The sequence below is a fragment of the Alteromonas sp. 1_MG-2023 genome (assembly GCF_030547075.1).
In the GTDB taxonomy this organism is placed as follows: domain Bacteria; phylum Pseudomonadota; class Gammaproteobacteria; order Enterobacterales; family Alteromonadaceae; genus Alteromonas.
Window position 1 is genome coordinate 288358 of the sequence record NZ_JAUOQH010000004.1, and the last position, 57671, is coordinate 346028.

Here is a 57671-nt window from a genome sequence, read left to right on the forward strand (position 1 = left end):
TGATGGAATGCCATGTGAAAGGCAAACCTGAGTTTTGTGCTTATTTAGATGTTGAAGGTGATAGTGGTCAAGTTGCTGTTGATGGCAAAGTGCCTGAGGTATGGAAAGGTTTCGATAACCGCTACGCGCTAGGTCTAAAAATGGAAGACAAGCCTAAGCGCTAAATATAAGGGCTAAATCCAAGAGCTAAGCCTAAACCTAGGCCTGTCAGGCGGATATTTTACGGCCTCTAGCATTACTCAAGAACCTGTATAAGAAAGGCCTAACCGTGTTAGGTCTTTTTCGTATTCGGGGGTTTACTGGTGTTTCATTCTTATTGATTTATTGAAGTGAGACATAGTTTGTTACTCATTCTATTCGTGATGAAGTTTTTAGCATGCTAGATTGATTCTTTAGGCTTACTGAATAGAGGAACAGGGATGAACCTGCAGCAAAATAGAACAGTATTAACTCGTATAAACTCCATATTATCTTTGGTTATCACAGCGTCTACACGCACTCGTTTAGTAGCCAAAAATTTAGCGCTACTCTGCTCATTCTTTGTTTTATCTTTTATTTCTGTAGTGAACGCAGACACATTACCTTCTGATGATGCGTTAGACGCCATGTTTAAAGCGCAAGATTATGACAGCATTGTGGATACGCTTGAGCCTTTACCTTCAAAAACAGTTAAGCAATATAACTTATTAATATCAGCACTGATGAATACCGATTTAGACGATGCTGAAGAGGTAGCTATCCAGTTTATTAACGATCATAAGGGCAATTACCGTGCCTACCACATGCACGCTAGTGTGATGGGGGCGCAAGCGACCAGTAGTATTTTTTCAGCCTTAGGTTATGCCAAAAAAGCAAAAGCGAGCTTAGAAAAGGCAGTGGAAATTGCACCTGATGAAATTGATGTTTACCAAGCCCTCATGCAGTTTTACATCATGGCACCGTCTATTGCGGGTGGTGATATAGATGAAGCCAAAAAGCTTGCCGATAAAATTACCCAGATGGATGCCCTTGAAGGTAAGTTTGCCACAGCGAAAGTTTATGCAGCCGACGATAAAAAAACCGAAGCAAAAGTCATATTAAACGCACTTAGTGAGCAGCCTGAATTCGAAACTCGCTCGCGCTACGAACTGGGTCAATTGCTTATCAACGAAGAAGAATATGACGATGCCATAGCAGCGCTAACACCGTTAATTAGTACCAATATTGAAAAAGCGGAAAAATCCGATGAGCAAGCGTGGGATACATATTCAAACAACAAGTTCACCCAGCTTTATGGCACCTATCGCGTAGGTTGGATTGCGGTAGAAACCAGCGAATATACCGATTCAGGTATTAATGCCCTTACGCTTTATTTAACAGAATTGAATACTACCGATATCAATACGCAGCAATTGCCAAGTAAGAACTGGGCCAATCTTCGTCTAGCGGAACTGTATTTAAATGCCGATGATGTTTCTATGGCATCTAGCACTATCGCGAAGATAACCGAGGATGACGATAAGCGTTTAACAAAAACGTTAAAAAGCTTGAAAAAACAAATAAAAAAGCGAACCTAATAGTTCGCTTTTTGAGAGTTACCAAGGGTTGTCTTGTTGTAACTAAACCGCTTTAACCGTGTAAATAAGCGAGGTTTGCGGGAACAATACTGGCATTTGCATACCGTATTTCATTAAGGCTTCGCCGCTAAATACTTGCCCATCTGTTTTTTGTAAAATAGACGGTGAGTATTCTTTCAATGTACCTGGCCATACACGTTCAAGGGTATAAGATTTATCGGCATCTAACCCTGCAAAATAGAAACGAGATGGCGTAGTACGCCCGGTTTCTTTCACGCTATTGTAGGCAAATATACCTTCGGCTTTGTCTTTCGACACATAACCAAACTTCACGTTAAGGCCATCGTCGTCCATACGGAATAAATCGCCGCCGTGGGTAATATGGCGGTATTGTTTGTATAGCGAAATAGCCGATTTCAGTGTGTCTTGCTCGTGCGAGTTAAGCTCTCGAGGGTCCATCTCAATACCCATATGGCCAAACATAGACACAGCCGCACGAATTTCAATGGGTAGGTTACGCCCTGTAATATGGCAATCACGAGGCCCTACGTGTGCTCCCATTACTTCAGAAGGGAAGAAGAAAGAGAAACCGCGCTGAATGTATAAGCGGTCTAGTGCATCGTTAGAGTCTGACGTCCAAAAGCGGTCGGTATGGGGTAAAATACCCAAGTCCACACGGCCACCACCAGAACAACAACTTTCAATTTCAATTCCTGGATGCGCCGCCTTAACCCTGTCGATTAGGCTATACAAAGCCGTCATTTGGCCATGCATAGCAGGCTTACCTTGAAGGTTTCCTGGGTGGTTTACATCGCGGTTCATGTCCCACTTAATGTAACTAATTTTAGGATAAGTGCTTAGTACGTCGGTGATGACTTTATAAAGGTACTCAACCACTTCAGGATTCGTTAAATCAAGTACGTATTGATTCCGAAACGGAACATGAGGGTTATTCTTGGTTTGCAGTGCCCATTCAGGATGTGCGCGATACAAGTCGCTATCTGGGTTGACCATTTCAGGTTCAAACCAAATACCAAACTCCATGCCCTTATCGGTAACATGATCAATTAAGCCATCTAACCCTTCTGGGTAAATCGCTTCATCAACGGTCCAATCGCCTAGGCCCGCTTTGTCGTTTCTACGGCCTTTAAACCAACCGTCATCTAGTACAAAGCGCTCTATCCCTAAGGGCGCTACTTTGTCAGCAAGTGCTTTAAGCGTAGCTTCATCGTGGTCGAAATAAATGCCTTCCCATGTGTTGTAGTGCACTGGGCGAGGTTTGTTGTTTGCACTGGTGACGTCAGCGCTGTGGGTTAACACATTGCTTCGGATGAAGTTATGGAACTGTTGTGAAAGCGCTGAAAAACCGGTGTCAGAAAAACCAGCGTAAAGCACTGGCGACGTATAGCTTTCGCCCGCATTTAGCGTTACTTCACCTGGAAACAATAGCTCGCCAAATTGAACATAGCTTCTGCCATCGGCCATCATTTCCGCGCGGAATTTATGGTTTGCTGACGCACCTAAATGAAAGCCGAAACATTCCCCGGCACGTTCATTTGTGCCATTCGCAAACGCGATTAAACCAGGAAAGGTATCGTGAGAGGTTTTGCCGCGGCGGTTTTCTCGAACATAGCTACCGAAGAACAAGTCATGATCGGCAGTTTGGAATTCATTCGACCATCTACCTTCAAAGCTTTTAATTTTGCTCATGGTAGTAGGTAGCGCAAGACTAGCTGCATTTAAATAATTGAGTTGTAGGGCGCTTTCACCTTGGTTTTCGATGCTTGAAGTAAAAGTTGCCACAGTAGTATCGGCATCCAGCACAACTCGTGTAATCAATTGCATTTGTCTGTCTGCATCTACTGCGGTAAAGGTAACGCAGGTGTCGGTTTGCTCAATGCCCGATAAGGTAAAGCCAGCAGACCATTGATCGCTATCGCCTGAAACTTCTAAGCCCGGCGAACCGGTAACACCTTCACCATGAGTAGGTACCAATGAAATAGGGGGCTCGATAACGGGAGCGCATTTCGCTTCTTGGCGAGTATTAAGCAGCGCTAACATGTCGGGTGTAGTGGAGTTACTTAAACGCTGGCCATAATAAATAAGCGTTGGCATACGCCCCTGACAATCAAAGATCAGAGTCGTTTTTTTGTTAGATAAGCGGACAAAAGCCGTGAGTGATGACATGTTAACCTCTCAGGTTTTAAGTATTATGGATACCAGATGACTGGAATTGATGCATGTATATCATAGAAACCAAGTGGCGATAAGACGTATACGATTAAAAGGTTAAACGTTTTACCTTGTTACTTGGTTAGAAATGAATAAACAGTTTTGCGTTCAACAATTAATTATAAATTAGCGGTTTTAAGTCCAATTTTTACTATCGGGTTTTCGGCACGGCGTGTTAGTTGTACGAGTCGGTTATATTGCCTCAGCGACAACATCATCGCGTTTATTGCCACCAGCAACCCTTGGGTATGCAGTTTGTGAATCGTGTTGGCATCTAGCTGAGCTAATTTCTCTTCATTAATAGTCATTAAGCCGTTACTTTCTCGAGTGTCGCCATTTTTAAAATGGAGGGTTATTGATAATGGCGAAAGCAGTTCGAGTTCTAAAAGTGCTTTTACATAAGCTGTTGCTTGAGCACTGCCGCTGGCCAAATTCGCTAACATGCTTCGATACTGTTTTAATGTAGCCGAAGGGCTGCCATCAGAAGCAAACAACGGTGATGGAGATGCAGAGTCATTTGCAGTAAATAAACTGCTGTCTTGGTCAAACAATACAGTAAGTTTGTCTTTTTCAATCGCATAATTAAAAGGGTAAGTTTGAATACTGAGCGGAACCGCATGCCCTTGCCACTGTTCATCATCGCTATAATGTTTATTCGCAGGGAGGTTGTCTGCCTCAAGAGTATCGCTACAAAATAGGTTACCAAATTCTGGCCAGCCAACCACCGCAGCCAATTTCTGAGGCGTATTTGTATCGTCAGTAGTAACCACCACAGGCATACAGCCACTTATCGTCGCTATCTCGTTAAAGCCTAAACTAACTAAGTTAAATTTAGCGGCATGACCAAAATTTTTGTCTACCCGAATAGCTAGCTTTTTATGGGCTTTGCTGTCTAACGTTATATATGTTGGCATTTGGTAACCTAGTGAAACGTGATTGTTGTTGGTTTGGCTTTTTTTATTGCGCTGTAAGTATGGTATCAATTAATCCGCGGTGCGAGGGAAGCCGTTCTGTTAACTGCATGATCAGCGACTTGTTCAATTGAAATTGTTTACTTGCAAGTTCGTGCTTCGTCAAAGAGCGTGCGTATTGACTAACTTGGGTGCTGTGCGCCATTCCATAAAGTATGTAGCGATAACTTTGCGCACTAAAAACTTCATCTATACCTGAAAAATCACTGTCCAAAACAGGTCGATATTGCCACTCTTCAAGTAACAACTGTAACCGTTCTGGAATACTATCTTGCGCCTTGTTTGCCAGCCAAAAAGCCTCGTTGCGGTTACTTAGCAAATAGTGCAATTTAAGAAACTCAATAGTACGCTGCCATTTATAAGTCAGCGATGCATTAAAGCGCTTAGCCACGTGAGGCATCACTTCTCTGCAAGCAGGAAGTTGCTCGGCTAGTTGAGAAGCACTTTGTTCAATTAGCATCAATGACGAAGCTTCAAGGGGCTCTAAAAATCCACTTGATAGCCCAATCGATACGCAGTTTTTTTCCCAAAACTTTTCTCGATAACCGGTCTTGTAACTTATTTTTCTGAAGCTTTCGGGAATTTCTGCATTCGTATCAATAGCTTTTATGTAACGACTTAACGTTGCAGTAGCCTCTTCACCTGATTGATATCTAGATGAATAAACATAGCCGGTGCCCCGACGCTCTTGTAAGCCAATATCCCAAATCCAACCAGCCTCTTGCGCGGTAGAAAGGGTATGACATGCAATAGGTTGGTGTGTGTCGGCGTAAGGAAGTTGATGTACAAGTGCCGAGTCTGAAAACAACACATTGGATGCATCCACCATCGACACTTTTAACGCTTTTTCGATGAGTAACGCTGAAAACCCAGAACAGTCGACAAACATATCGCCATAAACATGACCGCTGTTTGCCGTAGTCACATAGTTGATACCTTCAACGCTTGTGACAACGTCTGTTACGTCATCAACAATATGTTTTACACCCAAGTTATTTGTACAATGATTACGTAGAAGGGTAATGAACTTACCAGCATCTAAGTGAAATCCGTAGTTAGCACTAAAGCTCTGCTTCGCGTTGACACCTAATTTAGGCGCTAAACCTTGATCGCACAGGGTAGGCTGAAAACAAACAGCCTGTGCATATTGTTGAATAGCTTCATACTTATTGGTAAGCCAATAAGGCGTGATATCGATATTAGCAGACCCTTGGGGTGCGCTAAACGGATGGTAATAGCTAGAACGTTCTTGGTGCGTGTGCCAATCAACAAACTTACTCGCTTGTTTAAAGGTTGCCGAGGCATGCTTAATCACTTCACTTTCAGCAATACCTATTTTAGCTAAGGTACTTCGCATAGTAGGCCAAGTACCTTCGCCTACGCCAATAGGGTGCACAGTGTCTGATTCGATAACGGTAACGGTTAAGCGTTTACCGTTTTCGTTTTGTAGCGAGTGTGAAGCGGCTAGTAAGCCAGCAGTTAGCCAGCCTGCTGTACCGCCACCTACCACAACAAAACTATCTATTGGTGTCATATATTCCGGCTATTTAGTCAGCGTCAACTAGTCTGCCACGCCATTGCGCAGACTGCTTAAATACTAATTTGTTGAGTGCTAATGCTACTGCTATGCAGCTAATTAACGTTACTAACATCAAGTGAATGTAATGCAGTTCAAACGGTGCGTGAATGAAGCTGAAATATGAATATAAAAGCACACCGAATACCACGGCAGATATGCCTGCATAAGGGTTAACGTTATTGAATAATAGACCCACTATGAAAATAGACAAAATAGGCATGCTGAGCAAACCATACAACTCTTGTAGCAAGTTGATAATACTTTCAGCTTGGGCATAAATAGGTACCATCACTAGTGATACAACAGTAAGAATTGCCGTAACCATACCGCTAAGCTTTGCTACTTCTGGTTTCTTATTCACGTAGGCTTCATGGATGTCGCAGACATACAACGCAGTTGCTGAATTCAGGTTACTGTTATAGGTAGTGAGTACCGCAGCAGCTAAAGCAGCAGCAAATACACCAGATAACCAATCAGGTAACACATCGCCTACTAGCGTGCCGTAGGCCGCATCGTTAATATCGCCGTAAAGTTTATACGAGATAATGCCCGGGACGACGATAATGGTCGGTACTATGATGAAACGAATGATAGCAGCGGCGTAAACCCCTTTTTGCGCTTCTTTTATGTTTGGCGCAGCCATCGCACGTTGTGTAATGGTTTGGTTAGTACTCCAATAAAACGTTTGAATGAAAATCATACCTGTAAGCAGTGTCTGCCATGGAAGTGGAGAATCCGCATCACCTATCAGGGTTAAACGCTCCGCTGGAATTCCAGAGAAATCAAAGTCGATAGCAACCATTGCAAGTACCACTACTACGATAGCCATAACAAGTAACAGTACACCTGAATAGGTATCTGAAACAGCTACCGCGCGCAGCCCGCCAAATATAGCGTATAGCGCACCTATTACAGCAAATGCAGTCGCGACATACATAAGTGGTAGGTCTAAGTTGAACATATTAATCATGAATAAAGAGCCAGAATAGATAACCGCTGGCATGAATATAAGACTACTTCCTAAGAAGAACAGCAGCCCGATAAGCGCACGAATATGTTTATTGCTGTAACGCTTTTCTAAAAGCTCAGTAGTGGTTGTACACTGATAATGATAATAAACAGGAAGGAAAATTCGGGCTAGAATTATTAAACCTATAACAGCTGCAAATTCCCACCACGCGAGCAACGCCATCTGGTTGCCATTCATACCTACCAATTGGTCGGTACTTAAGTTTGTTAAGGTAATAGAGCCCGCGACAAAGATCCACGTAAGACCGCCGCCAGCTAGAAAGTATTCTTTAGTTTCACTTGCTGTACTGTGCCCATGTCCGCGGCACTTTATATAGGTAAGTAACCCGATAAGTGCGGTAATAACGAAGAAGACGATGATTTGGATTAAGCTGCCTGACACAAAAAACTCCTCAGCAGTAGAAACAACAAAAAGGGGGCGAGAGTGCCCCCTTTCATTCTAGGTATAATTAGAAGTTAGCACGTACGCCAACTGCATAGCGAGCACCATCATTCACTTGTTGTACAAAGTGTTCTGATAGGCGTCCACGACGGGTTAGCTCTTCTTCGGTAATATTAATACCTTCGAAGAATACGGTAACGGTTTCATTAACATCATAGCTTACGCTCATATCCACTTGGGTATATGTCTCTGTGAACAGAGGCTCAGTACCACCAAGCGAGCTTACTGCTTCTTGCATGAAAGTTTCACGGTTGTTCAGTGCTACACGGGCCTGGAACGCGTCTTTTTCATAGAAAAGTGTAATGTTCTGAGAGTTACCTAATCCTGGTAGGCTAAATTCCGCATCAGAATTTACGATAGTCGCGTTAGCCTGAATACCAAAGCCACTTTCTAGCGTGTGTAACCATGCTAGCTCGATACCTTCAACATTCAATGTTTCGCCATTACGAGGACGAAGGACACTAAATGTATACTCACCGCTATCTAAGAATAAAGATTCTTCTTCAGTAGATGAAGAGATGAAGTCTTCGACTTCTTTATTAAATGCAGCTGCGGAGAAGTAACTTGTATCATCATAATACCATTCTAAAGATACATCCCAACTGGTTGCACTATACGGCTTAAGCTCGGTGTTACCCGCTTGAGCTTGCAAGTTACCTGGTCGAGAAACGGTTACGTTGAACACAGGTACTAGATCGTCCATCATTGGGCGAGTTAGTGTTTCTGAGTAAGCGTAACGAAGGTATAAATCGTCAGCTAATTGCAGTTTCACGTTTACATTAGGCAGTAAAGACGAGTAGCTATTCTTCTCGTTTATAGCAGTACCAACATCTGTTGCGTAAACGATATTGTAATCTGAAGGATCGTTCGGAATAACTTGTAGATCTTGAACTTCTTGAATCGTTCCATCCACCGATGTATCAGTTTCGGTATAACGGAAACCGAAATTAATATCTAATGGTAAATCTGAGATTTCAGTTTGGAAATAGAACTGCGTATACACACTCAGTAATTCTTCACCAACAACATATGAGTCAGCACTTGGTTGTGGGTCAGAAATATTGGTTGCATCAAGCGCTGCGCGAACGTCTTCAAATGATGAGCCAGTTGCATCAGCAATCTGTTGTGCAGCTTCGTCAGAATTGGCGTAGTCAAAATAAGCTTCAGGATCGTACGTTAACCATTGGTTAGGTACACCGTCAAAGTAGTTTTTGGCAGTAAATACTGATAATAACTCGTCTGGCAAATCAAATTGGTAGCCACAGTAAATACTACAGGCAGATGCGTATAGGCGAGTATTGTCTTTTTCACGGTCTTGGTAGTAAACACCGAAGTCCATTTTATAAAAAGCGTTATCTGAATCGGGCACCCAAGTAAAGTCTGCACGGTATTCAGAGATTGTGTCTTCCGTATTATAACCGTTACGCTCATTGTAGTGCATACGGCCTAACGATGGAGTTTGCAATGCAGCATCGCCGCCATCTACGGTAAGCGTAGGTGTGTCACCAGAAAAATCGACACTGTAAGCATTGTTATAACCAACCACTGTGAAGTAGTTATCACCGCCGCTGTTATCTTTAGCTGTCGATGTTGATAAATCGATTACTGCGGTAAGGTTATCGTTAACCAACCACTCAAAATTAGCGCCAAACGCTTGAATCTCTACATCTCGGCCGTAGCGACGACGGATGAAATCAGTAGCACCACCAACGCCATCTACTAATGTGCTGTCTAAGCTAGTAAGTGAGCCATTGTCATTAAATGTCATGTTATCTAAGTTGCTGTCGGTGAACCAATGGCCAACACTGGTTGCATCAGAATCTACTTCGAACTTAGAGTACAAACCGTCAAGGGTAAGTACCATGTCATCATTTGGAGCATATTGAACGACTAAGTTACCCGATGTTCTTTCACGGTCTACTAAATCAACGATTTGGTCGAAGTTTTGTGGAACATAAACACCATTGTATTGAGAGCTATCTGCATAGTCTGGGTTATCTAGTTCTGAACGATCGGTAACGCTAACATCTGGACGCCAGTAACGAGTTTCCAACATATTAGTTTGTAGTTTGCGTTGTTGGAAAGAAGCGGCTGCAAGTACGCCAAGTTTGCCATCTAAAAAGGTGTTAGTGATAAGCCCTGAAACTTGTGGTGTCGTTTCTTCAGAAATATCTTCATACATACCTTTAACACTGGCAACGGCTTTGAAGCCATCAAAAGCGAGCGGGCGAGCCGTTGTTACTTCTACAGTAGAACCTATACCACCTTCTTGCATAGAAGCTAGTGGGCTTTTATAAACCTTAGCGCCACTGATAAGTTCAGCAGGAAGTGTATCGAAGCTAAATGCTCTGCCTTGATTCTCGGTAGCAATTTGACGACCATTTACAAGAACGGTGTTGAAGTCGGGGCCAAAACCACGAACGGTAATAAATTGACCTTCCCCACCACTTCTATCGATTGCAACACCGGTAATACGCTGAAGCGACTCTGCAACGTTTTGATCTGGAAACTTACCAATATCTTCGGCAGTAATACCGTCGTAAACAACATCAGATGCTTTTTTATCTAACATCGATGCTTTTAGAGAGCTGGTAAAACCTTTAACTTCAATAATTTCAACTTGATCATCTGAAGGTGTCGCTTCTTCTTGAGCGAATACCAACGGGGCGTGTAAGGCAGAAGCAATAGCAACACCTAGCAGTGAGCGTTTTGCTATTGGACCTAATAATGATGTGTTAATTTTATGTGTCACTGTGTTTTCTCCGTAAGTAGGCTATTTTCTACTTAGTTTGCGTACAAATAGCGTAATAAGTATGTTCGGATCAATGTTATTAACATTCTTTTTACACGTTTAGTAACCTAAATTTCTAATTATTGTTATTAAGATGCTGAAATTAAAGGCTTTTAAAAATTAAGGAATAAGGTAAACGTTTTCCTTAATTTTTGATAGTAACACAAATTTGGATTGTAATGACAATGTTATAAAAATATTTTTTTATATTAATAGCGCGATTTATTACCGCGCTATATAAGGAGGGAGTAAATTAGCTGCAGCGAATGCGGGCAACGGCGTTTTTCCAGCCATCATAGGCCTTGTCACGCTCTTCTTTGGAAAGCCGAGGTGTGAAAATACTGTCGCTTTTCCAGCACTCGGTAAGGGAATCAACCGATGTAAATACACCGGCCTGAAGACCTGCAAGGAATGCGGCGCCAAGTGCGGTGGTTTCGGTAATTTCAGGGCGTTCAACTTCTGCACCTAATACGTCAGACAAGAAGCCCATCACCCAGTCATTTCGGGACATTCCGCCATCTACGCGAATAGTCGTTGGTCTTGCACCATCGCTTTCCATGGCTTTTTGTAAATCTTTGGTTTGGTAGCATACTGATTGTAAACCAGCGGCAACTATTTCACTTATTCCCGTATCGCGAGTTAACCCTAAAATTGCTCCACGAGCATCAGGATCCCAATAAGGCGCGCCTAACCCGGTAAATGCAGGCACAAGGAAAACACCGTTATCTTGACGGGCTCTTTGGGCCAAGGCTTCAGTTTCTGAAGCATCATCAATAAGCTTTAAGCCATCCCGTAGCCATTGCACAGTAGCGCCGGCCATAAAGATACTGCCCTCTAAGGCGTAAGTGGTTTTACCATTTAGCCTGTAACCGACGGTAGTTAACAAACGATTCTTAGATTGAAGCGGCTCATCGCCCGTATTCAAAATCATAAAACAGCCAGTACCATAGGTACTTTTCGCCATGCCTTTTTCAAAGCAAGCCTGGCCAACAAGCGCAGCTTGCTGATCGCCCGCCACACCTTGAATAGGAATGTTGCAGCCTAAAATATCTTTATCAACAACACCAAATTCATCAGCACAATCCATAACTTCTGGCAGCATTGATTTAGGGATATTAAAGGTGTCGAGTAATCTCTCATCCCAGCATTGCTCGTTAATGTCGAACAGCATAGTACGGGATGCGTTGGTAGCATCGGTTTTATGAGATTCGCCGTTGGTCAAACGCCAAATCAAAAATGTATCGACGGTACCGAAAAGGAGTTCGCCGGCTTCGGCCTGGTCGCGTGCGCCATCTACATTATCTAAGATCCAAGCCAATTTAGAGGCCGAAAAATAAGGGTCTAGCAACAAACCTGTGGATTCGGTGATATGCGCAACTAGGCTTTCATCGTCATCAAGCTCGCGGCATTGCTGAGCGGTACGCCTGTCTTGCCACACTATAGCGGGGTACACAGGTTTGCCCGTGTTTTTGTTCCACACCAGGGTGGTTTCACGTTGGTTGGTGATCCCTACCGTGGCGATATCTTCAGGTGATACCGAGCATTTATCAAACACCTGCTTCATGGTAGTGGTTACGCTTTCCCAAATTTCTTCAGGATCGTGCTCTACCCATCCATCTTGAGGATATTTTTGAGAAAACTCTTGTTGAGCAACGGCTACAATGGCGCCATCTGGTGCAAAGATAATGCTACGCGAACTCGTAGTTCCTTGGTCTATGGCAAGAATATATTGGCCCATGACACGTCTCCTGAACATAATTTGCTAAGAGTTTGCACCATTTACACCAGTTTAACAATGCTATATTTTCGAAAACGAACATTTCAGTGTTCGAATTGCCATAGGCAGGGTAAGATGAACCACGTATAATAAAGAAGCCACAGCAGGAGTGACCCAATGAACCAAACGCAAAGACACGAAAAAATTGTTAGTTTTATCAAGCAAAATGGCTTCATGTCTATTGATGATTTGGTGACTCGCTGCGACGTTACTCCGCAAACTATCCGCCGGGATCTCAATCAACTAGCTGAAGCTGGCGTAGTTAGCCGATACCATGGTGGGGCAGGGCTTAACAGAAGTTGGGAAAATACCCCCTATCAAGAACGTAAAACGCAAAACAGCGAAGTTAAAGAACGCATTGCTGAAGCGGTGGCTAGCATGATCCCCGATGGCGCTTCGTTGTTTATTAATATCGGTACCACTACCGAAATGATAGCCAGCAAACTGCTTAATCATAAAAATTTGCACGTAGTGACGAATAACATCCATGTCGCTACTATTCTTTCAGCAAAAGAAGACTTTTCAGTGATTATCGCTGCCGGCGAGGTGCGTTATCGCGACGGCGGTATTATTGGTGAAGCAACTTGCGACTTCATCAGTCAATTTAGAATGGATTACGGCATTATAGGCATTAGTGGAATTAGCGCCGACGGCGCTTTGCTTGATTTTGACTTTCGAGAAGTAAAAGTTTCTCAAGCCATATTAGAACACACCCAGCACGTTATTCTTGCTGCCGATTACAGTAAGTTCGAGCGAAGAGCCATGGTAGAACAAGGCCATATCTCTCAAGTGGATTGCTTAGTCTGCGATCAATCACCACCTCCGGCTATTCGTAAAATTATCGATGAAAATAATATCAGTTTCGTTAAGGCCTAATTAACGAATACTCGCATCTGCAATCTTCTAATACCTATATCAAATCAATACCCATACCAAATTCTTTATCAGTGTCAGTAACAGTAACAGTATCTTTATCTGTAATGGCGCCAGCGCCAGTTGATTCACTACACGCAATGCATTTATTCGTATGCGCTCAGTCATGCAGTGCAAAGCCCCCTGTCTTGTTAGCCACCAATTAGCTGCTATGTTTAAGTAAGCTAATGGCTATGTTTAATCATTGTTAGTAATTTTCGATAAAAAGCTATCGGCTTTGAAAGGCAATGTATGGAGTACGGCGAAAAATACACTGAAATGTTCGTTAATGTTCGTTTTGTGTTGACATGTTTTCTTTTTGGTTGTCAAATAGCCAGCATGCAAGTGAAGCCGAAAGGGACGAGAATATGAATCAAGATACAAATAATACACAAACCGTTGATGTGTTAGTGGTTGGCGGCGGTGTAAACGGTGCCGGTGTAGCACTGGATGCGGCTGGTCGAGGCCTTTCGGTAGTGCTTTGCGAAAAGGGCGATCTTGCTGGCGCAACGTCTTCTTCAAGCAGTAAGCTTATTCACGGCGGTTTACGTTATTTAGAGCACTATGAATTTCGTTTAGTGAAAGAGGCGCTAGCCGAGCGAGAAGTGTTACTTCAAAAAGCCCCTCATATTATGTGGCCGCTACGTTTTCGTTTGCCCCATCAAAAACATCTTCGTCCCGCGTGGATGATTCGTATTGGCTTATTCCTTTACGATTCTTTAGCAAAACGAAACATGCTGCCGCGTTCAAAGAAAATGTCTACTTCGCCAACGGGCCCGCTTGTTAATGATATATCAACGTGTTTCGAATACTCAGATGGCTGGGTAGATGATGCTCGCTTAGTGGTACTTAACGCGCTTGCTGCCCAAGAAAAGGGCGCCACTATACATACTCGTACAGAGTGTATCAGTGCCGAAAAGCAAGATGATTTGTGGAAAGTGACATTAAAAGACATTGAAGGGAAAACGTTTACAGTGCTTGCGAAAGCGGTTGTAAATGCCGCAGGCCCTTGGGCGGTTTCTTTCCTCGATAGATTAGCTGATACGAAAAACCCAAATGCAATGCGTATGGTTAAAGGCAGCCACTTTATTGTTCCTAAGCTTTACGATACCGATGAAGCTTATATTCTTCAGAATAAAGATGATCGAATTGTTTTCGTTATCCCTTATGAAGATGACTTTTCTTTAGTGGGTACTACTGACGAAAATTACGTGGGGGAACCAACGAAAGCGGCTATTTCCGAAGCAGAAACCGATTACCTTGTTGATGTGGTAAATACGTATTTTAAAAGCAAGATTACGCCCGATGATATTGTGCATAGCTACAGTGGCGTGCGCCCTTTGTTAGAAGAAGCGAATGCATCGGCTCAAGAACTAACTCGTGATTATAAAGTCGAGTTAAGCGGTACGGCATCAACGCCTATTTTACTTAATATATTCGGCGGTAAAATTACCACTTATCGTAAGCTTGCCGAACATGCGGTAGACAAGTTAGTGACGTTATTTCCAAAAGCTGGAAAAGCATGGACGAAAGAAGTACCACTACCTGGTGGCGCTTTCGCTGATAAAGCCACGCTGCTTAGCGAACTTAAACAGGATTATCCTTGGTTGCCAGCAGAAGTTTGTGTGCGTTATGTTCGCCAGTATGGTTTGTTGTGCAAACTATTCTTAAGCGGTAAGACTTCACTTAGCGAGATGGGAGAAGACTTTGGAAGTCAATTTTTCCAAGCTGAAGTAGATTACCTTATTGAGAAAGAATGGGCGTTAACGTTAGAAGATGTTATCTGGCGTAGAACCAAGCATGGCTTGCGTTTAACCGATAGCCAGAAAAGCCACCTTGAAAGTTATTTAGCGACTAATACAGGTAAAAGCACTAAGGCCTCAACAGCTAATTTTTCAACAGAGGACGGGCTAAAACAAACGGCCTAGCCTGTAAGCCCCTATGCATTGAACTCAGTGAGCTATGCGCCTAGTACGTAGTGAACCCAGTGAGCAATAACCTAGTGCGCAATGAACCCAGTACGCAAAAATGTATACTGGGTTTTTATATCTCTAAGACATGCTTTATATTAATAAAATGGAAAAAAGCGTTTATTAAAAGGATTTCAGTATGCGTGAAATCATACTCGTTCGACATGGAAAGCCGTTATCTGCACACAATAATAAAGTTAATGCCGTAGATTACTCAAAGTGGGTAAGGGCGTATGACTTTTCAGAATTAGATCCCTCAAGTAAACCGGGTGCACCGGTAGACTTCACTAATAGCTATGTCATTGTTAGCCCATTAAAGCGGGCTAAATTATCGGCTGCACACCTTGGTGCCATTAAAATAGATGAGGAACTACCTAATCTAAAAGAGATGGATATCCCTTACTATAAACTGCCTTTGAAACTAAGAGCGTGGCATTGGGTGTTGTTGTGTCGCCTTATGTGGTTTATGGGAAAAACGGGGCGGTTTGAAAGCTTTAAAGATGCTAAAAAAAGAGTAGTGGAGCTTGCGGAATACCTAAAATTACTCAGCGAAACGCAATCTAAAATAATTCTTGTAGGTCATGGGCTTACTAACAGATTTTTACGCAAAAAACTGCAAGCAGAAGGTTGGTCACTACAAGCCAAAGACAATAAATTTTGGGGGGTTACTCGACTTACCCGTTAATACTGTTTCTTTCACTTCATTTCACTTCACCTCACAAACGAAACGCTAAATTCGCTAAAACGTAAAATTACTCAGTGTTTCTTGATTTCTGCCGTTAATATAAAGGCGAGAAAGGGAAGGAACGTTCACGTGAACAAATCAACAAAATCATTCATTCAATCATGCGCCTCCGTGTTAGCCATACTCATTTTAGTTGGCGTGTTTGGCTATGTTATTAGCCAAGTCGGTTCACAAACCAATAATGTATCTGAAACTCAATTTAGAAAATTAGCTAAAAAGTTTGAAGAACATGCACTAAATGCGCACTGGAAGTGGCGGGCACAGAAACCAACTTCTATCATAATGTTTATCCACTACGATAAAAACGGTAACGAGATTGATCGTGCGCCCGTCACTATGAATGATTTGGGCTGGCCAGCCGGCAAAAATACCGCCGAGGGATGTCAGAAAATTTGGTCAGCTTTATTGGCTATACCACTCAGTGTAGATGGCTATAAAGTTCGCGCCGATTTTGTTAGTGAGGGAGACGATGAAGACGATCAAATTTGGTGTCAATATAGCCTTAGTTCCGGTCCATATTTTAATTATTACCCACGCAAAGGTATGGTAACTAATTAATAGGTATGGTTTTTCATCCGCTTGTTTATTGTAGATAATTAGTCTACTTTTCAATAGATAAAGTGTTTATTCGTGGCTTTCTATTGTATCTTTCCTGCCACTTAACTTCGAAATTTTAACCGCGAAATCTTAACCAAAGTGGGCTTATGCAATTTAGAATGTTTTCTTCTCAAAATAAAGCGCCTAACTTAGTGGTTGGTGTTTCAATATGTGCATCAGAAATGCATGTAGTAGCAGTGGAGAAAAAAGAAAACATTTGGCAATTACATAGCAACAGTAAGCACGACTTATCTTCTGGTGGTGATATTGAAAATATCATTACTACAGTGCTAACTGATATGGGAAAACAAGCTTGCTCGGTTGCCATTACCTTATCGCAAGAGTCTTATCATATGGTGCAGGTGGAAAAACCAGATGTGCCTGAAGTTGATATTGTTAATGCCTTACCTTGGACCCTGGGTGACCTCGTACCCTACGAATCTTCTAATATCGTTTTAGATTATATCGATTACCCTGTGAAAGATCGCATGGGTGGACAGAAAATTGATGTATTCGCTGCAGACAAATCCGAATTATCTAAGCTAGTGACCAAGCTAGCAAAACTAAAAACAAAACAGTTATCACACATCCATGTGAAAGAAGTGCTTACAACTGAGATGTTGCCTGACGACGACTATGCCCGCTTGCTAATTATTCAAGAGCCTGGTAGTGAACCCTTTGTGATGATAATTCGGGCAAGAACTATTTGGCTTGCCAGAAGGCTGCGTGGGTTTGTAAGTAAATTTAATGAGCAAGTCGATATTGCGCAAGTTACTGATGCTCTTGGCTTAGAAATACAACGGTCTATGGATTTCTACGAATCACAATTAAAGCAGCCTCCACTAAAAGAAATACTATTTAAAATTCAGGTCGATAGTGCGCCAATCATAGAGAGGTTAAAGCCTTTTCAACCTGTCAATATGGGTACATTAGTGCCCGACTTACCTCTTGCTGATGTGGTAGACCCAGCCTGTCACTACGCACTAGCCAGTGCCTTAGCAGTGACAGCGGAGGCAGTAAAATCATAATGAAACGTACGATTAATCTATACCAAGCATCGCTTAAACCAAAAAAAGAAAAATTACCTCTTTCGAAGGTAGTTCGGGTGAATGGTGCTGCAGCAGTAATATTGATCCTCATCTGTGTGGTGTTAAGCACAGTAGAAAGCAGCAAGCAAAGTGCTAACGACACACTGACGGCAAGTGTGGTCTCGATACAGAAAGATATTGATTCTCTAGCACTTGCACTCAAATACAAAAGAGACACACAGAAACTAAAAGACAAGCTCGCTTCACTTAAGGTGACATTAAAAAACAAAGAAGAGCTTTTTACCTACCTAGAACACGGCGAATTATCTTTCGATGCTACCCAGTATGGGGAGGTAATGGATGATTTGGCCAGCCAACATAACCCCAATTTGTGGCTAACCCGCATATCAATCAACACAGATATTATTAAATTGTCTGGAAGAACCGAGCAACCGTCATCAATTCCAACGTGGTTAAAGCAGTTACAACAGTCTCCCTTTTTCAAAGGGAAGTCTTTTTCTGCGGTTAACTTAAAGCAAGTTGATGGTCAAGAATCAGTGAAAAAGTTTGTGATATCTACACAACTAGAAGGAGAGGGTGATGAGCCAATGGCAACAACTCTCTGATAAGTTTTCAGGTTTACAGCCTCGTGAAAAGAACCTTATTTTTTACGGCAGTTTGGCGTTACTTATCTATCTTTTTATTTGGGTAGGGATTACGACTCAACTAGATACGCTAGACAGCTTAAACAAAGTTCACCAGAAGAAGCTAAGCGAAGAAAAAGCGCTTTTAATTAAAAGAGATGCCCTACATGAAGCGCTTTCTATTGATTATAAAAAGCGTGTTCAAAGCGATATTGATAAACAACTAAAAGCATTAATCGCCATTGACGAAAAATTGAAAACACTGGATGAAGGGTTTGTTGCGGCAGATCGTATGCCTGAATTGCTAATGACCCTGCTTAACCAGCAAGACGATGTCAGTTTAATAAATTTTCAAGTGGATGCTACTCAGGCCATCCGCTTTGGAGATGGTGAAGAGCAAAGCGCCGTATTTTACAGACACAACATGACGCTGGTCATTGAAGGAGGCTTCTTTGCCGTTCGTGCCTATCTTGCTAGTTTGCAAAATGCAGATGAAAAAGTAGTGGTGACAGCGTTCGACTATGAAGTTGGTGAGTACCCATCGGCAAAATTGACGATGCAACTAGCGACGGTAAGTAATAATGAAACCTTTATTTCGTTGTAAGCGTGCCGTGGGCACTACTACAACACGCCTTGTTGCCCTGCTGGCAGCGAACTTGATGTTTGTAGGTAGCGCGGTTAGCGCAGTCGATCCTACTCGTCCTGCTGTATTGGGGGCAGTTAAATCTTCTCAAACCCAAGTGCCGCAAAATGGCGGTATGGTTTTACAGTCTATTTTTAAGAAATCTAAGAAGCTTACAGCCATTATATCCGGCGAGTTCTATAGCGAAGGCGACGCTATTGGCGAGTATGTGATATCTAAAATTAATCGACGTGACGTAGAGCTTGCAAACGGACGTCAGCGGAAAACACTCAGATTATATTCATATGAACTTAAAAAGTAACGGTATCTACAACGCAATTTTATTCACGGTAATGGCAACGCTAACAGGTTGCCAGTCTTACGGCGTGGGAGAAAAAGTTCAGCCTCACATTCGCGATGAATTGGAACGGCAGAATCAGCCTGTTGCCAAGCCAGCATTACCACCTCAGTTAGCGCAAGAGTTGTTGTCTTCAGTAGGCGGCTTCAATACCTCACCTAGCTTAAGTCAAACCGCTAAGTTTGATGTGGCTGCGAATAACGTAGATGTACGTCCGTTTTTTGATGCCTTGGTTGACGATACCCCTTACAGCGTTGCTGTGCATCCAGGGGTGAGTGGAAAAATCAGTTTAACCCTTAAGCAAGTTGGACTTGATGAGGTGATTAAAATCATCTCAAGAATGTACCCGCTAGATGTATTTGTTGAAGGAAAAGTAATTCAAGTTTTACCTGCTCAATTGAAAACAGAGTCAATTCCGGTCAACTTCCTAATGATAAAACGGTTTGGCGTGTCTAATGTTAGCGTTATTGCCGGTGGTGTAAGCGAGCAAGATCAAAGCAATGGTAATAGCAACAGCAGCGGTGTTAACGGCAATAATAATTCGAGTGTGCAATCTGGTGCGGGCGGTCAAAACGGAACCAGTAACAATATTCAGCAGCTTAATGGCTCTAACATTCAAACTACCAGTGAAAACGATTTTTGGAAGGATTTGAAAGAAGCTTTAGCGGCATTAGTGTCGCCTACAGAAGGTCGCAAGGTGGTGGTCTCGCCACAAGCAGGGCTTGTCACTATTCGTGCACTACCCAGTGAAATAGCGGTAGTAAAAGACTTTTTAATGCAAAGCCAAGAAAGTCTACAAAGGCAGGTAGTGCTAGAAGCGCGTATTATCGAAGTGACCTTAAGTGACGCATACCAACAAGGTGTACGCTGGGATCGGATCGCAAGTGGTTTAACCGGAAGCTTAAACTTCGGCCTTAGTGGCGGTAGTTTGGCCTCGAATTTCGCAGCTAATGCGGCGTCAGGTATCGACCCTGCTATTAACGCAGTAAACAGCATTGGTAACACTATATCTACGGATATTGGTGGCGTGTCTACACTTCGTATTGCCGCTGGTGACTTTGACGGCGTTATCAATATGCTACAAACCCAGGGCGACGTTCAAATGTTGAGTAACCCTCGGGTAACGGTAACGAATAATCAGAAAGCTGTGATCAAAGTAGGTCAAGATGAATACTTTGTTACCGATGTGTCTACCAGTGAAGATCAAAGTACAACTAGTACCGAGAACGAAAACGATATTGAACTTACCCCTTTCTTCTCTGGTATTGCGCTAGATGTTACGCCTCAAATTGACCGTAGTGGTTCAGTTATTCTGCACGTACATCCGTCGGTTACGGAAACGGCAGAACAAACCAAGGTTATTCAAGTGGGCGACCAACAAATACAACTGCCTTTGGCGCAAAGCAATATTCGTGAATCAGATACAGTTATTCGTGCTCAAGATGGCGAAATCGTCGTTATCGGTGGGCTTATGGAAACGGTAACGAGCGACCAAGAATCGAAAACACCTCTGCTTGGCGATATCCCGTTATTAGGCAATATGTTTAAAAATATCAGCAAAACGCAAAGTAAGAGAGAGCTTGTTATTTTGATTAGACCCTCTGTTGTGCAACCAGATTCGTGGGAAAAGCAACGTGAGCGTACTCAGTCATTGTTAGAAAAGTGGTATAGAAACTAATTATGTACCAAGACTTTTTCGACTTCACTGAGATGCCATTTTCGCTTACGCCAAATACAGAGTTTTTCTGTGCGTTAGCGCCTCATAATGAAGCCCTAAAAGTTATTCTATCTGCACTAAGTATGTCTGAAGGTTTTATCAAGGTAACGGGAGAAGTGGGAACAGGGAAAACCCTGCTTTGTCGTAAGTTGATCAATCATTTATCTGACAAATTTGTTGCCTGTTATTTACCTAATCCGTACCTGTCGCCCGATGAACTCCGTTTATCTTTTGCTAAAGAGCTCGGCATAAAACTAGATACCGAGACAGAACGTCCGAATTTGCACAATGCTATTGAAGCACAACTGCTCACCTTAAAACGAGAAGGCAAACAAGCTGTACTTATTATTGATGAGGCTCAGTCGCTCAGTTGGGATGCGCTAGAAATGTTGCGCCTGTTTAGTAACTTGGAAACGGAAAAAAGTAAATTGCTGCAGATTGTACTATTTGGGCAACCTGAATTAGATCAAAATTTGGCGCACAAGAAAGTGCGTCAAATTCGCCAGCGCATAAGCTTCTCTTATACGTTGCGAAGTATGACGTCATCAGAAGTAACCTATTACATAGGACATCGCCTGATGACGGCTGGTGGCGAAAAATCGATTATCCCCAATAGCCTGTGTACTTTTATTTCTATGGTTACGCAGGGCACACCTAGGCTAGTGAATATCATGTGCCATAAAATGTTACTGCATGCCTATGGACAAGGCAAAGCGCGGGTAAATTGGCAGCATGCACTGAATGCCACATTAGATACGGAAGATTGTAAGCGACGCGTGGTGCCGCGCCAAAGCATTATCATGTTTTCCATGTTTGCAATCGTGTTAATTGGTTTAGTAGAGCTAGTCCCTTGGGGTAGCGTATGAGCCTACTCAATAACACACTTAAGTCGCTGGATGCCCGTGATAGTTCGGACGATTTTGGCCTGCCTCCTACTGTGAATGTCACCCGTCAGTTTCCAGTAAAACGTACGATTTTGGTCGTGCTAGTGGTATTGGCACTATTGTGGGTAGTGCTATCTAGCTCAAAAGATGCAGAGCTTAGCGACCCGGCCATAACGTCGCCCCAAGCGAATACAAAAAACGAAAAACGATCTTCGAATGATTCGCAGCTTGTAGATGGGATTGAGCAAAGCGCGCTCGAGCCAAAAGCCCCGAACCAGAAAATCCTAGAACAAGCTGCTACAGAAAAACAGCCTGCTGACGCAACAGCGGCGCAACAAGGCATGCAAGCTACACCATTAGACAGTGCAGACATAGCGGCACAACAGCAACAGGTTTCGGTAGCTGCACAGGCGTTTACCCAAGATAGCGACGATGATGAGGCGCCTTATCGAGCTCAAGCTGAGGCGCGACAAAAGCTAACTGAGGTACGAGAACCAGCCGTTGATAATAGAGCGTCTGTATCTGAAGAACCCGCTAAAGCTATCTTAAGTGCGACTGACAGTACTAATGGCAGCCTTGTAGCTAATGAAAGCCCTGAAGCGAATGTCATGGTTAAAAATGGCGTTGAAATGAATGCGATGGCTTCAACAAGCGAAGCCGCGTCATCAACATCAGTGGGCATGGTAACCCGGCAGAATAATGTTTCTGTCGCGCCCAAATCGATGGAAAAACAAAGTGAAGTGCATTTGGCTGCGGGTATTCGTTCATTCGAATTTGGCATGTTTGAAGATGCACAAGACAGCTTCATGCGCGCGCTTGAAGCAAGCCCAGAAAATAACAGTGCAAGAGAACGCTTAGTTGCCCTCTTGTATGGTCAAAACAATTCCGACGAAGCGCTAGCTTATTTAGCCCAAGGAATGCGGTCCCAACCTGCCAATTTGTTGTGGCGAGAACTGGCTGCAAAAATACTTATTGAGCAAACTCGATATGCTGATGTACTCGCTATTATGCCAGACGATTTGGATATAACGGCATTAACCGAGAAGCGCGCCGATTACTTAATCATAAAAGGTACGGTGGCGCAGGCGCTTGAAAGCCATAAGAAGGCCATGTCAGCGTTTTCTGCTATGACCAAATTACAGCCTAATTTGGGTAAGTGGTGGTTGGCGCTAGGCATCAGCAGTGAAGCACTAGAATATACGGCGCTTGCTACACAAGCCTATACCAGTGCGATTAGTAAAGGCGGCCTATCTGCTGATTCTGAGCAGTACGTTATCCAGCGTTTACATGTATTACAGGAGCAATATTAATGCGACCTCGGTTAAAAATGCGCTTGGGCGACCTTTTAGTTCATGAAAACATTATTTCAAGTGAACAGTTAGAGCAGGCTCTTTCAGCCCAACGAGCATCTGGAAGGAAACTGGGTGATACGCTTATTCAGCTTAACTTTATTAGTGAGCCCCAACTTTTACGCTTTTTGGCGCAGCAACTTAATGTTCCTTTTTTAGATATTACACAGCGTAGAATTGACCCTGAACACGCCCAGTTATTGCCAGAAACTTATGCCCGTCGATATCGCGCATTAGTGATTGAAGCCGACAGCGACTCGGTACTGTTAGGCATGAGTGATCCAACGGATCTTGGCGGGCTCGATCAATTAGGCCCCTTATTTGAACCAAGAACCCTAGATCTTGCCATCGTTCAAGAAACTCAGATGCTAGAGGCATTTGATACGGTTTACCGTCGTACACAAGAGATTGCTTCGTTCGCCGAAAAGCTTGATGAAGAGTATGACGACGATGTCGACTTTGAGCTTTCAGCGTTAGACGACTCTACCTCTGATGCTACCGTCGTTAAACTATTACACTCCATCTTTGAAGATGCGGTACAAGTGCGTGCTTCGGATATCCACATAGAGCCTGATGAAAAAACGCTTCGTATTCGACAACGGGTTGATGGGGTGTTGCAAGAAAATATACTAAACCAAGTGAAGATAGCCTCTGCACTGGTACTTCGCTTGAAGCTAATGTCAGGCTTGGATATTTCTGAAAAACGCTTACCTCAAGACGGACGTTTTAATATTAAAGTGAAAGGGCACACCTTAGATGTACGTGTGTCTACAATGCCTGTATCAAACGGCGAAGCAGTGGTTATGCGTTTGCTAGACCAGTCTGCTGGGTTGTTGAGTTTGGAACAAACCGGTATGCCTTCAGCCATGGCTGAGCGATTTAGAACGGCTATTCACCGACCTCATGGCATGATTTTGGTTACAGGGCCTACCGGCTCAGGTAAAACCACCACTTTATATGGTGCCTTAAGCGAACTTAATAGCCCGAACAGTAAAATTATTACGGTAGAAGATCCTATCGAATATCGGTTACCACGAATTAACCAAGTTCAAGTTAACCAAAAAATAGGGTTAGATTTTGCCGCTATTTTGCGTACCACATTAAGACAAGATCCCGACATCATCATGGTGGGGGAAATGCGAGACCAAGAAACCGTTGAAATTGGGTTACGAGGCGCGTTAACCGGTCACTTGGTATTAAGTACCCTTCACACCAATGACTCAGTAACCAGTGCAATACGTTTGATTGACATGGGCGCTGCACCTTACTTGGTTGCCACCTCATTACGAGGCGTTTTAGCGCAAAGACTAGTCAGGCGTATTTGCGAAAACTGCAAAGTTGAAAAGCAGCCAACCAGTCAAGAAATGACCTGGGTTAAATTTCTAAATCCATCGTTAAGTGAAGCCCGTTTCCATCATGGCAAGGGATGCAACAGTTGCAACCACACTGGCTATCGTGGACGAATAGGTGTGTTCGAATTTCTAGAAATGAATGAAAGCATGATGGAAGCGTTGCGCAGCAATGATACACAAGGTTTTGTCGATGCCACTAAGGAGAATAAAAGCTTCATACCGCTTTCGCACATGGCATTGGATTACGCCGCAGAAGGTAAAATTTCGCTAGAAGAAGTATTCAAAGTGGCTGAAGTAGTGCCTGAGGTACTTAATAGCTAATGCCACAGTTTAAATATGCAGGCAAGTTACCTTCTGGTGACAGTAAAAATGGCGTTATAGAAGCTAGCTCCGAAAAAATGGCGGCGCAATCGCTATTGGCGCAAAAAATTGTGCCTTTGAGCATTGTAGAGTCGAAAGGTAATGAGGGCGAGAAAGAAGGTATTAACCTAAATAATCTGTTTGCACCTTCGATTGGGCTGGATGAACTGATTATCTTTTCTCGCCAAATGTATTCACTGCTTAAAGCGGGCATACCGATTATTCGCGCTATTAACGGCCTTAGTGAAAATGCATCTCACAAGTATTTCAAAACCATTTTAAAAGATATTTCTAGTCAGTTAGAGCAGGGAAGAACCTTATCTAGCGCGATGACAAAATACGAAAGAATTTTTACTAAGTTAACTATTTCAGTGGTCGTGGTGGGCGAGAGCACCGGTAAGTTAGACGATGTTTTTTTACAGTTAGCGCAATATTTTGAGCGTGAACAAGAAACAAGAAAACGGATAAAGTCGGCACTTCGATACCCTACATTCGTAATTATTGCGTTAGTTATTGCGATGTTTATTTTGAACTTGTTTGTGATTCCTGTGTTCTCTGAAATGTTTAGTCGGTTTGATGCAGAACTGCCGCTAATGACACGAGTACTTATGGGGACTTCTGCTTTTTTTGTCAATTATTGGTGGCTTCTTATTCTAATAATTGTTGGCACTATTATCGTGGTAAAACAGTATGTTAATTCGACTAATGGACGTCTCACATGGGACAAATTTAAACTAAAGTTGCCTGTCGTAGGAAGTATTATTGAGCGATCATTATTATCAAGGTACAGCCGTAGTTTTTCGATGATATTAAAAGCCGGTGTACCACTTACTGCGGGGCTTTCACTTACTGCAGATGCGGTCGACAACGCCTACATGCAAAAGCGTATCAGAGAGATGCGACAAGGCATTGAAAAAGGCGAGAGTTTGTTAAGGGTGTCGAAGAACAGCGGGCTATTTTCTTCTCTGGTACTACAGATGGTAGCGGTGGGCGAAGAAACCGGGCGTTTAGAGCCGTTATTAGAAGAAAGTGCTGATTATTACGAGCGTGAAGTCGACTTTGATTTAAAAAGTCTGACCGCCAAAATTGAGCCTATTCTTATTGGCTTTGTAGCAGTAATGGTATTGGTCCTAGCGCTAGGAATATTTACCCCAATGTGGAGCATGATGTCCGCAGTAAAAGGTGGGTAGTGAATGTCAGACGCCAGAAAGGGATTATTCAACTATATTGTAATTGGTGTCTTAATTTCAGCGTTGGCAACGGTTTATGTTTTTTATGCAACGCCACTTATTAGTGAGGCTGAACAAGTAAATCGCCGAACGGTAGAAGTAGAGTTTGAACGCACTGTTATGTTGGCTCGGGCTCAATGGCTGAAAACAAAGAGCAGTGTAGTGCGGATATACGAAACACAGTTGTTAAATACTGGCAAAGTCGCACAGAACAAGTCTGGAGCCCTTGAGTTACTCATTAACAGCAACGGATGGCCGGAAGGGATGGATAAAGCAGAAGATGCAGCCTGCGAGCAGCTTTACCGCTTATCTTCTTCTACTACCGCGGCGAATAGTGAACTTACTATTACGGCACAGCGAGACAGGCAAGGTTTTTTAGAATGTAGGTATGTAATCGACGACATACTTTGGTTTATGTATACCGCTAAAAATGGCGTTATACATAAAAATTAGCAATGTTACACCGAGAACACGGCGATAGTCCGTCAATGAAGGAGATGTTATGAAAATGAATCAACAGGGTTTTACGCTCATTGAGTTAATCATTGTGGTCATCATTTTAGGCTTGTTAGCGGCTACAGCGTTACCTCGCTTTATTGATGTGACAGACGAAGCTCGTGAGGCCAGCGTTGAAGGTGTGGCAGGCGGTTTTGCTGCAGCGGTTGGTTTAGTGCGTGCGCAATGGGAAGTAGAAGGTCGCCCTAGCGGAAACAATGGAAATGGTAACGGTACTGTAGTTACTTACGACCAAACCTTAGTGGGTGTAGATGGAACTATTGGTTATCCAACAGGAAGTAGTACAGGTAATACATTAGTAAGCACTGTGAACAGTACCGAGTGTAAAAATGTTTTTGACTTAGTTTTACAGTCGGCGCCAACGAATACCACGTCAACAAACGATACCTTGATAGCAGATTTTCGTTATGCGGTGCGTGAGGACGACTCAGGTGCAAATGCAGAATGTGTTTATTATCTAGTGGAATCTATGGGCCTACCTACCAGTACAGCACCTGCTGATGGTACGCCAGATGGCACTACTCATGACGGCTTTACCTATAACCCAGCCACTGGCCAGGTTACTGTTTTTTAATTTTTACGTTCAGGAAATATGACTATGCAAACGGTTTCAACGCAAAAGGGTTTTACCCTTATTGAATTAATTATTGTAATTGTATTGTTAGGTATTTTGGCAGTAACAGCCGCACCTAAGTTTCTAAATCTTCAAGACGATGCACGTGACTCAGTGTTACAAGGTATGGCCGGTTCGTTAGAATCAGCATCATCAGTGATTTATGGTAAATCGTTGATTAATGATGTAGCCGGTACCAGTGATGGTAGTGAAAGTGTTAATGTTGGAAACAGCACTACGGTAAGCGTTGTATACGGTTACCCAGATGCTGCAACAACTGCTAACTTTACCAGTATCTTAGATTCAGATATTGGTAATACCGGTGGCGATTATCAAACCGCAGTGGTAACGGGCACGCCTACAAAAATTCTAATTTACTATGCAGGATTTGGTGATTATGCGACTACGGCCCCTTCGGCGGCTGGTGCAGCGTGTGCGGTAGAATATACCAATGCAACTGCAGAAGGCGAACGCCCAGTAATCACCGTAAACACTTGCGTTCTATAATGTGAAGGATCGTGGTTTTACATTAGTAGAACTGATTATCACGATAATTGTAATTGGGGTGTTAGCGATTACCGCTGCACCCCGGTTTCTCGGTAGCGATACCGAAGATGCCATTTCACTTCGCGATCGCACACTTCAGTTTGTTCGAAATATGCAGTTTCGTGCTATGCAAAATACCTTAGACACCAGTTGTGTGAAAATCACTGCTACAGCAATAGCGCCGCCCGCTTTGCACAATTGTGCGAATTCCTTATCTCTGTCTTTCGATGATGATCAAGTTATTCAAACTACTGGTACTGATGTGCTTTTCCAAGCAACCGATAGTAATGGCAATACCTTCAGTGAAATTCGTTTTGATGGATGGGGTAGACCTAGCAATATTGTCTGTGCAACTACTTGTCGCATTCAAGCTAGTACTTTTGCTGTGTGCTTAAGCGGTGAAGGGGCGATTTATGCCTGCTAGCAATACCACTGCGGTCAAACAAAGCGCGTTTAAACCGAGCTTATTTAAAAAAGGTGCGTTTAAAAAAAGTACTTTGCCGCAAAGAATGACAGGTTTTACCCTGTTAGAGCTGGTGGTAGGTATCGTAGTATTTACTATTAGTTTAACCGTGGTGTTGTCGTTAATTGCGCCCCAGGCTGCGCAAACCGCTGAACCTCTAAGACAAGTTAAGGCCGCTAAGTTAGGGCAGTCTTTAATGAATGATATTCTAAGTCGTTCATTTGATGAAAACAGCGATAAAAGCCCCCCTTTTGAAACCTGCAACGAAAAAGCATCTGGGTGCTCTACCACATTAGGCAGTGAAGAAGCATCTTCAGATGATTACGATGATGTGGATGACTACAATGGCTTAACGGTCAACAATGTTGGCGGCAACTATTCAAGTTTTAGTTATACCGTTAATGTGGAATACGACAGCGACCTAAACCAAGCAACCTCAAACGACGGTGATACCTATAAGCGGATAGATATTGCGGTTACCGCACCCGATGGGCAAGTATATCGATTCAGTGCTTATCGAGGCAGCTATTAATGAAAAGCGTAAAGGCCCAGCGAGGGTTTACATTAATAGAGCTAATTCTCGTTATTGTTATCTTAGGCATAATGAGTGTGTCGATAGCGCAAGTTGTTTCACTCAGTGCGCAAATTTATATTACCGGTGCCGATAGAACCCGTCTTGTTTCGCAAGCGCGGTTCGTTATCTTACGGTTAGAAAAGGAACTGCGAAATATCGTTCCTAATTCTGTAGCGTTCGATTCATCGTTAGGCTGCTTGAGCTATTACCCGATAAAACAAAGCGGCACCTACGTAGACGATGCTTTCGACAACCCCATGCACGTGGTTATATTCGATAGCATTATTGCCGAAGATGATACCTTGGTCGTTTATCCAACCAGCCCACAAAGTGTGGTGGATAATGGTAGAAACATTGATAGCATAAATTCGTCAACGGATGCGCCCTCTAGCAGTAATCAGTTTGAATTAACGCTAGACACCCCTGTTAGTTCAACCTCTCCAGGTAAGCGATTTTTTGTCCCTGAAGCACAGGTTAGTATTTGCCAGGTAACCAATGCACTGGGAAATGTACTCACTCGTAGCCAAGGTGGTACAACAACAGTTTTAGCGACGGATATTTCCCAGTGGAATACCAATATTGTTACGGCAGGGCTACGCCAAAATGGTCTTGTTGAAGTTGAACTCACCATTGAAGGCCGTGACAACGAAACCTTAAGCGTTGTACACGAGATACATTTTCCTAATGTCCCTTAATCAAATGTCCCTTAATCATGCAGCGTCACTTCACCGACAAAAAGGCTCAGCCACCATGGTTGCTGTGATCATTAGCCTTGTGCTGCTGTCGATAGGTATCGCGTTATCAAACCAAATTTCATCCAATGCACGACAGCAGTCTATTGAATACTATGGCGCTCGCGCATATTTATCGGCCCAAAGTGGGTTGGAAGTGGCTATTTCAAGGCTGGTGAATAATAACAATCCGAACTGCAGTGTTATTGAGGCCCCAGTTAACATAGCGGCAGATGCGCTCTCAAATTGCACTGTGACATTAAGTTGTGATGTAGAAACCAATGTTGATGAACCCGAAGTGAGCGCCGGCGCAATTAGGGTGTATCTACTTGAGTCACTCTCTCAATGTAGCGCAGGTCAGTTATCTACCTCACGGCGTGTATTAGTTGAAGTAAGGCAGGAAGAATAATGAGAATAAACTCCCTACTAGTCAGTATGATGCTAGTGCTTACTTTCAGCATTCAAGTAATGGCCGTACCTCAAATAGAAGGGCGTTTCATAGAGCTGCAAAATACCTACAACAAAGCCGAATGGACCACCATCAGCTTTTCGCAAGTGTATGACGAAGCGCCCGCAGTTTTCATGCTGTCTACAAACCAAGGGGGAAACCCCGCTATAGTAAAAATTCGTAACGTAACGAGAACTGGCTTCGAGGCGTTGCCATTAGAGCCGTCTGGCGAAGATGGGCCTCATATCACCATGGGTGGACACTATTTAGCGATTGCGTATGGTGTACATGAATTTCCCGATGATGTGGTGATAGAAGTTGCAAAAATGGAACTTGGCGCCGACACAATTCAAGCGGCAGCCAAATCTGATTGGCCTTTAACGGGCACTAACAGTGAGCGTTATGCGCAAGTTAATTTTGAAAATGAGTTTAGCGAACAGCCTACCTTTTTCCATTCTATTCAAACAGTAAATAACCAAGTAAATATAAGCGGACAAGAGCCACCGAATAAACCGCAGCTACCTTTTTTAACCGTTGCCGCCAAGTGGGATTTTAAGGGGAGTAATGGCGCCACTCCTTCTGCAACCGAACAAACTTACTTTATGGCCTTGGAAGCCTCAGAAACCCAATATGAGGCAGTCACCCGTACTGAAACCGTGGCTTATATGGCGACCACTGAAGGCAGCGCTAGAAGTTTCTTTGATGACGATGGCAAAGAAGTAGAATGGGAAGCCTTTTTTGTCGATAACAAAATATTGGGTTATAGCGATGCGTGTAGAACCAACAATTTCAGGAATAATTACGACGAAACCCCTCTAGTAGCCGCCAGTAAAATATCAAGAAATGAAGATGACGGAGGGTGGCTTCGCAGTTGTAATTTAAACTCAAACCGCTTAGGGCTTAGAGTTGATGAAGACAGATATATTGAAAACGAGCGAAATCATGTTGAAGAAGAAGCTAGTATAATAGCGATGACATCTGAGTTTGTTTTCAGCGGCGATGTACCTAGCTGTGAAGTGGTATTCCCAGGCACATTAGCTGCCTTCAGCGATAGCGAAATCTTCCTTTCTGCCAACAGTCGTATTATAGACGATAACAACGGGCAGCTTACTACAATACAATATGCTAATGATGCTGAAGATAACGATGAACTGCCATTATGCGGAGACCCTGGTGTAGCGTGTTTTGCTAGCAATACCAACGCGCTAACGGACGCTCAACTTCGCGCCATTCCAAGTATTACCATTGAAGATACTGGCCCCACTTTTTTACCCACCGAACTTGCTGGCGATTATTTTTTCAAGCGGGATGTGGTTACCATGGAAGCGGCAAGCTATAACGTAGTGGCGCCAACTCGAATCTATGTCGCTGATGCTGACACGTTTCCAGATATCACCTCAGTATTTACCATGGCAAACACCAGTATTACGGTAAGCGACGGTGCCTATTTAGCCATTTATGTTGAAGGTGATGTGGTCATTGACGCCACTAACCCTTATGCGTCAATACTTGCCACAGGGGGTATTCGATTCGTGAATATTTCCGGTGAAACCATTACGGGTAATTTTACCGGTGGTGGAGGTGTTACTGCTAATGCTGCTTTAGTGGCGCAGGCTGGTGATGTACCCAGTAATATTCCAGGTATATGTGGTCGCGAGGTAATAGAGGTATTAAACCACTATCGATTTGAATTAGCTGATGCAAAGGGCAGTAGCTGCGCAGCAAAATCTGTAACTTTGAAGGCATGCGCTGATGTCGATTGTGATTTACTTTACTCCCAGCCTTCTACAGTAGGGCTATTGCCATTGAATAGTAATAGCTACCAGTGGAGCCCTGATGACTCGGTGACTTTTATTGGTCAAGTATCATTAACCTTAGACAGCTTAAAAGGTAACGACCCCGAATTAGCAACATCTGGTGAAGACCCATCCTCACAATTGCGATGCTTCATTGGAGGAAGTGAAGTGGCGTTGGCCCAATGTGATATTAACTTTGAAGAAGACGGGCTTACATTTACTAACATTACCGATGATAACGAAACTATCGTGACCCAGTTATCAGGGAAGCCCTCTGATGAAGGGTATAACCGAAAAACCTATGCCATTGAGGCATGTGCCAATACGGATACACTTAAAAACAATACCGTGGATGTAAGCTTAAACTACACCTGTGCAAGCAGTAGCTCATGTAGTAACAAGTTGGTCTTTTCAAACGACGGCAATGACCATGAACTTGGTACTAGCGCCGCTACCTATCAATTAGCCTTTGATAACGACTCTCGCGCAGAATTTACGATTCAGTATCCTGATGCTGGGGAAATTTCACTCGCGGCCGAAGTCTCGGTAGGCAGTGGCGTATCAGGTTCTTCAAATACCTTTATCGTACGCCCATTTGGTTTTGATTTAGCAGTGCGGACCGACAACGGTTCAGCAGATAACTCTAATGCGTTAGCCACCAATTCAAACGGCAGCGTGCTTAAACGTACCGGTGAAGACTTTGTATTTCAAATAAGACCTACACAATGGGTGGATGGGGAAGACGACGATAACGATGGCGTACCTGATGACTTTGCCGAATTAAGCAATAACATAACCGCCAAACATTATTCTGGCACTGTGGATTTAACAACCACGGCAATATTACCAAGTGGCGGTGTTGTGGGCACGTTAGATGGCGCACAAAATGGTATCGTGTTCGATGATGATGACAGCGTAAATACAGCGTTAAACTATGATGAAGTCGGCACTATTACTATTGCTGCATCCAGTCGTTATTTATCATCTGAAACCGTACTGGGTGAAATTCAAAACGTAGGACGGTTTGCCCCTTCAAACTTTTTACTTAGCGGCGATGTGCTTACAGGGTGCGATATAGATGGCAGCACGCTGACGTACTTTGACCAACCTCTGCAAGATGTGTCTTTTGTTCTGCAAGCGGTTAACCACAATAACGAACGTATGGCTAATTATCGAGATGGTTTCGACAAGTTAACCAATATTTCAATGTTGGTTGAAGACTCTGGTACCCAGCTTAATCGGCTTATTAATGTTGACGCTATGGGCTGGTTGCAATCGGGTGCTACAGGGCAAATCGACTTTAGCGATACTAATATTACATTTACTCGTTTAGCTGACGCTGAACTAGATGGTGCGTATTTAGATGCCTCTTTAATTTTGTCGTTAGATGAATCTCAACTAGAAAGTGCAACGGTAAATAATAGTGTGTGTTCTGTAGACTGCACCGCTTCAATCGATACGGGGTTAGCCTTTGCCTATGGCCGAGCCACATTAATTAATAATTACGGTAGCGAAAGTGAAGATTTATTATTGCCACTGCAAACGCAGTATTACGATGGTGCCGATTGGCGCATGAGTACGCAAGATAATTGCACTGCGTTCGATCATGCTAATGTGGATGATGTGTCTTCTACGCTGACCACCAGTGAAACAGGCACTTTAGTCACCGGCGCTTATGATGGCCGTGATGGTATTCGCGTGTCATCTCCAACGGGAGAGGGAATTTTCCCCGTAGAATATAATCCTTCAGCTTGGTTATTATGGGATTGGGACGGTGATGGCACAGCTGATGAGCCGCCAGAAGCAACGTTAACTTTCGGCGCTTTTAGGGGCAATGACAATATTATCTACAAAAGAGAAAAAGTAGGAAATTAACTTTGTTAATGAACCTTACGAACATTTCATTGTCATCAAGGGGCTAGTATCAATCTATCTCGGCATGAAATATAGAGGGCGAGAAGCTAATTAAAAGATATTTGCAAGGTTAACCTAGGCATTACTTGCCCAAATATGCCCTCGTTGTTAAAGTGTGCGGATAAATATCGACTTCACGTTAAAGCGCTGTCATCTCACCATTGCTAACACGCGATAACACAGAAACAGGAATACACTTTTCATGTTTAAAAAGCTTCGAGGCATGTTCTCTAATGATCTGTCCATCGACCTCGGAACAGCTAATACGCTGATTTACGTTAAAGACCAAGGTATTGTACTCAACGAACCCTCTGTAGTAGCTATTCGCCAAGAGCGTGCTGCTGGGCCTAAAAGCGTTGCCGCTGTAGGTGCAGAAGCCAAACGAATGTTAGGTAGAACACCAGGTAACATTCGCGCTATTCGTCCTATGAAAGACGGTGTTATTGCCGATTTTTATGTGACAGAGAAAATGCTTCAGCACTTTATCAAACAAGTGCATGACAACAATTTCCTTCGCCCAAGTCCTCGTGTTTTAGTTTGCGTTCCATGTGGTTCTACTCAGGTAGAGCGCCGAGCCATTAAAGAATCTGCTCTAGGAGCAGGTGCACGGGAAGTGTATTTGATTGATGAGCCTATGGCCGCAGCTATCGGTGCAGGCTTGCCAGTATCAGAAGCAACCGGTTCAATGGTGGTCGACATTGGTGGTGGTACTACCGAAGTGGCTATCATTTCACTTAACGGTGTTGTGTACTCTTCATCGGTTCGTATTGGTGGTGATAAGTTCGACGAAGCTATCATTAACTATGTGCGTCGTAACTTTGGCTCATTAATTGGTGAAGCCACAGCCGAACGTATTAAGCATGAAATCGGTGCAGCCTACCCGGGTGAAGAAGTACGTGAAATTGAAGTGCGCGGTCGTAACCTTGCTGAAGGTGTACCTCGTGGTTTCACACTAAACTCGAATGAAATTCTAGAAGCATTGCAAGAACCGCTTACCGGTATCGTTTCAGCGGTAATGGTAGCACTTGAGCAATCTCCACCAGAGCTAGCATCTGATATTTCAGAGCGTGGCATGGTATTAACCGGTGGTGGCGCATTACTGAAAGATTTAGATCGTTTGTTAATGGAAGAAACGGGCATTCCAGTTGTTATTGCTGATGATCCGCTTACTTGCGTAGCGCGTGGCGGTGGTAAGGCTTTCGATATGATTGACCTGCACGGTGGCGACCTGTTTAGCTATGAATAAACAGGAAAGGCAACCTTAAGGTTGCCTTCTTTGTATTATGGATACTATATTCACCCGCGGTCCTTCACTGAATAATAGACTAGCGCTGGCAATTGTTTTGTCAGCGTTACTTATTTTTGTGGATCACAAAGTAGAAGGGTTTAAATCGACCCGAGTCTACCTCAACTCATTCATGAGTCCATTGCAGTACTTGGCCAATTTGCCTCGGTTAATGCTAAGCGAAAGTGCGCAGCGGCTTACATCTCAAGAAGATCTTCTTGAAGAAAACGACAAGCTTACCAATCAATTGCTGCTGATGAGCGAAAAGCTCCAGCGGTTTGATGCTCTATCGCAAGAAAACAAACAGCTTAGACATTTACTGGATGCACCCGTACGTAATGATTTACGTAAAATGGTGGCTGAACTCATGGCGGTTGATAAAAACCCCTATAGCCAGCAAGTGGTTATCAACAAGGGCGCTATTGATGGGGTTTACTTATCTCAGCCTATTATTGATGAAAAAGGCATAGTGGGGCAGGTGATGGAAGTTGGCACTACCAATAGCCGCGTGTTATTGCTTGCCGATGTTACCCATGCCATTCCTGTTCGCTCCCAGCGTAATGATATTCGCTTTATTGCCACAGGTAGCGGTGCGTTAAACGAATTGTATTTAGAGCATGTTCCTCATAGTGTTGATATTAAATCGGGAGATGTAATGATTTCTTCCGGTTTAGGTAAGATTTTTCCAGAAGGTTATCCGGTGGGTACGGTAAAAGAAGTGCGACGGGATGAAAGTCGCCCATTTTCTATCGTTACGGTTACCCCGATGGCTAGGTTAGATCGCCTAAAGTACTTACTATTACTGTGGTCTGATGAAGATAAACCTAGCGACAATGATGTTGATAACGACATTAATAGTCAAAGTAAAGACAACGCGAACAAAGCCGATGTTGAGGCAAATGGCGAACAAAATAGCGTAGAAAGTAGCGTAGAAAATAGCGGGACAGGAAGAGATACACAAAGCAATGCCACTTCAGGCAATGAGGAGGCTGAAGATGATTCGTAAGCGCCATTCAGTTATCGTCACCACGCTGTTAATTGCCCTAGTACTTCAAATAGTACCATTGCCTATTCAGGCCGATTTATATCGCCCCGATTGGGTGTTGATTGTGCTCGCATATTGGAGCATGGCATTACCCCATAGAGTGAATGTGGGTGTGGCTTTTCTAACTGGTGTAGCGGTAGATATATTAGTGGGTACTACCTTGGGTATTCACAGCTTAAGCTTGAGCATTTCAATTTATATTTTAGCGGCCAATTATCAGCGACTTCGAAATTATTCTGTATGGCAACAAGCGATCGTGATTGGATTACTGTCATCGCTGTATCACTTACTCACATTCTGGGTACAACACTTACTCACAGATATCTATTTCCAACTCGATTATTTGTGGCCAGTGCTTACCTCTATGTTGCTTTGGCCGTGGGTATTTTGGCTACTACGTAAAACCCGTCGTCAATTTTCCATTACTTAAAGTATGAGACTCGTATCGTGAATTATTCAGTAGTCTTAGCCTCTGCTTCTCCTCGTCGTACTATGCTTTTAGATCAAATGGGCATCGCCCACACGGTGAAGCCCGTGGATATTGATGAATCTGCATTACAAAACGAAACCCCTCAATACCAGGTTGCTCGATTAGCGAAGCAAAAAGCGGAAACCGCGTTGGCGCGATTAAAGGCCGAAGGTGCACTAACTGAAAACACGCTAGTGTTAGCTTCAGACACGTTAATTGCTTTTAACGGTGCGAGTTTGGGTAAGCCAGAAGATAAAGAAGACGCAAGACGTATTCTTTCTATGCTGTCTAATAACGAACATGAAGTACTGACGGCCATTAGTGTGGCGTCTTCATCCAATCAAGTAACACAAACGATTACTACCCATATAACTTTTGCCGCATTGACGAACGATGAAATTGACGCATACTGGGAAACAGGTGAACCTGCTGATAAAGCAGGCAGTTACGCCATTCAAGGTATTGGCGGGCAATTTGTTAAAGCGATTAACGGCAGTGCTAGCGCAGTGGTAGGGTTGCCTTTGTATGAAACAAGGCAACTACTTAGAGAATTTGGAGTCGTGTAGTGAGTGCAGAGCTACTAATTAATGTTACACCGTCAGAGTCTCGTGTTGTTCTTATCGAAAATGGGATATTGCAGGAAATTCACGTAGAGCGTCATACTAAGCGTGGCCTAGTGGGCAATATCTACCGTGGTAAAGTCAGCCGAGTCTTACCCGGTATGCAAGCCGCATTTGTGGACATTGGCCTAGAAAAAGCCGCTTTTCTGCATGCTTCAGACATCGTCATTCACAATGAAATTGCTGAAGAAGTATCTGCCAGTCATATTCAAAAACAAGACATTCGTGAACTTGTTCGAGACGGCCAAGATATCGTTGTGCAGGTGGTGAAAGACCCTATAGGCACTAAAGGCGCTCGCCTGACTACCGACATTACCATTCCAAGTCGTTATTTAGTGTTTATGCCAAGTGTTACCCATGTTGGTGTTTCTCAACGTATTGAAGAAGAAGTTGAGCGGGAGCGTTTGAAAACCCTAGTACAGGAATTCTGCGACGAAAACGGTGGCTTTATTTTACGTACCGCTGCTGAAGGGGTGGGCAAAGCTGAATTACAGCAAGATGCCGCGTTCTTACGCCGACTGTGGGACAAAATTCAATCGCGGATGAAAAAGCGCAAATCTAATGTGCTATATGAAGATTTACCACTAGCCCGCAGAGTACTGCGCGACTTTGTAGGCACAGAGCTAGACAGAATTCGTATCGACTCTAAGTTGTCATTCCAAGAATTGTTTCAGTTCACCAAAGAATACGTGCCTGAAATGAACGGTAAGTTGGAGTACTACACGGGCGACCGCCCTATCTTCGATTTACACGATGTTGAAAACGAAACCCAGCGTGCCCTTGAGCGTCGAGTCGATTTAAAATCAGGTGGTTATTTGATTATCGATCAGACCGAAGCCATGACTACCATCGACATTAATACGGGCGCGTTTGTTGGCCATCGTAATTTAGAAGAAACGATTTTTAATACCAACACCGAGGCTACGCAAGCCATTGCAAGGCAGCTTCGGTTACGCAATCTAGGTGGTATGATCTTAATCGACTTTATCGATATGATTGAACCAGACCACAAGAGGCGTGTCTTACATAGTTTAGAAGTGGCGACGAGTAAGGACAGGGCCAAGATAAATATTCACGGTTTTACGTCGCTTGGTCTGATTGAAATGACCCGTAAGCGCACCCGTGAAAGTATTGAACATATACTCTGTGGCGAATGCCCCGTATGTAAAGGCCGTGGCTCGGTGAAAACCGTTGAAACTATCTGCTTTGAAATTATGCGTGAAATTGTACGGGTAAACCGTGCGTACGACGCTGATAAGTTTGTTGTCTATGCTTCCCCTAAAGTGGTTGAAGCGTTAATGGGCGAAGAATCGCATATGCTTGCAGAGCTGGAAGTGTTTGTATCGAAACAGATTAAGGTACAAACCGAAACCTTGTACAACCAGGATAAGTACGACGTCGTCATGATGTAATACACTAACTATACGAAGGCGAAGTGTGACCAAAATAACGTCAGTAGCAGCCTATTTAGTCAAAAAAATCTGGTTGCTGCTTGCCATCCTGCTTGTTCTTTTTGCACTGTTAATCAGTGCTGCTCGCTATGCGTTGCCGCATATTGAACACAACAAGCACCTGCTGGAAGATTATATTAACCAGCGCTATGGCGTAAACCTTACTATTAAGAGCGTACATGCAGTTTGGCAGCGCTCTGGGCCGAGTATTGTCTTAAACTCGGTATCGATGACGCAAAACGATGCATCTCCTGTCGGCCTCAATATTCGCCAAGTCTATGTAGAATTAGACTTTTGGCAATCCATCACCCAACGTATGATTTCTTCTACGCGCTTCGAACTGCGAGGCCTTAAGCTTGATGTTGATGCGGATAGGTTCGAGCGAGCAGGCGACGGAAATTTTCCCGTTGTTGATGCCTTAAAAAACTTATTTTTAGAACAGCTCCAAAGCTTCTCCCTTGAAGAAGGCGAAGTGATCCTGACTAAAAACAGCGAGAAGCAATCGTTTATTATCGATCAGCTAACATGGAATAACAGTGGTAAGCGTCACCAAGGTTTAGGCCAAGTAAGGGTTGCCGATGTATCGTCGAACTCCGCGTCTTTCATCATTGATGTGACGGGCAACAAAGACGCCTTCGAAGGGGTATTTTACGCCCGCGCTGAAGATTTAGATATTTCACCTTGGGTGAGCGACTTAATTAAAACCAAACGTCCATTGAGTCAAAGTAGAGCGAACTTTGAGATTTGGGCTGATGTACAAAGTAACGGTATTACCGGCGTACAAGCTCAGTTCGAAGAAAGCTTACTTGAATGGGGCGGCGGAGAATATTCTACATTAGTGACAGGTATTCGTGGCGGCAACATTGAAGCCGTACCCACCCGAGACGGTTGGAGCGTAAGGGTAGATCAACTCGTAGTCGATTCTGGTAATGAAACTATTGAAGCTGACTTTGTGGGCAAAGTGTCGAATTCAGGTGATGCCGTAGTCAGTATTGTTAAACCGGTTCAGATAAATCCGTTTCTTATGCTTTTACCCCTGTTTATGGATGATACCAGCGAAGAGGAAATCCGTGGGTTAAACCCGACAGGGCAGCTTGCCACGTTAGAGCTTCAGTTAAGAAATCGTCGTCCTGAATTCACTGCAAAAATTCTTGATTTGTCATGGGAACAAGCGGGTAAAACGCCAGGTTTAACCTCGTTAGATGCCGATCTTTATTGGTATAAAGATTCCGGTGCTGTTTACTTAAAAAGTGAAAATAGCATTTTGTCTGCAGACAATGTCATTAAGCAAAACCTCGATATAAATACGTTTAGCGCTAACCTGTTTTTTCATGCTCAATCCGTAGATGATGAAAAGCAATGGGTAGTAACGGGCAAAAATCTTCTGTTAGACAGTGAGCAGGTTGTAGTTAAGCCCGCATTTCGGTCTAACCTAACCACGGGCGATATGGACATAATCGCCAATGTTGAGCCCTTAGCCTTGAATGAAGTGAGCGATTTCTTTCCAGTATCGCTAATGGGCGCGAATACTGACAATTTTCTTACCCGAGCATTTGTTGGCAAGGGCGAGGTGACTAAAGCGCAGGTGTTGTGGCACGGTAATCCGAAACAGTATCCTTTTGCAGATAACAGCGGTATTTTTCAAGCCTATGTTGATGTTGAAGATAGTGATTTTGTGTTTTCATCAAAGTGGCCTGCGTTGAATGAACTCGATTTATCGGTACGTTTCGAAAATGCCGGCTTAGTCATGGTAAGTGAAAAAGGAACGTTAGCAGGCATAGATGTGTCAGCGATGTCGGCAGAGATTCCACGTTTACATCCCTCCTCAATGTTAACTATTAACGCGCAGGGTGCTGGGACAGGTGAATCGTTGACTGAGCTTATGAAGCAGTCTTCCATCGCGAATTCTCTTGGTAAAGTATTAGATAAAGATGTCCAGGTTTCAGGCCCCTTATCTGCCAGCTTGCAGTTAGATATTCCGTTTCGAGGAAAAGATGTTCGTGTGCAGGGGGCTGCAACGCTAAATGACAATTCTGTGTACATTACCAGTACCCGAATGAAGTTTGACGATGCGAATGGCACCTTAACCTTTGACAATGCAAATATCGACGCTTCTGGGCTTACTGCAAGCTTATTAGGTCAGCCAGTTGAGATGTCGCTTAAAGGTCGTCAAAAGGAAAGCTATGATGTGAATGTAAACCTGAAAGGGTTATGGCATGTTCACCCCTTAGTAGAGTATGTGAAAAACGATTTTAAAGACTACGTAGATGGTGAAACTAATTGGCAAGCCGATGTGAATTTGAGTTTGTCTAATAGTGATTTTTACTACAATGCACAAATTAATGCTGACTTAACCGCAACGCAGAGTTTATTACCCGCCCCTTTTGATACAATTCAAGGTAGCAGCCTTCCACTTCAAATTAACAGCGAAGGGAATCTACAAGCGTCAAGTGTGGTGGCTACGTTAGGTGACAATGTTCATTTTGACGGTGTACTGCCTCATAAAGAAATGCAATTCTCCCGTGCACTACTTTCTTTAGGTGACGCTGAACTAGGAGACAGAGGTACCGGATTTAGTATTGCGGCCGCCGTAGAGAAAGCTGACATCGTCCAGTGGTTCTCTACGTTACAAACCTTGATTTTGCCTGGAGAAAGAGTAGGTGATAGCAGTACGCTAACCGCTAAAACAACGACAGCCAGCTCAACAAAATCGACGCTTTTTGGGGTGCCATCAAGAATTTTCGTTACCGCCGATACGCTTACAGGCTGGGGGCATTCTCTTAAAAATGTGTCGTTAACAGCCCGTGAACAAGACAACGATTGGTTACTACAGGTTGATGCCTCAAAAGCCCGTGCCTCCATCAGAATTAATAGCGATATCAATGCCCAAGGTATCGACATTGATGCCGATTATTTAGTGTTAGATAAACCTATTAGCGAGACAACCTCTTCGCAAAGTGAGCAAGACGAATCACAAGAAATAGGAAAGTCTGAAGAAACTCAAATTGCCCAGAAAAAAGCAGAAGTAGCGGAAGTTGACCCATTAGATTTACCTCCTATTTATTTTCATTGCAGTGTTTGCAGTGTACACGGTGTTGATTTAGGGGAAGTTACCCTAGATGTGGCTAAAACTGATCAAGGCATGCATATTAGGCAACTGCTAACCCGCTCTTCGGATGCTAATTTAACCGCCTCGGGTTATTGGCAACATGAAGGTGATGATATTACAACCCGGTTAAACGGTACCCTTGTTTCTCCCGATGTAGGGCAAATGCTTAAACAGCATGGCGTGACATCAGGCATTAAAGATTCAGAAGCAAATGTTAATTTTGACCTGAGTTGGCCCTCAGCACCCTTTGATTTCTCGGTAGCCAAGGTTAATGGCGACGTAGACTGGACACTCACAGACGGTTACCTTACTGAGGTGAGTGACAAAGGTTCGCGTATATTTACCTTATTCAGCCTAAACTCTTTAGTACGTAAGCTAAGCCTCGATTTTAGAGATGTATTTGCCACAGGTTTCTTCTACGACAAAATGGGCGGAAGCCTGCAAATTGCTAATGGCAATGCTTTCACCGACGATACCGAAATTGACGGTGGCGCAGGGGAAATAGAAATTAAGGGGTATACGGATTTAAATACTGGTGGCCTTAATTACAACATTTCTTTTGCGCCAAATGTGACGGGCAACTTACCATTTTTAGTTTACTTCTTAGCCACGCCGCCTACTGCACTAGCTGCGCTAGCGCTAGATCAGGTGTTAACGTCGGCTAAAGTTATTTCGAACGTGAACTATAAAGTGTCCGGCACCATAGCCAACCCTCAATTCGATGAGGTTGAACGACACAGTAAAGATATTAGCTTGCCGGCGAATGTGTCGCCAGAGACCACTTCGCCATTAGATCGGCCGCTTACCGAAGATGATTTACGTAGAGTAAAAATGGAGGTTATCGATGGTTAATCTAGTTGCAGTTCAAATGACATCTACACCCAGTGTAGAAGACAATTTGAAACACGTAGAACATGCTCTTGCCAATGAACAAGTTCCAAAAGATAGCTTGGTGGTATTGCCAGAATGCTTTGCCTGTTTTGGTACTAAAGATGGCGAGTTGCTTAATGCCGCTGAAGTTAAAGACGAAGGGCTTATTCAGCAACGATTATCGGCGCTAGCCAAAGCCCATGAGTGCTACATTGTCTCGGGTACATTTCCTATGGCTACCGACGATGCATCAAAATTTTCAGCGGCGTGTTTATTGTTTGGGCCAGACGGCACAGTGCTAGCCGACTATCGAAAAATTCATCTGTTTGATGTATCTGTTGATGACAATACGGGCAGCTACAAAGAATCTAAATTTACAACCCCAGGCAGTGAGGTCGTAACGGTTAAAACCCCAATTGGCAACATTGGGCTGGCGGTATGTTATGATGTGCGCTTTCCAGGCCTGTTTACTGCCATGGGCGATATCGATATTTTAGTATTGCCTGCCGCTTTTACGCAAAGAACCGGTGAAGCGCATTGGCACACATTAGTGAAAGCAAGAGCCATTGAGAAACAATGCTATGTGGTAGCGGCAAACCAAACGGGTGAACACCAAAACGGCCGTGAAACCTTTGGGCATAGCCTAGTGGTCTCTCCGTGGGGTGAAACCTTAAGTGAGCTACCTAAAGACATTGGCGTTATTCAAACCAGTGTTGAAATTGAAGCGCGACAAACCATTAAACAAAATATGCCGGTTGCCGAACATAACCGATTCAGGAGTCACCTTGTCTAAATCTGTTGAACGCCATTTATTGTCTGACTCTGGACTAGATGTAGCGTCGCTAGAAAAAGCCCTTTCGGGTATCCATCGTCACGATACCGATTATGCTGATCTTTATTTTCAGTCGAGCCAACATGAAAGTTGGGTGCTCGAAGACGGCATTATCAAAGAAGGTAGCTACAACATCGAACGTGGTGTTGGGGTTCGTGCTATCAGCGGTGAAAAAACCGGTTTCGCTTATTCAGATGAAATCAGTGAAGATGCTTTAGTAAAGGCGTGCAATGCTGCGCGCAGTATTGCCCCTGATGGCGGTTCGCAAAAAGTCTCATCGTTAGGGCGTGGCGAGTATCAAGCCCGTTACGGCGAGAGCAACCCTATTTTAGCCATGCAAGATGCTGAGAAAATATCACTGCTTAAGTCGGTAGATGCGTATATTCGCCAGCAAGAACCATCAGCCAATCAGGTGGTGGTAAGTATTAGTGGTGTATATGAAGAAATTTTAGTGGCGGCCAGCGATGGCACCTTTGCTACGGATATTCGCCCATTAGTGCGCCTCAACTGCTCGGTATTGCTTGAAGAAGGTGAACGTCGCGAACGAGGCAGCGCAGGTGCTGGTGGTCGATACGCTTATTCCTTTTTTGAATCAGATAAAGATGGTCGCCCTTACTATCAGCAATTAGCTGACGATGCCTTGCATATGGCGCGCGTTAACATGCAAGCGGTAGCCTCGCCTGCTGGTGCTATGCCGGTAGTGTTAGGTAATGGTTGGCCAGGCGTGTTATTGCATGAAGCGGTAGGTCATGGCCTTGAAGGCGATTTTAACCGTAAAGGTGCGTCTACTTTCAGTGGTAAAATTGGCCAGCGAGTCGCTGCAAAAGGCGTAACCGTAGTAGACGATGGCACATTGGCTGATCGTCGTGGTTCATTGTCGGTAGACGATGAAGGCACACCAACACAACGCAATGTACTTATTGAAGACGGTATTTTAAAAGGCTACATGCAAGATAAGCATAATGCTAAGTTGATGGGTGTTGCTGCTACAGGAAATGGCCGTCGTGAGTCTTATGCACATTTACCTATGCCGCGTATGACTAACACCTACATGCTTGAAGGCCAGTACGATCCTAAAGAGATTATTGCCTCTATCGATAAAGGTATTTATGCCCCTAACTTTGCGGGTGGGCAGGTTGATATCACATCAGGCAAATTTGTATTCTCTAGTGCAGAAGCTTACCTCATTGAAAATGGTAAAATTACCGCACCGGTTAAAGGCGCAACGCTTATTGGTAATGGGCCAGAGGTGATGCAGAAGATTTCCATGATTGGAAACGATGTGGCACTCGATAACGGCGTAGGCGTGTGTGGCAAGGACGGGCAAAGCGTGCCTGTTGGTGTGGGCCAACCTACACTGAAAATAGATGAGCTAACCGTAGGCGGTACTGCCTAGCTTAGGCTCATTACAAGATAAGATAACGAAATACGATAAAACACAAAATAGGCGCCATTGGCGCCTATTTTTATTTGAAAAGTGTTTAGTTTGCAACACAGACGCTATTTAAACGTTAGTCTTTTTGAGTCACTTCTTTTAAGTACTGAAATAACTCTCTGTACGCTTTAGGAGGCGCATTTTTTTCCTGTTCTTTTTTCACTTGGCGATGAAACTGCCTAAGCTTCTGTCTATCTAGCTCAGGGTATTCTTCAATAAGCCCCTGAATGGCATCGTCACCACGGGTGATCACATCTTCGCGAGCACGTTCTAATTCATGAAACGCAGCGTTATTTGCTTGATGTTGATGGGTTATTTTAGCCAAGGCGACTTCAATAGGGGAATTATCCCTTTGTCTAAGTAGCTTACCAATAAACTGAAGTTGTCTTCTGTAACCGTCTTTTTTCTTATTGATGACACGTGCAATATCTAGCGCATCCTTCAATTCTTCATCAAGCGGAATGGTGGCGTAGTGGGCAGGGGTAAGGTTTACTACGGTTTGCCCTAGCTTTTGTAAGTCTTTAGATTGGCGCTTTAGTTCGCTTTTACTAATGAGCTCTTCTTCTGGCTCGGCGCTTTCTAACTTAGATTGTTGTCGTGATTTAGATTTCTGATCGCTCATTTCAAACTCATAAGTGTTACACTTTAGCTAAATTGTAACTATCACAGTCGGATTTAGACAGCGAAACTTACTATGCAAATTGAGCAACAGTTATCAGAAATTCAGAATGTCGTCGATGATGTACTGAAATTAGCCCTAAAAAACGGGGCAACCCAAGCAGAAGCCAGCATGTCAAAAGTGGAAGGTATTGCGGTATCTTCACGTATGCAAGAAGTTGAAAACGTAGAGTTTACTAACGATGGCGGCTTGGGCATTAGTGTTTACGTAGGTAAGCGAAAAGGCAGCGCCTCAACGGCTGACTTAAGCAAAGAAGCACTTACTCGTGCCGTGGAAAAAGCCGTAGATATTGCTAAGTACACCAGTGAAGATCCTTGTACTGGACTTGCTGATGCTGAACTTATGGCCACAGAATTCCCCGATTTAGATTTATATCACCCGCAAGAGCTTGATACAGAGAAGGCCATTGCCACCACAATTGAAGCTGAATCTGCTGCGTTAGGTTACGACCCACGCATTACGAATTCAGACGGTGCATCATACAACGCTAACCTTGGTATGCGTGTTTATGGTAATACCCACGGTATTAACGCTGGGTATCCAAGCAGCCGTTATAGCTTAAGTTGTATGGTGATTGGTTCTCAAGATGGCGATATGCAGCGCGATTACGCGTACACAGTCGACCGTCAGGCGCCTTTATTGCAATCAGCGGTCTCTATTGGCACAGATGCAGCAAAAGCCACTGTGGAGCGTTTAGGCGCCCGTAAGATTAATACAGCCCAGGTGCCTATTCTGTTACACAAAGATATTGCGTCTAGTTTATTTGGGCATTACGTGGGTGCTATCAGCGGTGGTAGTTTGTATCGTCGTTCATCGTTCTTGTTAGACAGTTTAGGTAAACAAGTTTTTCCTGAGTGGCTAAACATTGAAGAGCGTCCGTTTATCAAGTCGGGCTTAGCAAGCTCTAGCTTCGACAATGAAGGTGTTGCGTGTAAAGATATGACCATCGTAGATGGCGGAAAGCTTTCAACGTACCTTTACACCACGTATTCAGCGCGTAAGTTAAATACCCAAACCAATGGTCACGCGGGTGGCATTCATAACTGGTTGGTGGGCGACACAGGTCATAGCGACAGCGACTTGCTTAAAGAAATGGGTACTGGCCTGTACGTTACTGAACTTATGGGGCAGGGCGTGAACACGGTTACCGGTGATTATTCTCGCGGTGCAGCTGGGTTTTGGGTTGAAAATGGTGTTATTCAATACCCAGTTCACGAAGTGACTATTGCAGGCTGCTTACAAGATATGTTTGCTGGCATTGTGGCAATTGGGAAAGATAAAGATTTACGCGGTAGTGTGCATACCGGCTCTATTCTTATCAACCAGATGAAAATCGCAGGAAGCTAGTTTTCTGTAGAATTCTAAGCAGTTCAGTTTAACTAGCTTAATTGCACCAAATTATTCCAAAGAGTGCCGCTGGCGAAATTCGCTGGGCGGCACACCTTCCGATTTTTTAAACCGCTTCGAAAACGTAAACACATTGCTGTAGCCCACGTAGTTGGCAATATAGGCAATGGGCCATTGTGTGCTAATGAGTAAGTTTTTTGCCCGAACCATGCGCAAATAAATTACATGTTGCATAGGGCTTCTGCCGAATTGCGCAAGGCATAGCCTGTGTAGGTGAGGGGCCGAGTAGTGCACTTTGTTTACCAATGCATCTATATCCCAATTGAACTGCAATTGTTTTTCTACCGCAGCAAACAGAGCCGACAATCGAACTTGGTGCGTGCTTTTCACTGGGGTGGCAATATGCTGCAAATATTGCTGAATAATAGGAATAACCGCCTGTCGGTGCTGGCTGTTGGTTTCTAAATACAGTAATTCCATCGCATGATGCAGCCCTGACAACTCAATGTTGTGCTGAACGGGATGCTCCACATCAAAAAAATGCTGCCATCGAGGGCTATCAGATAAATTTAGCCAAATGATGTCCCAGGGCGCTTGATCCGGCCGCGGCGCTTCATCTAGCTGCGGTGCGCTACTTTCATCAAAATGCGCAATTTGCACTTCAAAACTTTGATGCGCAGGCAAAATAATCACACTTGAAGCAGGCAATGGATACTCGCCACTCGGGGTGAGTATTTTACCGCTACCTTTTAATGAATAAAAAATAGTGTGGTTAGGCGGGGTAACTCGGCCTACCTGATAAGCCCCTGATAAATTTGAGCAACCTGCCAACTCAATATCTAGCGCTTTAATTTCTGGCGCATTAGTACTATCTATAAAACGTTCAAGGCAGTCTGGGCCAATATTTACAATATCGCGAAAGGTTCGCTGCACATGCGCATTTTGGGAGCCAGAGGAAATAAAGTTAGCAGGTTGCATAATTGTAAAATGAGAGTTTTGGATAAATTAAAGAGAGAAACAAGCATAAAGGATTACGCGTGTTTCCGCTATATTTCACCTGTTATTAAAAAACCTTACCGTAAAAGGAGCCAGTAATGGCAAATGTTGCTCAAGTTGTTGCGCAAAAAGATTGGCAGAACCCAGTTGTGTTTCAAAGAAATCGCGTGAATGGACATAGTCCATTAAACGGTTTTTTAACCCAAGACGATGCTAAAAAAAACGTTAATGCGCAAAAACAAAGTTTAAATGGTGAATGGGATTTTAGGTTATACCCCCAACCTGAAGCCGTTGATGAAGACTTATTGAGCGAAGCATTACCCAGAACCACAGACTGGCAATCTTTTACTGTGCCTTCAAATTGGCAAATGCAGGGTTTTGATAAGCCTATTTACTGCAATGTTAAATATCCTTTTCCGGTAAACCCGCCTGAAGTACCCAGCGATAACCCCACAGGCTGCTACCGTACTACTTTTTCGGTAACTGAAAATGCGTTGCAACAGCGCAACCATATCGTGTTTGAAGGGGTTAATAGTGCCTTTCACCTTTGGTGTAACGGTGAATACGTGGGTTATTCACAAGATAGCCGACTACCCGCTGAATTCAATTTAACGCCCTTTTTAAAAGCTGGTGAAAATCGCTTAGCGGTTATGGTTATTCGCTGGTCTGACGGCAGCTATTTAGAAGATCAAGACATGTGGTGGTTAAGCGGTATCTTCCGCGATGTGGTATTGGTAACGAAACCACAACATCATATTCAAGATGTATTTGCCACACCAAAACTAGATGCTTGTTATCGGGATGGCAGCTTAGAAGTGCGTACCGCGATTAATGCACCAGCAAGCTATACGGTGGGCATTCAGTTGTTTGATGGTGAAACTTCGGTTACCGAACCAAGTGTGTCGGGCACCAATAATCGCCGTATAGATGAGAAAGGCGGGTGGGATGATGTGATTTTTCAATCGTTATCCGTCACTGAGCCTAAAAAATGGACAGCCGAAACGCCTTACTTGTATCGACTCGTGGTGTCACTGTTTGACGATGCTGGCAACCTAGTGGTTGCCGAAGGCTACAACATAGGTTTCCGCCAGGTGGATATGCTTGATGGTCAGCTGTGCGTAAACGGCAAGCCTATTCTTATTCGTGGTGTAAATAGGCACGAGCATCATGAAAGCAAAGGTCATGCGGTGAATGAAGCCGACATGATTGAAGATATAAAGCTTTTAAAGCAAAACAACTTTAATGCGGTACGCACTGCTCACTACCCAAATCATCCACGTTGGTACGAGCTTTGTGACGAATATGGGTTGTACTTGGTCGATGAAGCGAATATTGAAACTCACGGCATGTTTCCCATGGGGAGGTTGTCGAGAGATGCAATGTGGGCAGGGGCTTATTTAGCGCGCTACACACAAATGGTAGAGCGAGATAAAAACCACGCTTCTATTATTATCTGGTCGCTTGGTAATGAATGTGGCCATGGGCCAAACCAAGATGCCATGTACGGTTGGTCGAAGGCGTTTGACCCTTCACGACCTGTGCAATACGAAGGCGGTGGTGCCAATACTACTGCAACCGATATTATCGCCCCTATGTATGCTCGGGTAGATACCGATGTGTTAGATGACGCCGTGCCTAAATGGGCGATTAAAAAATGGTTATCGCTACCTGGTGAAACTCGACCTGTTATTTTGTGTGAGTACGCCCATGCCATGGGGAATAGTTTAGGGAGCTTTGCGGACTACTGGCAGGCATTTAAAGACTATCCACGTTTGCAAGGGGGCTTCATTTGGGATTGGGTCGATCAAGGCTTAGTGAAGCATACAGACAGCGGTGAGGCCTATTGGGCCTATGGTGGTGATTTTGGTGATACCGACAACGACCGTCAGTTTTGCATCAACGGCTTGTTGTTTCCTGATCGCACGCCACACCCTGCATTATTTGAAGCCAAATACTGCCAACAGCATTTGGCATTCACGCTTAAAGCGCTAGAGCACGAACACGCTGGCAGCTATCAGCTAACCATTACCAGTGATTATGTATTCCGCTCAACCGATAATGAAGCACTGCAGTGGCAATTGCTTGAAAACGGAGAGTGCGTTGCCAGCGGCACTGAAGCGCTAAGCATCGCCCCCCAGTCGTCACAAACCTTAACGATTACCCCACGCTTTGAGTTAGTGCCCGATGCGACATATCACTTGAATATTGATGTAGTGCTAGCTAACGATTGTGATTGGGCGAATGCTGGGCATGTGTTAGATACCGAGCAGTTCGAGATTGCTAACACCGCAGGTTTTTCTGGACTGACAGGCGCAGGTTTTTCTGCTTTTACATCAGCCAGCGTTAAAGATAGTGGCGCTATTGATGGAGAGAACAAAGGCGAGAACAAAGCTCAAGGTAAAGTCACGGTAGAGCGCACCGAATCTAACGTGAATATCCAAGTCGCGAATACTAGTTTTGCTATTAATGCTGAAACAGGGTTACTCACATCATGGGTAGTAAATGGCGAAGAGCAGCTAAGTGCTCCTCTTGAAGACAACTTTTTTAGGGCACCACTAGATAATGACATTGGCGTAAGTGAAGTGGACAACCCCGATCCTAATGCGTGGGAGTCGCGTTGGCGCCGGGCTGGAATAGGGCAATGGCAACGAAGCTGTGCAGGTATAGATGTGGTTGAAAGCACACAAGATGTGCGTGTGACAACACTGTTTAACTATCATCACGATAATGCCTTGGTGGCTTCAACAAGCTGGTGTTACCGCGTGAATACAGCAGGCACTATAGACTTGGATGTTCAGGTTAAGTTAGCCGATGCATTACCTCCAATGCCGCGTATTGGTTTGCAGTGGGCCGTACCTCATTCAAGTCAGGCTGAAGCAAACATTCAGTGGAAAGGGCTAGGGCCATTTGAGAACTACCCCGACCGGTTAGCCGCAGCCAGGTTTGGGAGTTATAGGGAAAATATTGCCAGTATGCATACGCCTTACATCTTTCCTACCGACAACGGGCTTCGTAGTAATTGCCGAGAACTGAGCATTAACGCTATAAAAGTAGCGGGTGATTTTTACTTTGCTGTAAGCCCGTACGGGCAAAAGCAGCTTGCTGATGCTAAACATACCTGCGACCTAACATCAGCCGACAGCATTTATGTGTACATCGACCATGCCCACATGGGGGTAGGGGGCGATGATTCGTGGAGCCCAAGTACGCACAAAGCCTTTTTGTTAGAGAAAAAGGCATATCGATATCACTTAAGCTTAAGTGCTTTAAAAGCCAGTGCTGAAAATTGCTAAAGCAAAATAAGGGGCCTGATAATTCGGGCTCTGTTTGTTTAAGCACTGTTAATCGAGGGCACTGTTAATAGAGGGAACTGTTAATAGAGGGAACTGTCAATCGAGAAGCATGCGCTAGCGGTCTGTCATAGGATGCATAACTTAGTATTAGCTACACAAAAAAAAGCCGCTCTATTGAGCGGCTTTTTGGTATTTAATCAGGTTATTACTTACAACGGGAATACCGTTGGTATCTCAGTTTGGGCTAATTAGCCGTCGACAGAGCCGCAGAAGCGGTAACCTTCACCGTGAATGGTTACGATCAACTCTTCATCAGAAGGATCTGATTCGAAGTGCTTACGAATACGGCGGATAGTTACATCTACAGTACGGTCGTTAGGGCGAAGCTCACGACCTGTCATTTCCATAATTAGCTGCTCACGGGTAAGAATTTTACCTGGGTTGCTAAGGAATAAGTGTAGTGCACGGAATTCACTGCGCGGTAAACGGAACTCTTTACCTGTTGGAGAAATAAGTGAACGGCTATCGCCATCCAAAATCCAACCGTTGAAGTTTACGCGGCTTGGTAAATCATCGTCTTCTGCTGAATTAGTGGTGCGAGATAGCAAGTTACGCGCACGAATAGTCAGTTCACGAGGATTGAAAGGCTTGGTTAGATAGTCATCTGCGCCAATTTCTAGGCCAAGGATACGATCTACATCGTTATCACGGCCAGTAAGGAAAATAAGACCTACGTTTTTACGGTCACGTACTTCACGCGCCAAAATTAGGCCATTTTTACCTGGCAGGTTGATATCCATAATAACCAAATTAATTGCGTGATTTTCAAAGAAGTCATGCATTTGATCACCATTTTCAGCTTCAAATACATTGTACCCTTCTGCTTCGAATAAACTCTTTAGTGTGGTACGTGTGACCACTTCATCTTCAACAATTAACACATTTGGCGTCTGCATGGTGTTTTACACTCTTTAAAAATCGGTTTAAGCAATTACTGATTAAATTCTAATATTCGGTTACTTATATGCAAGTTACTATTGAATATTCTTAAATTCAAGGTATTGGGGTTAGCCAACAAATTTCAAGCAAAGTTCAATAGTTATACAGATATTATGACGTTTTCGCATTGGAAACCGGAAAAACAATAACAAATTCTACACCACTACCCACTTCGCTGGTAATCGTGATAGAACCATTGAGCCCTTGAGTGACTAAATTGTACACTAAGTGCATGCCTAATCCAGACCCCCCTTGTCCACGTTTGGTGGTAACAAATGGGTCGAAAATACGTTTGCGTATATCTGATGGGATCCCGATACCGTTATCCCGATAAACTAACTTTAACTTATTTGCGGTTATTAATTCAGCACAGATGTCAATCTGGCCTTTCTCTACGTCTTCAAAACCATGTATAACCGAATTCATAATAAGGTTAATAAGGATTTGATTAATAGGACCAGCCTTCGTTTCAACGCATAAGGTAGGGTCGCACTCTACGTTGATGTTGTGTTGTAATTTTTTTAAGCGAGGCTGTAATGACAATAGTATCTCATTAACTAGCTGTGCAAAGCAAAAAGATCGACTACTTTCGCTTGATTGATCTACCGCTACCTGCTTAAAACTCGAAATAAGTTCAGCTGCGCGATTTAAATTACGATAAATGATGTTTAAGTTTTCATGGCTCTCGTCCATAAAACGCTGCATGGCACTAGCTTTTAGGGTTTTATTTTCAAAATCTCTTTTAATAACAGCCAATCTGTCGAGCATCATAGTAGATGCAGTCACACCCAAACCAATAGGGGTGTTAACTTCATGCGCTACGCCGGCAACCATATCACCTAACGATGCCATTTTTTCGTTCTGAACTATTTGACGCTGAAATTCGTGCAGCTTTTCTAACGTTTGTATTAGCTCTTGGTTTGCATCTTTTAGCGCGTTGGTCCGTTGACTTACCATTTCTTCAAGACTGGCGTTTAACTTTCGATGCTGATCTTCAGCTTGACGCTGTTTGTGCATGTATTCCTGAATGCGCGACAGCATAATATTCACGTCATCAGAAAGTACATTTATCTCTTTCAGGTTTGAAGGTTCAGCCCTCGCTGAATAGTCTCTCTGTCTAGAGGTGCGCTGAAGGAAGAAAGAAAGTTTCTCAATGGGAGCGGTTATTTTACGTTGGAAACGCATTGCTAAAACTAAGCTGAATATAAGCAGAACAAGCAATGCGCCAAGATTAACTAAAATGGTTTTCACAATTTTATGACTAAACCCTTCTGCTGACATGCGAAGGTAAACCCAGCCTAAAACCTGATTAGTTTCTTGGTCATAAATTTTCTGAGAGCTTTCTAGAAATTCATTGTCTTCAGTTAGCATCGGTGTTTGCTCTAACGTTACTAACTGCTTTTGCTTACCCGGTATAAGTAGCTGACCATCTTTATTGTAAGACGCAAAACGCTCAACCGAGCTAAAAGTGTCTGAGTCGTCCGGCAAACTTTTGTAGATATGTACGTTTAATACCTGCTCTGCAGAAGCAAGGTCTTGTAGCCTGTCTTCAACAAACGAAGGGGGGGAATCTTTTAATGGCTCAGACACTACGCTGGCGATCATTCTAGTAAGCAAGTTTGCATTACTATTAATCTCGTGACGAGAGGTAGTAATTTGGCTGTAGATAGACAAGCTGGACGTACTTACCAGTGCAATTGTGGCGATGGACATTACCACCCACAAAAATAGACTTTGTATAGAAAGCTTTATAGCCCGTTCTGCCATGCTAATTATCAGATTGTTTGATTAAATGGACGCCTAATAATAGTGGCGCATTCTTCCACAAAAAGAAAGAAACGCCTTATAAAGCTTTGGGCTACATTAGTTAAACAAACATAGAATCGTAAAGGTTCTTATATTCATCTGCCGCGCGAGCCCACGTAAACCGCGTATTCATGCCTCTTTGCTGCATTTCTCTAAACTTCACTGGGTGTTCATAATAAAACAGCAATGCGCGGCGAATACAGGCCAGTAATGCTTCCGGTCGAGGTTCTTCAAACACAAACCCTGTGGCGTCTTCACTATGGCGGCTATCTACTACCGTGTCTTTTAAGCCACCCACCGCTCGCACAATAGGAATAGTGCCGTAGGCCAAGCTGTACATTTGATTCAAACCACATGGTTCAAACTGTGATGGCATTAAGAAAAAGTCGGCGCCCGCTTCAACAAGATGAGCGTGCTCTGAACTAAACCCGTTAATAAAAGCAAACTGAGAAGGGTTATTTTGTGCAAACTCACCCAAATCCATACACATTTTAGGATCGCCCGTGCCAACGATAACGATTTGTACATTATGCTGCATCAGTTCATCAAGGATAGGCAAAATATAGCCAAAACCTTTTTGCTCGGTCAGACGACACACCATACCAATAAGAGGAATACTTACATTAGTAGGCAAGCCAGACTTTTCTTGCAGAGCATGCTTGCAGGTTTGCTTAGGAAGTAAGTTATCTACATCGTAGTGTTCTGGTAAAAACGAATCAGTAGCTGGGTTCCATTGCGTATAGTCACACCCGTTTAATATGCCCGAAAGGTCGGTTTTACGCCTAACTAAGCGCTCATGCAGGCCATGGCTGCCTAAGTCAGTTAGCAATTCTTGAGCGTAATGGGGGCTTACTGTGGTGACCTTGGTGGCAAACTCAATACCCGATTGCAGCATATTGATATAGCCGCCATGTACCTGCGCTAAAATACCGGGATGATGGCGAAGAAACGGCACTTTTTCGAGAGAGTTTACCCCTTGGAAAGCGGCATTGTGAATGGTAAAAACAGTTCGGGTTCTATCGAAAAAGCCTGTAGAGTCATGTGATGCTAGGTATGGCAGCATGGCCGTATGCCAATCGTGACAATGAATGACATTCGGCGAGTAATTTATAGCTTGAAGTGTGGCGAGTACCGCGCCGCTAAAGAAGCTAAAACGCTCGCCATTATCTTCATAGGCTTCATAAGCATTTGAATACAAACCTTCGCGCATGAAGTATTCAGGGTAATCCACAAAGTAGATAGGAATGCCGTGCCAGTCCATAACACGCACTTCAAAGTTGTAGACCTTGTATTCAGTAAATAGGGTTTGTGTTTCACACGCAGTGGGTAAATTTAACGAGTCTGCCAGCACCTTGTAATAAGGCATTACAATAACAACGTCTTCACCAGCGTCTTTCAATGCAAGCGGAAGTGCTTTACCTACATCTGCCAAGCCGCCTGTTTTAACCAGTTCTTCTACTTCAGAGATAGCGAATACAATTTTCACACGAACGCCTCGTATTATTTAAACGCGTCTATCGCCACGAAATGGGCGCTATAGTTGTTGCGCGAATAAGGGCTGATATATATTCAGCCCGATATATCGAATATAGGGGAATTTGATAACGTTAGCACAGGCGTTAGTGAAAGTGCTATTACTATGCTGCCTGATATAACGAAAATTGCGTGGTTTGTGCAGTAGTTAACACCCGCGGGAAGTGTTCAGCTAACAATCCAGGGTAAGGTAAAAAACGGTTGGCAACCATAAGTAAGGTGCCGTTCTGGCTTAGCATCTTACGGGCGTCATCAATGAATCGCTTGGTAATGGTGTAATCAGTTTTAAGCCCCGTATGAAACGGTGGGTTAGTCACAATATGCTGAACTTTGCCGTCTATGCCATACAAGCCGTTTGCGGCATGCAATGTAGCTGATTGCCCATTGGCCGCTAGCGTCATCGCGCTGGCATAAATTGCAAGGGCACTAATATCCGACAACTGCATTTTTAGATGTGGGTAGGTAAGCATTAGGTAACTTGCTATTACCCCAGCACCACAGGCGAAATCTAAAACATTGCCGCTCATGCCCGAAGTGTGCTTTTCTAATAGTAGTTTTGTGCCTTTATCAAGCTCACCATGGCTAAATACACCAGGTAAAGAACATACTGGCCAGCTTGTGCTTCCAATTGCATAGGTGTCGGTTTCAAGCCAAGCTTCTGGTTCAAAGGCTAAGTGAGGCTGTTCAACAATAGTGGTAATTAGGCTGCAATGACGAGCAGAGTCCACTTTATGGGTAACGCCGTAAGGTTGCATTAGCTTAGCAGCACTTTTAATGCCGCCTTTGTTTTCGCCTACAACGTGTATGCGGCCATTTTGACCCACCATACCTGCTGCCATGCGTAGCAACATTTGAAAATGCGATTTCGCCTTTGGCAGAAAAATAAGCACATCAGTATGGGTGTTTTCATTACGCATAAATGGCGTAAAGTGATGGCTATGAGCCCCTACTTTCTGCACTACCTCAAAACCGTCTTTTGTGATATCCCGACTATCGAAACTTGAGGCAGGGATAACACGAACACATTCAGAGAATATGTCGAAATACTGGTGCATTACCGTGACATCTTTGTGTTTTAGCGCATCTAGAAAATACGCATCAGAAGGGTTGATAAACAACCATTCACCTTGCTCAAAAATGTTGATGTTGCGTTCTAACAGTTGGCTTTGAGGCGTTAAAATCATTACTGCGCTCGCTCGTAAATAAGATCCCAAACACCATGACCTAGCTTCTGGCCACGGGTTTCAAATTTAGTGATAGGTCGATACTCAGGGCGAGGCACATAGGTACCTTCTTGTGCGGTATTCGCATAACCTTCGGTCACATTCATAACTTCGGCCATGTGTTCCGCATAAGGTTCCCAGTCGGTAGCCATATGGAAACAGCCCCCTTTTTCTAACTTGGTTAGCACAAGTGCAGCAAATTCAGGCTGAACAATACGGCGCTTATGATGACGCTTTTTGTGCCAAGGGTCGGGGAAGAACAATTGTAGGCGAGATAAGGTGCCATCTGGGATCATATTCTTAAGCACTTCAACCGCATCATGATCCATTACGCGTAAATTAGTTAACCCTTGCTCGCCAGCTTCAGCTAAACAAGCGCCAACACCGGGGCGATGCACTTCAATACCAATAAAATTTTTCTCTGGGGCTGCTGCGGCCATTTCCACTAAGGATTTACCCATACCAAAGCCAATTTCAATAACTACTGGCGCGGTTCTGTTAAATAAAACAGATAAATCCAGTTCAGCATTTTGATAATCTATGCCCATTGTTGGCCAAAATTCTTCGATGGCACGTGTTTGCGCTTTTGTTAGACGACCTTCGCGTTTAACAAAGCTTTTAACCTTACTTACATGAACACCAGCGGCTTCAGCCTCGGCCTGGCTTTTAAATGGCCTCATTTGTATTACCTTTCTTGCCCCAATTTACTGGTGGCGCATTATCCAGTTAGCAGCATGTTATGCAACGCTATATTTAACAAAAAGCACAATAAATGCACATTAAAATGCGGTTTTTTTAATCACCTATACAATTGCTAAGCAGTGTAGCAAGCTTTTCAGGTTGTTCCAGCAGCATCATATGGCCTGCATCTTCAACCTTAAATAAGTTTGCAGAGGGAATGTTATCTGCCATGGCTTGTAAGGACGTTAGCGTT

General features: G+C 43.7%; 47 protein-coding genes (2 of these 47 only partly in view). 33 read left to right on the top strand and 14 right to left on the bottom strand.

Features of this window, described 5'->3' with window-relative positions; genetic code table 11:
* A protein-coding gene (locus Q4561_RS06350) for an acetylhydrolase (protein ID WP_303458446.1) crosses the window boundary here: on the top strand, positions 1-164 show its final stretch. The gene continues 1114 nt to the left of window position 1, outside the view; 164 of the gene's 1278 nt are visible here — the last part of the coding sequence; its start codon lies off the left edge, out of view; it ends in the stop codon at positions 162-164.
* 255 nt (positions 165-419) lie between these two features.
* Positions 420-1556: a lipopolysaccharide assembly protein LapB gene (locus Q4561_RS06355; RefSeq protein ID WP_303458448.1), complete on the top strand. Its 1137-nt coding sequence runs from the start codon at positions 420-422 to the stop codon at positions 1554-1556.
* A 42-nt stretch (positions 1557-1598) separates the two neighbouring features.
* Here the strand turns inward: Q4561_RS06355 and Q4561_RS06360 are convergent, their stop codons facing one another.
* The 6 genes from Q4561_RS06360 to glpK all read right to left on the bottom strand — a co-directional run bounded on the left by Q4561_RS06360 (position 1599) and on the right by glpK (position 12338).
* Complete coding sequence (locus tag Q4561_RS06360; protein ID WP_303458450.1) at positions 1599-3743, bottom strand: alpha-galactosidase; 2145 nt, start codon at positions 3741-3743, stop codon at positions 1599-1601.
* Positions 3744-3907: 164 nt separating this feature from the next.
* Positions 3908-4702 carry a SapC family protein gene (locus Q4561_RS06365; protein ID WP_303458452.1) on the bottom strand — a complete coding sequence of 265 codons (795 nt, stop codon included), beginning with the start codon at positions 4700-4702 and terminating at the stop codon, positions 3908-3910.
* Between the two features lie 43 nt (positions 4703-4745).
* On the bottom strand, positions 4746-6293 hold the full coding sequence (locus Q4561_RS06370) for a tryptophan halogenase family protein (RefSeq protein WP_303458453.1): 1548 nt from the start codon (positions 6291-6293) through the stop codon (positions 4746-4748).
* Between the two features lie 13 nt (positions 6294-6306).
* Positions 6307-7749 carry an SLC5 family protein gene (locus tag Q4561_RS06375; RefSeq protein WP_303458454.1) on the bottom strand — a complete coding sequence of 481 codons (1443 nt, stop codon included), beginning with the start codon at positions 7747-7749 and terminating at the stop codon, positions 6307-6309.
* Positions 7750-7816: 67 nt separating this feature from the next.
* Positions 7817-10561 (bottom strand): TonB-dependent receptor, encoded by a 2745-nt coding sequence (locus Q4561_RS06380; protein ID WP_303458455.1) that lies wholly within the window; start codon positions 10559-10561, stop codon positions 7817-7819.
* A gap of 292 nt (positions 10562-10853) precedes the next feature.
* Positions 10854-12338, bottom strand: a complete 1485-nt coding sequence (gene glpK / locus Q4561_RS06385; protein ID WP_303458456.1) for a glycerol kinase GlpK — start codon at positions 12336-12338, stop codon at positions 10854-10856.
* Between the two features lie 156 nt (positions 12339-12494).
* Between glpK and Q4561_RS06390 the strand changes: the two genes are divergently transcribed.
* The 29 genes from Q4561_RS06390 to tldD all read left to right on the top strand — a co-directional run bounded on the left by Q4561_RS06390 (position 12495) and on the right by tldD (position 44822).
* Entirely contained in the window at positions 12495-13253 is a 759-nt protein-coding gene (locus tag Q4561_RS06390) for a DeoR/GlpR family transcriptional regulator (RefSeq protein WP_303458458.1), read from the top strand.
* A 404-nt stretch (positions 13254-13657) separates the two neighbouring features.
* Positions 13658-15217, top strand: coding sequence for a glycerol-3-phosphate dehydrogenase (gene glpD / locus Q4561_RS06395; RefSeq protein WP_303458460.1), 1560 nt, complete (start codon positions 13658-13660; stop codon positions 15215-15217).
* 181 nt (positions 15218-15398) lie between these two features.
* A complete protein-coding gene (locus tag Q4561_RS06400; protein WP_303458462.1) occupies positions 15399-15944 on the top strand; it encodes a histidine phosphatase family protein in 546 nt (181 codons plus the stop codon).
* 129 nt (positions 15945-16073) lie between these two features.
* A complete protein-coding gene (locus Q4561_RS06405; RefSeq protein WP_303458464.1) occupies positions 16074-16562 on the top strand; it encodes a hypothetical protein in 489 nt (162 codons plus the stop codon).
* A 146-nt stretch (positions 16563-16708) separates the two neighbouring features.
* Positions 16709-17629 (top strand): agglutinin biogenesis protein MshI, encoded by a 921-nt coding sequence (locus tag Q4561_RS06410; RefSeq protein ID WP_303458465.1) that lies wholly within the window; start codon positions 16709-16711, stop codon positions 17627-17629.
* The gene (locus Q4561_RS06415) at positions 17629-18255 is read left to right on the top strand and encodes a PilN domain-containing protein (RefSeq protein ID WP_303458466.1); all 627 of its coding nucleotides are present in this window, start codon (positions 17629-17631) and stop codon (positions 18253-18255) included. Before Q4561_RS06410 ends, Q4561_RS06415 begins: the two co-directional genes overlap by 1 nt.
* A complete protein-coding gene (locus tag Q4561_RS06420) occupies positions 18230-18877 on the top strand; it encodes an agglutinin biogenesis protein MshJ (protein WP_303458468.1) in 648 nt (215 codons plus the stop codon). The genes Q4561_RS06415 and Q4561_RS06420 overlap by 26 nt, the downstream gene beginning before the upstream one ends.
* Complete coding sequence (locus Q4561_RS06425; protein ID WP_303458470.1) at positions 18855-19217, top strand: agglutinin biogenesis protein MshK; 363 nt, start codon at positions 18855-18857, stop codon at positions 19215-19217. Before Q4561_RS06420 ends, Q4561_RS06425 begins: the two co-directional genes overlap by 23 nt.
* Positions 19201-20931 carry a pilus (MSHA type) biogenesis protein MshL gene (gene mshL, locus Q4561_RS06430; protein WP_303458472.1) on the top strand — a complete coding sequence of 577 codons (1731 nt, stop codon included), beginning with the start codon at positions 19201-19203 and terminating at the stop codon, positions 20929-20931. The genes Q4561_RS06425 and mshL overlap by 17 nt, the downstream gene beginning before the upstream one ends.
* Positions 20932-20933: 2 nt before the next feature.
* Positions 20934-21836, top strand: coding sequence for an ExeA family protein (locus Q4561_RS06435; RefSeq protein ID WP_303458474.1), 903 nt, complete (start codon positions 20934-20936; stop codon positions 21834-21836).
* Entirely contained in the window at positions 21833-23164 is a 1332-nt protein-coding gene (locus tag Q4561_RS06440; protein ID WP_303458476.1) for a M48 family metallopeptidase, read from the top strand. The genes Q4561_RS06435 and Q4561_RS06440 overlap by 4 nt, the downstream gene beginning before the upstream one ends.
* On the top strand, positions 23164-24876 hold the full coding sequence (locus tag Q4561_RS06445) for a GspE/PulE family protein (RefSeq protein ID WP_303458477.1): 1713 nt from the start codon (positions 23164-23166) through the stop codon (positions 24874-24876). The genes Q4561_RS06440 and Q4561_RS06445 overlap by 1 nt, the downstream gene beginning before the upstream one ends.
* Positions 24876-26105 (top strand): type II secretion system F family protein, encoded by a 1230-nt coding sequence (locus tag Q4561_RS06450; RefSeq protein ID WP_303458479.1) that lies wholly within the window; start codon positions 24876-24878, stop codon positions 26103-26105. The genes Q4561_RS06445 and Q4561_RS06450 overlap by 1 nt, the downstream gene beginning before the upstream one ends.
* Positions 26106-26108: 3 nt before the next feature.
* A complete protein-coding gene (locus Q4561_RS06455; protein ID WP_303458481.1) occupies positions 26109-26597 on the top strand; it encodes a hypothetical protein in 489 nt (162 codons plus the stop codon).
* Positions 26598-26646: 49 nt separating this feature from the next.
* Positions 26647-27234, top strand: a complete 588-nt coding sequence (locus tag Q4561_RS06460) for a prepilin-type N-terminal cleavage/methylation domain-containing protein (RefSeq protein ID WP_303458483.1) — start codon at positions 26647-26649, stop codon at positions 27232-27234.
* A gap of 24 nt (positions 27235-27258) precedes the next feature.
* Positions 27259-27780: a prepilin-type N-terminal cleavage/methylation domain-containing protein gene (locus Q4561_RS06465; RefSeq protein ID WP_303458485.1), complete on the top strand. Its 522-nt coding sequence runs from the start codon at positions 27259-27261 to the stop codon at positions 27778-27780.
* A 1-nt stretch (position 27781) separates the two neighbouring features.
* Complete coding sequence (locus Q4561_RS06470) at positions 27782-28243, top strand: type II secretion system protein (protein ID WP_303458487.1); 462 nt, start codon at positions 27782-27784, stop codon at positions 28241-28243.
* Between the two features lie 85 nt (positions 28244-28328).
* Positions 28329-28814: an agglutinin biogenesis protein MshD gene (locus Q4561_RS06475; RefSeq protein ID WP_303458532.1), complete on the top strand. Its 486-nt coding sequence runs from the start codon at positions 28329-28331 to the stop codon at positions 28812-28814.
* The gene (locus tag Q4561_RS06480; RefSeq protein WP_303458488.1) at positions 28814-29551 is read left to right on the top strand and encodes a type II secretion system protein J; all 738 of its coding nucleotides are present in this window, start codon (positions 28814-28816) and stop codon (positions 29549-29551) included. Before Q4561_RS06475 ends, Q4561_RS06480 begins: the two co-directional genes overlap by 1 nt.
* The gene (locus tag Q4561_RS06485; RefSeq protein ID WP_303458489.1) at positions 29541-29996 is read left to right on the top strand and encodes an agglutinin biogenesis protein MshP; all 456 of its coding nucleotides are present in this window, start codon (positions 29541-29543) and stop codon (positions 29994-29996) included. The genes Q4561_RS06480 and Q4561_RS06485 overlap by 11 nt, the downstream gene beginning before the upstream one ends.
* Positions 29996-33706 carry a DUF6701 domain-containing protein gene (locus Q4561_RS06490; RefSeq protein WP_303458491.1) on the top strand — a complete coding sequence of 1237 codons (3711 nt, stop codon included), beginning with the start codon at positions 29996-29998 and terminating at the stop codon, positions 33704-33706. Before Q4561_RS06485 ends, Q4561_RS06490 begins: the two co-directional genes overlap by 1 nt.
* Positions 33707-33947: 241 nt before the next feature.
* Entirely contained in the window at positions 33948-34991 is a 1044-nt protein-coding gene (locus Q4561_RS06495; RefSeq protein WP_013785855.1) for a rod shape-determining protein, read from the top strand.
* 37 nt (positions 34992-35028) lie between these two features.
* A complete protein-coding gene (gene mreC, locus Q4561_RS06500) occupies positions 35029-36036 on the top strand; it encodes a rod shape-determining protein MreC (RefSeq protein WP_368411520.1) in 1008 nt (335 codons plus the stop codon).
* Positions 36029-36505, top strand: a complete 477-nt coding sequence (mreD, locus tag Q4561_RS06505) for a rod shape-determining protein MreD (RefSeq protein WP_303458534.1) — start codon at positions 36029-36031, stop codon at positions 36503-36505. The genes mreC and mreD overlap by 8 nt, the downstream gene beginning before the upstream one ends.
* 17 nt (positions 36506-36522) lie before the next feature.
* Positions 36523-37110: a nucleoside triphosphate pyrophosphatase gene (locus Q4561_RS06510; RefSeq protein ID WP_303458493.1), complete on the top strand. Its 588-nt coding sequence runs from the start codon at positions 36523-36525 to the stop codon at positions 37108-37110.
* Positions 37110-38576, top strand: coding sequence for a ribonuclease G (gene rng, locus Q4561_RS06515; RefSeq protein WP_303458495.1), 1467 nt, complete (start codon positions 37110-37112; stop codon positions 38574-38576). The genes Q4561_RS06510 and rng overlap by 1 nt, the downstream gene beginning before the upstream one ends.
* A 25-nt stretch (positions 38577-38601) precedes the next feature.
* Entirely contained in the window at positions 38602-42576 is a 3975-nt protein-coding gene (locus tag Q4561_RS06520) for a YhdP family protein (RefSeq protein WP_303458497.1), read from the top strand.
* A complete protein-coding gene (locus Q4561_RS06525) occupies positions 42569-43387 on the top strand; it encodes a carbon-nitrogen hydrolase family protein (protein ID WP_303458499.1) in 819 nt (272 codons plus the stop codon). The genes Q4561_RS06520 and Q4561_RS06525 overlap by 8 nt, the downstream gene beginning before the upstream one ends.
* Positions 43380-44822 carry a metalloprotease TldD gene (gene tldD, locus Q4561_RS06530; protein WP_303458501.1) on the top strand — a complete coding sequence of 481 codons (1443 nt, stop codon included), beginning with the start codon at positions 43380-43382 and terminating at the stop codon, positions 44820-44822. The genes Q4561_RS06525 and tldD overlap by 8 nt, the downstream gene beginning before the upstream one ends.
* A gap of 115 nt (positions 44823-44937) precedes the next feature.
* On the opposite strand, the gene yjgA is transcribed toward tldD, so the two are convergent.
* A complete protein-coding gene (gene yjgA / locus Q4561_RS06535) occupies positions 44938-45483 on the bottom strand; it encodes a ribosome biogenesis factor YjgA (RefSeq protein ID WP_303458503.1) in 546 nt (181 codons plus the stop codon).
* A gap of 72 nt (positions 45484-45555) precedes the next feature.
* Here yjgA and pmbA point away from each other — a divergent pair, with 72 nt between their 5' ends.
* Positions 45556-46887, top strand: coding sequence for a metalloprotease PmbA (pmbA, locus tag Q4561_RS06540; protein WP_303458505.1), 1332 nt, complete (start codon positions 45556-45558; stop codon positions 46885-46887).
* A 51-nt stretch (positions 46888-46938) separates the two neighbouring features.
* Here the strand turns inward: pmbA and Q4561_RS06545 are convergent, their stop codons facing one another.
* On the bottom strand, positions 46939-47820 hold the full coding sequence (locus Q4561_RS06545) for a helix-turn-helix transcriptional regulator (protein WP_303458506.1): 882 nt from the start codon (positions 47818-47820) through the stop codon (positions 46939-46941).
* A gap of 161 nt (positions 47821-47981) precedes the next feature.
* Here Q4561_RS06545 and Q4561_RS06550 point away from each other — a divergent pair, with 161 nt between their 5' ends.
* Positions 47982-51176, top strand: coding sequence for a beta-galactosidase (locus tag Q4561_RS06550; RefSeq protein ID WP_303458507.1), 3195 nt, complete (start codon positions 47982-47984; stop codon positions 51174-51176).
* Between the two features lie 248 nt (positions 51177-51424).
* Here Q4561_RS06550 and arcA read toward each other — a convergent pair whose 3' ends face one another.
* The 6 genes from arcA to Q4561_RS06580 all read right to left on the bottom strand — a co-directional run.
* Positions 51425-52132: a two-component system response regulator ArcA gene (arcA, locus tag Q4561_RS06555; RefSeq protein ID WP_013785842.1), complete on the bottom strand. Its 708-nt coding sequence runs from the start codon at positions 52130-52132 to the stop codon at positions 51425-51427.
* A gap of 154 nt (positions 52133-52286) precedes the next feature.
* Positions 52287-53942, bottom strand: coding sequence for a sensor histidine kinase (locus Q4561_RS06560; RefSeq protein WP_303458509.1), 1656 nt, complete (start codon positions 53940-53942; stop codon positions 52287-52289).
* Positions 53943-54042: 100 nt separating this feature from the next.
* A complete protein-coding gene (glgA, locus tag Q4561_RS06565; protein ID WP_303458511.1) occupies positions 54043-55467 on the bottom strand; it encodes a glycogen synthase GlgA in 1425 nt (474 codons plus the stop codon).
* 151 nt (positions 55468-55618) lie between these two features.
* Positions 55619-56698 (bottom strand): methyltransferase, encoded by a 1080-nt coding sequence (locus Q4561_RS06570; protein WP_303458513.1) that lies wholly within the window; start codon positions 56696-56698, stop codon positions 55619-55621.
* Positions 56698-57417 carry a tRNA (guanosine(46)-N7)-methyltransferase TrmB gene (gene trmB, locus Q4561_RS06575; RefSeq protein ID WP_303458515.1) on the bottom strand — a complete coding sequence of 240 codons (720 nt, stop codon included), beginning with the start codon at positions 57415-57417 and terminating at the stop codon, positions 56698-56700. Before trmB ends, Q4561_RS06570 begins: the two co-directional genes overlap by 1 nt.
* A 115-nt stretch (positions 57418-57532) precedes the next feature.
* A protein-coding gene (locus tag Q4561_RS06580) for an alpha/beta fold hydrolase (RefSeq protein ID WP_303458516.1) crosses the window boundary here: on the bottom strand, positions 57533-57671 show its end. 566 nt of this gene lie beyond the right edge of the window; only the last 139 of its 705 coding nucleotides appear in the window; the start codon falls outside the window, past its right edge; its stop codon occupies positions 57533-57535.

Coding starts and splice junctions, on each gene's coding strand:
- Q4561_RS06475 (WP_303458532.1), top strand. CDS start 28,329: ATGACAGGTTTTACCCTGTTAGAGCTGGTGGTAGGTATCGTAGTATTT.
- Q4561_RS06435 (WP_303458474.1), top strand. CDS start 20,934: ATGTACCAAGACTTTTTCGACTTCACTGAGATGCCATTTTCGCTTACG.
- Q4561_RS06390 (WP_303458458.1), top strand. CDS start 12,495: ATGAACCAAACGCAAAGACACGAAAAAATTGTTAGTTTTATCAAGCAA.
- Q4561_RS06550 (WP_303458507.1), top strand. CDS start 47,982: ATGGCAAATGTTGCTCAAGTTGTTGCGCAAAAAGATTGGCAGAACCCA.
- Q4561_RS06425 (WP_303458470.1), top strand. CDS start 18,855: ATGAAACCTTTATTTCGTTGTAAGCGTGCCGTGGGCACTACTACAACA.
- Q4561_RS06485 (WP_303458489.1), top strand. CDS start 29,541: ATGTCCCTTAATCAAATGTCCCTTAATCATGCAGCGTCACTTCACCGA.
- Q4561_RS06495 (WP_013785855.1), top strand. CDS start 33,948: ATGTTTAAAAAGCTTCGAGGCATGTTCTCTAATGATCTGTCCATCGAC.
- Q4561_RS06360 (WP_303458450.1), bottom strand. CDS start 3,743: ATGTCATCACTCACGGCTTTTGTCCGCTTATCTAACAAAAAAACGACT.
- Q4561_RS06370 (WP_303458453.1), bottom strand. CDS start 6,293: ATGACACCAATAGATAGTTTTGTTGTGGTAGGTGGCGGTACAGCAGGC.
- Q4561_RS06445 (WP_303458477.1), top strand. CDS start 23,164: ATGCGACCTCGGTTAAAAATGCGCTTGGGCGACCTTTTAGTTCATGAA.
- Q4561_RS06420 (WP_303458468.1), top strand. CDS start 18,230: ATGAGCCAATGGCAACAACTCTCTGATAAGTTTTCAGGTTTACAGCCT.
- Q4561_RS06415 (WP_303458466.1), top strand. CDS start 17,629: ATGAAACGTACGATTAATCTATACCAAGCATCGCTTAAACCAAAAAAA.
- Q4561_RS06400 (WP_303458462.1), top strand. CDS start 15,399: ATGCGTGAAATCATACTCGTTCGACATGGAAAGCCGTTATCTGCACAC.
- Q4561_RS06570 (WP_303458513.1), bottom strand. CDS start 56,698: ATGATTTTAACGCCTCAAAGCCAACTGTTAGAACGCAACATCAACATT.
- Q4561_RS06490 (WP_303458491.1), top strand. CDS start 29,996: ATGAGAATAAACTCCCTACTAGTCAGTATGATGCTAGTGCTTACTTTC.
- Q4561_RS06525 (WP_303458499.1), top strand. CDS start 42,569: ATGGTTAATCTAGTTGCAGTTCAAATGACATCTACACCCAGTGTAGAA.
- pmbA (WP_303458505.1), top strand. CDS start 45,556: ATGCAAATTGAGCAACAGTTATCAGAAATTCAGAATGTCGTCGATGAT.
- Q4561_RS06560 (WP_303458509.1), bottom strand. CDS start 53,942: ATGGCAGAACGGGCTATAAAGCTTTCTATACAAAGTCTATTTTTGTGG.
- trmB (WP_303458515.1), bottom strand. CDS start 57,417: ATGAGGCCATTTAAAAGCCAGGCCGAGGCTGAAGCCGCTGGTGTTCAT.
- mshL (WP_303458472.1), top strand. CDS start 19,201: ATGAACTTAAAAAGTAACGGTATCTACAACGCAATTTTATTCACGGTA.
- glpK (WP_303458456.1), bottom strand. CDS start 12,338: ATGGGCCAATATATTCTTGCCATAGACCAAGGAACTACGAGTTCGCGT.
- arcA (WP_013785842.1), bottom strand. CDS start 52,132: ATGCAGACGCCAAATGTGTTAATTGTTGAAGATGAAGTGGTCACACGT.
- Q4561_RS06365 (WP_303458452.1), bottom strand. CDS start 4,702: ATGCCAACATATATAACGTTAGACAGCAAAGCCCATAAAAAGCTAGCT.
- yjgA (WP_303458503.1), bottom strand. CDS start 45,483: ATGAGCGATCAGAAATCTAAATCACGACAACAATCTAAGTTAGAAAGC.
- Q4561_RS06480 (WP_303458488.1), top strand. CDS start 28,814: ATGAAAAGCGTAAAGGCCCAGCGAGGGTTTACATTAATAGAGCTAATT.
- mreC (WP_368411520.1), top strand. CDS start 35,029: ATGGATACTATATTCACCCGCGGTCCTTCACTGAATAATAGACTAGCG.
- Q4561_RS06460 (WP_303458483.1), top strand. CDS start 26,647: ATGAAAATGAATCAACAGGGTTTTACGCTCATTGAGTTAATCATTGTG.
- glpD (WP_303458460.1), top strand. CDS start 13,658: ATGAATCAAGATACAAATAATACACAAACCGTTGATGTGTTAGTGGTT.
- Q4561_RS06440 (WP_303458476.1), top strand. CDS start 21,833: ATGAGCCTACTCAATAACACACTTAAGTCGCTGGATGCCCGTGATAGT.
- Q4561_RS06410 (WP_303458465.1), top strand. CDS start 16,709: ATGCAATTTAGAATGTTTTCTTCTCAAAATAAAGCGCCTAACTTAGTG.
- Q4561_RS06465 (WP_303458485.1), top strand. CDS start 27,259: ATGCAAACGGTTTCAACGCAAAAGGGTTTTACCCTTATTGAATTAATT.
- Q4561_RS06450 (WP_303458479.1), top strand. CDS start 24,876: ATGCCACAGTTTAAATATGCAGGCAAGTTACCTTCTGGTGACAGTAAA.
- Q4561_RS06355 (WP_303458448.1), top strand. CDS start 420: ATGAACCTGCAGCAAAATAGAACAGTATTAACTCGTATAAACTCCATA.
- Q4561_RS06455 (WP_303458481.1), top strand. CDS start 26,109: ATGTCAGACGCCAGAAAGGGATTATTCAACTATATTGTAATTGGTGTC.